This window comes from Stenotrophomonas maltophilia group sp. LNF247, from assembly GCF_054083135.1.
In genome coordinates, this window is the sequence record NZ_JBSRQL010000003.1 from 55,397 (window position 1) to 111,526 (window position 56,130).

Below are 56,130 nucleotides of genomic sequence, written 5' to 3' on the forward strand. Positions count from 1 at the left end.
GCGCATCTGCTTCAGCCGGTCATGCGTGATGAACACACCACCACCGTAGTTTTCGCGCAGGTGGTTGCCTGCAGCGGCGTCCGCCCACTGTGGCGGCACCAGTTGCCGCCAGTCCGCGAAATAGCGGGCAACCACCGGATCGTCGATGAAGAACGAAAGGGCGCTCCCGCGAAGATAGTGATACCGGCGCAGGTGACCGGCCACGATCGCCAAGTACAAAGCATGCCCCTTCTCGAAGGGCACGTCTGCGCTGATCGAGCGAGCCTCGTCGATGCGTTCCTGCAGCTGCTCCATGTAGAACGGCTCGATCCGGAATTGCTGCTGCAGCGGCTCAACCAGCGTCGCGTCCTCCAGCGCACGGAAATAGAGGCCACGGATTTCCGAGTCCGCGACTGGATGGTAGGTGATGTCCCAACCCATGCTGCAACGCCTTCAGGAATGCGGTAATCCCGCCGACCCAACAGCTTAGCGTCGACGACGCCCACGCGCGGAGCAGACCGTGTAACACACGGATTTGGCGTCAATGAGTGTCGTATCAGGCCTGATCTATCCCTCTCTCCCGACCCAACACTACCGTGGCGCCACGTACCCGCCCGGCACGCCTTCCGGCGACAGCACCAGCTGCCACAACTGCGCATGGCGGCAGCGGAAGGTGGCCATCGACCCGGCCAGGTAGAAGCGCCACATGCGGCGGAAGTGCTCGTCATAGCGCGCATCCAGCCGTGGCCACGCCGCTTCCACGTTGCGCCGCCAGGCCTGCAGGGTCAGGTCGTAGTCGGTGCCGAAGTTGTGCCAGTCTTCCAGCACGAAACGGCCTTCGAACGCCCGGGTGATCTGCGCCGCCGACGGCAGCATCGAGTTGGGAAAGATGTAGCGCGCGATCCACGGATCGGTGCGATGCCGGGAGATGTTGGTGCCGATGGTGTGCAACAGCAGCAGGCCGCGCGGCGACAGGCAACGCTTGGCCACCTCGAAGAAGCCCGCGTAGTTCTTGTCACCGACGTGCTCGAACATGCCGATCGAGAAAATCGCATCGAACGGTTCGTCCAGCTCGCGGTAGTCCTGCAATCGGATCTCGATCGGCAGGCCCGCGCACAGGTTCCGCGCGAACTCGGCCTGCTCCTGCGAAATCGTCACGCCGACGCCACTCACACCGTAGCGCTCAGCGGCGAACTTCAGCGCTTCGCCCCAACCGCAGCCAATGTCCAGCACGCGCTGGCCCGGGCGCAGGCCCAGCTTGCGGCAGACCAGGTCGAGCTTGGCTTCCTGTGCGGCGTCGAGATCATCGGCGTTGCGCCAATAGCCGCAGCTGTAGACCAGGCGCTGGCCCAGCATGGCCTGGTAGAGATCGTTGCCCAGGTCGTAATGACGGCGCCCGACCTCGTAGCTGCCCTGCCCCGCCTGCAGGTTGAACAGGCGCGCCTTCAGCGCATCGGCCACTTCGCGCCAGCCGTGCACCCGTTCATCCAGGTGCGCCTGCATCAGGTGGGCGAGGAATTCATCCAGGACGTTCGCATCCCACCAGCCGTCCATGTAGCTCTCGCCCAGGCCGAGCGAGCCTTGGCCCATGACCCGCGCGAAGAAGCGCGGGTCATGCACCTGGATGTCCTGTGGCTGGGTACCGCCGATGCGGACCCCGGCTTCGTGGAGCAGGTCGGCGACCCGCTCCTGCAACCCTGTATCCACGTCACCTCCTCGACTGCGGTCAACCGCGTGCGAACAGCTCCACGTAGTCCTTGGCCACGTGCGGCAACAGCACCGCCGCCGGTACATCGGCGGTCTGGGTGCCGTCCGAGTATGGACCCACCTGGTACGGCGGGAAAACAAAGCGCAGCGCGGTGATCTGCCCCTTGTCGTCGGTCAGTGGCTGGAACTGGCTGAAATTGTCGGCCTGCGGGCCAGTACCGTCGGCGATCATGCGCGATGCATTGCGCAGCGATTCCTGCAGTTGGGCCGGGTCCATGTCCTCGCCGCTGAGCCGTGTGGCCACGCGTTCGCGCAGCTGGTCGGCGACGAAATCGCTGATCGCCTTCCAGCCCTTGGCATCGGTCACCAGCTTTTCGGCACTGAGCATCTGCTGCTGCTGCGGCAGCCATACGAAGCGCGCCACCAGCGGTTCGCCGTGGGCGCCACCGGTGTAGCGGCTGCCATCAGCACTGACCACCACCAGCTGCGGGGTTTCCAGCAGTTTCTCGAAACTCAGCGACAGCTCGTAGGGCATGGTCGGCTTGTCGTTGCCGAGCCCGTCCAACGCCTGTTGCAGGTCACTGCGCGCACTCGTCGCATAGTTCTGCAGCGCACGGGCCAACCCCGGATAACGGTCGATGCCGGCCGGGTAGCTGATGCCCACCACTTCGCGCTCGTTGTTCTCGATCACGTCGCGCAGGTCCAGCGGCGCTTCCGTGGCCGGCGTTTCGACTGCGGCGGTGGCCTCGACGGCGGGAGCCGCCTCAGCCGCCGGTGCCGGCTCGCTTTCACGCTGGCAACCGGCCAGCAACAGCACGCCCACCACGCCGGCCAGCACGCTGCCGTGCAATGGCCGGTTGTTTCCAATCTTCATCGGGATCCCCTGTTCATGTTTGTACATCATCGCCTGCCATGGCTGAAGCGTGGCCCGCTGGCACTCAGCCAACGAGCAGGTCGTGGTACTCCTCGTGCCGCTGCAGGAAAGCCTCGGCGTAGGAACATGCCGGCACCACCTTGTACTTCTGCTCGCGGGCGAAACGCAGTGCCACGCGGGTCAGCTCACCGGCGATGCCACGGCCGGCGATCGGCTCGGGCACCTCGGTGTGGGTGATCACCATGCGCTTGCGCTTGATCTGGTAGTCCAGCACCGCCAGCTGTCCTCGCACACGGGCGGTGAAGCGGTGGTTGGCCAGGTCGTGTTCGACCTCGTAGGCCAGACCGGGGGGCGTGACCGAAGCCATGGAACTGTCTCCTGCGGCGACTGCGTGGATGGTGCGCAGCCGGGCGCCATGATCGCGTGAAGCCTGAACAGGGGCAAGTCCAGTCCATTCACGTCAGTTTTCGCCCTCAAGCTGGAGGCGGGCCGGCCGCTATCGCCTATGGAGGGGTACGGCCAGGCTGGCACGACCCTTGCGACCGTTGACCATGCGCACCACCGTGGAGGCTCCCATGCACGCCAGCAATTCCCATTCCGATACCGACCGCGCCCTGCTGGAGGGCCTGCTGCAACTGGCGGTGGAAGGGCAGACCGAGGATCAGGATTTCCAGCGCATCGGCGAGGAAGTATTCGCCCGCCTGCTGGATACCTACGGCCACACGACCCAGGCCTGAAACCGGATACGCCAGGGTCGGATCCGCAGGATCCGACCCTGGCACGCTTCAGCCGCCCAGGCGGAAGGTCGGGTTGGAAAGCTCGCGCAGGAAGTGGGTGAAGATGCTCGGCTGCATGGCCAGCATGAAGATCACGCCGAACGCCGCGCCCGCCAGGTGGGCGCTGTGGTTGATGCGGTCACCGCCGCGCTTGTCCATCCAGATGCTGTAGCCGACGTAGAACGCGGCATAGACAATGGCCGGTGCCGGGATGAAGAACACCAGGATGATCGACCACGGCTTGATCAGGATGAAGGCGAACAGCACCGCCGACACCGCCCCGGACGCACCCAGGCTGAGGTAGTTCGGGTTCTTCTGGTTCTTCAGGTAGCTGGGCAGGATCGAGACCAGCAGCGCACCGATGTAGAACGCCGGGTAGGTCAGGTAGCTGCCGGTCAGCTGCACCATCACGCTCTCGATGAATCCCCCGAAGAAGAACAGGGTGATCATGTTGAAGATCAGGTGCGACCAGTCGGCATGGATGAAGCCATAGGTCACCAGCCGGTCGTACTGGCGGTGACGGTCGATGGCCGGCGGCCACAGGATCAGGCGGTCGGCCAGCTTGCGGTTGTTGAACGCCATCCACGACAGGATGGCGGTGATGGCGATCAACAGCAGATTGACGGGGGTCATGTCAGGCTCAGGCGCTACGGTAGTTGTCGACCATACGATAGCGTTTCGCGTACCAACCGAAGGCCAACGCCGCGACGAAGGCGAAACCGGCGAAGAAGAACATCAGGAATGCCGCCTCGCTCAAGCCCGTACTGGCGATCTTGTGGGTCACCGCATCGTTGCGCACAGCAGCGTTGGACAGCAGCACCCACAGGTTGCCGATGGTGGTGGTCAGGTTCCAGAAGCTCATCACCACGCCCTTCATCGCCTGCGGCGCCTGGCTGTAGGCGAACTCCAGGCCGGTGGCCGAGACCAGCACCTCACCGAAGGTCAGCAATGCATACGGCAGGATCTGCCAGAAGATCGACAAAGCGTTGCCGCCGTCCATCACCACCTGGATGCCGCCGACCACGATCCAGGCCAGGCCACTGAAGGCGATGCCGGCGGTCATGCGGCGCAGCGCGGTCGGCTCCAAGCCGAAGCGGCGCAGGGCCGGGTACAGCACCAGGTTGTTGAACGGAATCAGGATCATCACCAGCAGGGGGTTCAGCGCCTGCATCTGCGAGGCGCTGAACCAGCTCGGCATCTGCATCTGCTGGCCCTGCAGGACCCAGGTCGAGGCCTTCTGGTCGAACAGCGAGAAGAACGGCGTGGTCAGCGCGAAGATCACCAGCACGCGCAGCACCGAGCGCACGCCTTCCACGGCTTCGGCTGGATGCTGGCCACGGGCCCGGTCCAGCTGCAACCAGGTGCCGCCACCGATGCCGGCGAGAATGGCCACCAGCGCCAGGCACAGGCAGATCACGATGCCCAGCGAACCGACCAGGCCGAACGACGCCGCTGCCAGCACCAGGCCGAGCACGGCGATCACCAGGCCCGGGCGGCCCTGGCCGGCCGCGCGTGCGGTCAGCGCAGTGCGCACCACGTTGGCGAACGAGTGCGGGTCCTTCGGTGGCAGTGGCACCAGCACGTAACGCTTGCGGCCCAGCCAGAACACGAAGGTGGCGATGAACATCAGGATGCCCGGGATGCCGAACGCCCACTGCGGGCCCCAGTTCTTCAGCGCCAGCGGGATCAGCAGCGAGGCGAACAGCGAGCCGAAGTTGATGATCCAGTAGAAGGCGTCGAAGACGATCTTGGCCAGGTGCTTGTTGCTCTGGTCGAACTGGTCGCCCATGAAGGAGGCCACCAGCGGCTTGATGCCACCGGCACCCAGGGCGATCAGGCCCAGGCCGAGGAAGAAGCCCTCGCGGCTGTTCTCGAACAGGGCAAGGCACAGATGACCGGCGCAGTAGACCAGGCTGAACCAGAGGATGGTGTGGTACTTGCCGAAGAACCTGTCGGCCAGCCAACCTCCGAGCAGCGGGAAGAAATACACGCCGATCATGAAGCTGTGCATGATGTCCTTGGCTTCACCGGCACGGCCTTCGGCTGTGATTTCCTGCAACAGCAGCGAGGTGATCAGGAACTGCACCAGGATGTTGCGCATCCCGTAGAAACTGAACCGCTCGCAGGCCTCATTGCCGATGATGTACGGGATCTGGCGCGGCATCTTTCCCTGGCCGGCGATGGGGGCAACTGCGTCGTGGCTCATCCTGTAAGGCATTCCTGCAAAGCGAAAGGCGCAAGGTTACCGGAACCGGGCCTTGCGAAGCACGCTGCAGGGCTGCATGACAACGGTGCCCATCCATGGCAGGCAACCGCGCTCCGTGCCGGAAGTCACGGCACCTGCACGACAAAAGCGTAAACTTATCGTTATGCGCCCCCTCCCCCCCGCCCGTCTCCTGCTCAGTTGCCTGATGCTGCTGATGGCGTTGCAGGCACAGGCGCGGCCGCAGGCACCGGCCACGGCGGCCAGCGAAAGCGGCTCTCGCCAGCTGACGGTGGCCGCGCTGGAGCTGCCCAGCCACGATGATGCGCAATGGAAGTTGCGCCGCGAGCAGGTCGCGCAGTTGCTGACCGACCTGCAGCCGGACGTGATCTCGGTGCAGCAGGTGCTGCAGCAGCAGGGCCGCAACCCGGCCTGCTGGCTGGCCAGCCGGCTGCGTTACAGCTGCGACTTCGTTACCGCCGATCCACCCAGCCAGACATTGCGGCATGGCAACGCGATGCTGACCCGGCTGCCGGTCAGCGAGGACGGCGTAACCCTGCTGCATCCTCCCGGCACCTTCAGCGCGGCCGGCATGATGCGGCTGAAGCTGGGCGAGGCGCTGGTCAACATCTATGTGGCACGGCTCCGCCCCGACCCGGACGAGGCCGCCGCACGCCAGCACCAGACCAGCGACCTGATGACCTGGATTGGTGCCACCGCCGAGGGCATGCCCAGCCTGATCGCCGGCGACTTCTCGGCCAACACGATGGAACTGGTGCGCAGCACGCCGGGCTTCCAGCCGGCGCGGCGCAATCCCGGCGGCCGAGCCGAGGCGCCTGCGGCCAGTGGCGGGGGCAGCACTGGCCATGGTCTGGATGTGCTCTTCCAGGTCAAGCATTTCGACGGCATCCGCCAGCAGCCGATCCTGCTGCCGGCCGACGGCGACCTGCCCGGCCTGCGCCTGGGCGTGATGGCCACGTTGCGCCTGCAAGGCAATACGGCCACCGCCGAATAGGGAGTACCGGCCGCTGGCCGGCTCCCCGGGGATCACACGATTGCCGACCAGCGGCCGGCACTACCGAATGATTGCTGCAACAGAAAAGGCCGGGTTTTCCCCGGCCTTCTCCGTTCATCCCATCACCGCGATCAGGCGATCGCTTCCTGGTAACGGCGCTCGACTTCGTTCCAGTCGATGACGTTGAAGAACGCGCCGATGTATTCCGGGCGACGGTTCTGGTACTTCAGGTAGTACGCGTGCTCCCACACGTCCAGGCCGAGAATGGGGGTGTTGCCTTCCATCAGCGGGCTGTCCTGGTTGCCGGTGCTTTCGACCACCACCTTCTTGTCCGGGGTCACGCTCAGCCACGCCCAGCCGCTGCCGAAACGGGTCAGCGCCGCCTTGGTGAAGGCGTCCTTGAACTTGTCGAAGCCGCCCAGGTCCTTGTCGATGGCCTTGGCCACGTCGCCCACCGGGTTGCCGCCAGCATTGGGAGCCATCACGGTCCAGAACAGCGAGTGGTTGGCATGGCCACCACCGTTGTTGCGCACCGGACCCTGCAGGTTCTCCGGCAGCGACTTGAGCTTCTTCACCAGTTCTTCGACCGGCAGGTCAGCGTACTCGGTGCCTTCCAGCGCCGCGTTGACGTTGTTGATGTAGGTCTGGTGATGCTTGGTGTGATGGATTTCCATCGTCGCCGCATCGATATGCGGTTCCAGCGCGTCGTAGGCGTAGGACAGCTTGGGCAGGGTATAGGCCATGGTGCATCTCCTGATTGCGAGGGCACCCGACGTTGTCGGGCGGTGCGCGGTGAATGATGGGGACAGAACGGCAGATTACCAAGGGGGATGTAAAGGAAATTGCGTCCCGCCGGTGAGCACGACGGCAATTGTTACGCGGCGGTGACGCAGCCCCCTCCTCATGCGCCGTGCAGCGCGCAGGCGCTACAGTGCGAGCACCACCCTCGCCCGCTCCCTTGCCCATGCGCAACCCCCGGCTGCTGATCACCGCCATCGCCCTGCTGCTGCTCGGCCTGGTAGTCAACCATTTCATGCAGCGCCCGCCGGCGCCGCAGTTCGCGCCGGACCTGCAGGGTGCGCCTGCCGCGCGCGCACCGGCCACGGCCACGCCCGGCAAGGGCAACGGTCTGCCCGCCTTCCTGCCCGCCGAAGCCCTGCAGACGATCGCGCTGATCCAGCGCGGCGGGCCGTTCCCGCACCGCCAGGATGGCAGCACGTTCGGCAACCGCGAACAGCAGTTGCCGCAGCGTCCGCGCGGCTACTACCGCGAATACACCGTGGACACCCCCGGCGCGCGCACCCGTGGCACGCGCCGCATCGTCACCGGCGGCGATCCGCCGGAGGCGTGGTACTACACCGACGACCATTACGAATCATTCCGCAGCTTCACCGTACCGGCCCAGGGAGCGCAGTGATGAGCCATGACGATTTCGGCCTCGGCCTGCACGACATCAACAATGCCGGTGTCTACACCATCGACAGCGACGACATCGGCGCCCTGGCCGCCGCAATGCGCGATGCCGGGCTGAAGGTGATCCGCATCGATCTGGAAGGGGTGGCCGACAAGCGCACCCTGCTCGCACGGCTGGCCGCGCAGCTGGATTTTCCGGCCGGTTTCGGCGGCAACTGGGATGCGCTGTCGGACAATCTACGCGACCTGAAATGGCTGCCAGCCAACGGCTATGCACTGTTCCTGTGCGACGTGGACGCGCTGCGCGCCACCGCGCAGAAGGACTTCGACACCCTGCTGGACGTGATGGACGAGACCAGCCGCGACTGGCTTGGCCGCGACGTCCCGTTCTGGGTGTTCCTGTCGCAGAGCGCGTAAGGTCACTGCCGTGGTGGATGCCGACCTTGGTCGGCGCTTCTGCGCCGACCAAGATTGACACCTACCCAAGCGAGCCTGCCAGGGCGTGGCGCGCTCCCTAGCCTACCGGCTCCCGTTATCTTCCTGCAGTTCTTTCTTGAACGGAATGTCCGGCGGTGGCCGCGCCACGGCCGGCTGGTCCTGCATGTTCGGATTGGTAAGGCCACAGCCACCACCGGCCTGCAGGATCGAGATCACGCAGGAAATCTTCGTATTGGTACCCGGCAACGGAATCTCCATTGCCTTTATTCCCTTGCGCACCCACTCGGCCAGCAGCGATTCCTGCGGGACCCAGTATTTGTCGAATGACGTGGGCGTGTAGTCATAAGGCGGTCGCTTCAACCAGGTGCCCGATTGCGCGATGCGTTCCTTGCTCCAGCCATCGTTGGCACCACCGGGCGCACCGCGCTCGGCACGTCCATCGCCTTCCTGGCCCGGCACGCGGACGCTGCCATCGGCGTTGAACAGGCCACTGCCCTTGCCGGTGGCGCTGGCCTGGCGGGCGCCCTTGCCGGTGGCGCTGGCCTGGCGGGCGCCCTTGTCGGCGCCGTCCTGTTTGCGGCTCGACGCCCCCCAGTCATCGCCCTTGGCGGGCGTGGCCCAGTTGCCCGGATCGGGGGCCGGGCGCGCTCCAGCCTGGGCCGGTGCCGTGCTGGAGGCGGACGGCCGTGGCGTGCTGCTTTCGGCCTGGCGCGCACTGCCACTGGCCGCAGGCGCGGCCGTTGTCGCTGGCGCGCTGCCGCTGGACGTTGAAGGCGCCGCCGCGGGTGCCGACGCGACTTCGCGCTCGCGCACCTGCAGGTCACGGCCTGCCGGCGCTCGCACGGTCGGCTCGCGCCCGGCCACAGCAGCCATCCGTACCTGCGGATCGACCACGGCCTGCACTTCGCGCTCGCGCACCTGCACATCGCGCTGCGGCACACGGACCTGTACATCGGCCGTGCGCAGCGGCTGCGATATCGCCGGTGCATCGACCGTACTGATTTCACGCTCCTGCACCGGGATGTCACGCAGCTGTGGTGCCGGCACGGCGATCTCCGGCGCACGCAGTGGGGTTGGGACTGGCGGCGCCTGCACCGGCTGCACGCTGCGCTCGCGCACCGTGGGCGTGGTGTCACGCGGCACGTTGCTGACCTCGGTACGCGACACGCTCACCGGCGGCACCACGAAATCCGCACTGGCCTGCGCCACTTCGGTGGCCTGTACGGGCGAAGGCGGCGGGGCGGCAAGCGGGGCCGGCTCCGCTTCGGCAGGCGGTGGTGGCAGGCTGGCGGTCGGCGCTGGAGCCGGTGCGGGCGCAGGCGACGATCTGGACGCAGGACGCGGTTCAGGCGACGTCGCTGCCCCTCCCTCCTGGCCGGCGGCAACCTGGCCGGCAGGAGCAGCCGCAGCTGCGTCGGCACCAGGCTGATCGCCACCGCCTTGCTGGCTCGCGCGACCGACGAATTCCACCTGCAAGCGCTCGCCTTCGGCGCCCTCCGCTTCCGGTGCCGTGGTGCGGATCACCGCCACCCACAGCAGCAGCATGAAGAACAGCAGATGCAGCAGCGCGCTGGCCACTGCCGAGAGCCAGCGCATCCAGCGCTGGTCGCGCGGCGCGGCGTCCCAGTCCTGCCAGAACAAGCGGCGCAGCGCCTGCCACGGCGACAGCTGCGGCGATTGACCGGGTGGCCCCGGCAACGGTCGGGGCAGCAATACCGCGATCACGTCGCGCGCGTGGTACGGCCGCGGCAGCGGCCCCAGCGAGCGCAGCCACAGCGCCCAGCCATAAGGCAGGCGCGTGGTCTTCTCGAGGACGGCGCGGGGCTGCTGGCGCGCCAGCAGTAGATCGATGAGTTGCTCGGCCCGGGTCAGAGGCACGCGTCAGCGATCAGGCGACGTTGTCGCGCGGGATGTACGGCGCGTGGCCGCTGTCGTGGTCGGTCGCGTCGCGCACGGCGGTCACGCCCGGCACGCGGCCCATCAGGGTCTTTTCGATGCCCTGCTTCAGTGTCACATCGGCCATGCCACAGCCCTGGCAGCCACCGCCGAAGCGCAGCAGTACCACGCCGTCGGCCGAGACTTCCTGCACGGCCACCTTGCCGCCATGCGAGGCCAGCTGCGGATTGACTTCGTTCTCCACCACCCAGTGCACGCGCTCGACCAGCGAGGCCGCATCACCGGGCGCTTCACCCTTGATGCGCGGCGCCTTGATGGTCAGCTGCTGGGTGCCGGCCGTACCGGCGACGATGTCGATCTCGGCCCCGTCCAGCCAGCCGACGCTGCCGGCATCGACGTACAGGGTGAATCCTTCGCAGTCCACCGCCCACTCATCGCCGAGCAGGTCGGTCGGTTCGGCGAACTCCAGCCGGGCGTCGGCGCGCGGGGTACCGGGGTCGACCGCGCTCAGGCGCACGCCCATGCCGGGCACGCCCTCGCGTTCGATCAGCTTGCGGAAGTGGGTCTGGGCAGTGTCGGAGATCTGGATCATCAGGCTATTCTAGCCAAGTACGCGTCAGCCGCTCATTCGGTTTATACACCGTCCGGCGCATTGTTCAGTCAACACGAGGTGGAGATTCCCATGGCCGACCTGATTCCACTGGCCCAGGCCCGTTGCGTGCCGCGCAAAGGCAGCGACCACAAGCTTGGCGAGGCCCGCCTGGCCGAACTGCTGCCGCAGGTTCCCGGCTGGGAGCTGAGCGAGGGCGGGCAGGCCCTGACGCGCACCTTCCGCTTCAAGGATTACTACGCCACCATGGCCTTCGTGAACGCGCTGGCCTGGATTGCCCACCGCGAGGACCACCATCCGGACTTGGGCGTGCACTACGACCGCGCTGTGGTGCGCTTTTCCACCCACGATGTGGGCGGCCTGAGCGAGAACGACTTCATCTGCGCGGCAAAGACTTCGGCCCTGACGGAGCAACTGCCATGAACGTACGTTTGCTGAGCCTGTCCCTGATCGCTGCGACCGGCTTGGCCGGCTGTGGCCCGTCCGAACCACCGGCACCACCATCGCCGCCGCCGACCGAAGTGGCCGCGGTGAAGACGCCGCCGCCGCAGTACCCGCTTGAGCTGGCCTGCATGGGCGTGGGCGGCACCAGCACCTTCAAGGTGACCATCGGCGCCGACGGCAAACCGAGCGAGGTCGCGCTGTTGACCGGGGCCGGCAACCCGCAACTGGACGAACTGGCCAGGACCGCCGTGCAGGGCTGGCAGTTCAAGGCCGCCACCCGCAACGGTGCTGCAGTGCCGGCCACCATCCAGGTACCGGTCAGCTTCAACCCGCCGCAGCCGAAGCCGGACCAGTGCTTCGCCATCGAAGAACGCCTGCGCCGCGGCGGCTGATCGCCCGCGCCCCGACGAGGCCAGCCGACGCCCGCCTCGCCCTCGCCGCCCCGGCCTTGTCCGGGGCGGTTGTCTATTGACCAGGACCGCGTCGGTACATGCTGCAGATTCCTCCCGAAAACATCTGGATCGCACTGGCGGTCACTCTTGCGGCCGGCCTCGCCACCGCCATCGGCAGCCTGCTGGTGCTGTTCTCGCGCCGCCCCAATCCGCGCCTGCTGGCGTTCGGCCTGGCCTTCGCCGGCGGCGCGATGGTCTATGTGTCGCTGTCGGAGATCCTCAACAAGTCCATTGCTTCCTTCGCACTGGCCTATGGAGAGCGTACCGGTTTCACCTACGGCACCCTGGCCTTCCTGCTGGGCGTGATCGTCATCGTGCTGATCGATCACTTCATTCCGAATCCGCACGACAGCCTGGACAAGCAGGACCCCGCGTTCCGCGAGAACAGCCGCGAGTACCTGAAGCGGGTCGCACTGCTGACCTCGGTCGCGATCACCGCGCACAATTTCCCGGAAGGGCTGGCGACCTTCTTCGCCACGCTGGAAAGCCCATCGGTGGGCATGCCACTGGCCTTCGCCATCGCCATCCACAACATTCCCGAGGGCATCGCGATCGCGGTGCCGGTGTACTTCGCCACCCAGAACAAGTTCTATGCGTTCAGTGCCAGCCTGCTGTCCGGCCTGGCCGAACCGGTGGGCGCGGCGCTGGGCTACTGGCTGCTGTCAGGATCGTTGTCGCACGCCACGTTTGGCTGGGTGTTCGGACTGATCGCCGGCGTGATGGTGTTCCTGGCGCTGGATGAGCTGCTGCCGGCGGCCAAGCGCTATGCCAAGGGCCACGAGACGGTTTACGGACTGGTGGCCGGCATGGGCACCCTGGCGATCAGCCTGGTGCTGTTCAAGTGGTGAGGGGTTCCCGGCCAACGGGCTGAGCCCCCTCGCGGCTGGCGGAGCGACATTCCGGGTTGGGCCGGCCGAGGTGGGTTTGCGGGGGACGCCGTAAACCCATCCTTGGGGGCTTGGGCGCGCCATCCATGGCGCTTACACCACCGCAAACCCACCTCGCCCGGCCTCTGACAGGCTATAGGCGTGCCAGCCGCGCGATGAAAGAATGAAAAAGCGAAGCCCGCGCTGCGCGCGTGAGTCGAGCGTGGCTCGACTCTACAAGGGCTGCGTGCGGGTACGGGTCTACGCTGCGGCTGTCAGGTCCGCCTTGTCGCGAGCCGAGCACCGCAGGTCCGGCGAGGGCGAAGAGGCGCGGGTGTCTGAGCGCAGCGAGTTCCGCGCCGCCCCTCGGCGGACCGAGGAGCGCAGGGTACCGGCGCGCAGCGCCGGCTCGCGGATGGCGGCGTGTTTCTTTGGTTACTTTCTTTGCACGAGCAAAGAAAGTGACGAGCCCACTCATCGCAGGGAAGCGACGGCGCCGACCAAGCACCCGGCGCCGCCGAACCGCCGTCAGCGCAGGCGGTCCAGCGCCTCAACCAGCTCATCCGCCAGCGGCGCGTTCAGCACGTATGGGCTCTTGCCGTCATCCAGCGCGAACTCCAGCGAAGCCGCGTGCAGAAACAGGCGCTTCAGCCCGATCTGCTCACGAAGCCGCTTGTTCACCGCCGGATCGCCGTACTTGTCGTCACCGGCCACCGGGTGGCCCAGATGCTGGGCGTGCACGCGGATCTGATGGGTGCGGCCAGTCTCGATGCGCACCTCGCAGTACGAATGGCCGCCGCGGCGCTCCAGCACCCGGAAGTGGCTGATCGATTCCTTGCCGATCGCGTTGACCTGCACATGGCGCTCGCCGCCCTGGCGCAGGCCCACGTGCAGCGGCGCGTCCACCGTCATCACGCCATCGGGCATGCGCCCGGCCAGCAGGGTCAGGTAGCGCTTGCGGATGCCAGCGCCATGGTCTTCACGCAGCAGGGCCTGCAGTTCACTCAGCGCCGAGCGCTTCTTGGCCACGATCAGCAGGCCGGAGGTGTCGCGATCCAGCCGATGGACCAGCTCCAGGGTCTGCCCCGGGCGCAGCGCGCGCAGGGTCTCGATCGCCCCGAAGCTGATGCCGCTGCCGCCATGACTGGCCACGCCAGAGGGCTTGTTCAGGGCCAGCAGGCGGGCATCCTCGAACACGATGGCCTGCTCCAGGCGGCGCATGAAGGCCTCAGGTGGACCGGCCTTGTCTCCCTCCTCGCTGAGACGCACGGGTGGTACACGCACCTCATCGCCCGCCTCCAGCTTGCGCTCGGCCTTGGCGCGACCGCCGTTGACCCGCACCTGGCCACTGCGCACCAGCTTGTAGACCAGGCTGCGCGGGGCCCCCTTCAGCTGGCCGAGCAGGAAGTTGTCCAGGCGCTGGCCGGCGCGGTCGGCGGGAACGGTGATCATGCGCACGGAAGGCTTGTCGCCTGCGGGCTTGGTGGGGTCTTGGGCGGTCATCAGGCTGTTTATTCTGTTACACTCGGGGGGCGAGATAAGGGATTGATTTCGTTGGAAGTTACTCAGGGCCAGAAGCCCAGCTTCCGACGAATCCGGCACAGTGCGCGACCACCGCCCGCGGGGCGGCCATGTTAGCGGCTCACCGGCCTTCCCGGCCATCGCCGGATGCCTGACACGCAACCGTGCTGAACATGTCCCGCGTGGCGCTCCAGCCTGGCTGACAGCTGCCTGCGGCCCTGCAACACCCAAAACCCATAAGAGTGAAGCGCTCCCGCGGCCTGCCGTGGTGTCGTAGCGCTGGAAACCCAAGCCGCCCTCCCCGCGCTTGCGCGAATGGGCGGCGAGCCGTGTCCAGAGGCGAAACCCCATGGCGTTCCGCGCGGTAGCCGCTTGCGAGGAACGCAACAATGAAGCGAATGCTGATCAACGCAACGCAGGCTGAAGAGCTGCGTGTTGCCATCGTGGATGGCCAGTCGTTGTATGACATCGACATCGAGCAGCCGTCGAAGGAACAGAAGAAGTCCAACATCTACAAGGGCCGGATCTTCCGCATCGAGCCCTCGCTGGAAGCGGCCTTCGTCGAATACGGCGGTGGCCGCCATGGCTTCCTGCCGTTGAAGGAAATCTCCCGCGACTACTTCCAGGCCGGCGTCGACCACAACAAGGCCGGCATCCGCGAACTGCTGAAGGAAGGCCAGGAGATCGTCGTCCAGGTCGACAAGGAAGAGCGTGGCAACAAGGGCGCCGCCCTGACCACGTTCATCTCGCTGGCCGGCCGCTACATGGTGCTGATGCCGAACTCGCCCAGCGCCGGTGGTGTGTCCCGCCGCATCGAGGGCGAAGACCGGGCCGCGCTGAAGGACGCGCTGGACAAGCTGAACATTCCCGACGACATGGGCGTGATCATCCGTACCGCCGGCGTCGGCCGCGATGCGGAAGAACTGCAGTGGGACCTGGACTACCTGCTCAACGTCTGGCGCGCCATTGCCGAAGCCGCGCTGAGCAAGCCCGCTCCGTTCCTGATCTACCAGGAATCGCGCCTGATCGTGCGCGCCCTGCGTGACTACCTGCGCGCCGACATCGGCGAGATCCTGGTGGACACCGAGGAGATGTACGAGCACGCCCGCGAGTTCATGCAGCAGGTGATGCCGCAGACCCTGCGCAAGCTCAAGCACTACAAGGACGACATCCCACTGTTCAACCGCTTCCAGATCGAGTCGCAGATCGAAGGTGCATACGAGCGCAACGTGCGCCTGCCGTCGGGCGGCTCGATCGTGGTCGACCAGACCGAAGCACTGACCGCGGTCGACGTGAACTCCTCGCGCGCCACCAAGGGCAGCGACATCGAGGACACCGCGTTCCAGACGAACCTGGAAGCGGCCGAGGAAGTGGCCCGCCAGCTGCGCCTGCGCGACCTGGGTGGCCTGGTGGTCATCGATTTCATCGACATGGCCTCCAACAAGCACCAGCGCGAGGTCGAGAACCGCTTGGCCAACGCGCTGAAGTACGACCGGGCCCGCGTCCAGGTCGGCCGCATCTCGCGCTTCGGCCTGCTGGAAATGAGCCGCCAGCGCCTGCGCCCGAGCCTGGGCGAGTCCAGCCAGATCGTCTGCCCGCGCTGTGACGGCCACGGCCGCATGCGCAGCGTCGAGTCGCTGTCGCTGTCGATCATCCGCGTCGCCGAAGAGCATGCGATGAAGGAGAACACCGGGCAGGTGCTGGTGCAGGCCCCCGTGGAGATCGCCAATTACCTGCTGAACGAGAAGCGCAGCGCCCTGCGCGAGATCGAGCAGCGCCACGAGGCGCCGATCGTGATCGTGGCCGACGAGCAGCTGCATACCCCGCACTACACCGTCACCCGCCTGCGCGAGAACGAGTTGGGTGAAGAAAGCAGCAAGCCCAGCTACCAGCGGGGCACCCCGCGCAAGCTGCCGGTGCACGCGCTGACCAAGGGCCAGCTGAACATCCCGCCGCCGGCGGTGACCCAGGTCAAGCACACCTCGCCCGCCCCGGTTCGCGAGGAAGTTGAGCCGGCCAAGGCAGCCCCGGCCCCGGTCGCGGTCGCACCGACGGCCCCGGCCCCCAGCGGCGGCGTGATCGGCTGGCTCAAGCGCGTGTTCGGTGGCGAGCCGGCCCCGGCGCCGGCGCCGGCCGCTCCGGCGGCGCGTCAGTCGCAGGACGGTGGCCGCAAGGACCGCAACAAGGATCGCAACAAGGACCGCAAGGACCGTCGCGACGACAGTCGTGGCAATGGCAACGCGCAGCAGCAGAAGGATGGCGGCAACCGCAAGGACCGCGGCGAGCAGCGCAAGGACGGCCGCAACGGCAACAACGGCAATGCGCAGCAGCAGCCGCAGCAGGGCAAGCAGAAGGAGCCGCAGCACAAGGATGGCCAGCAGCAGCCGCAGCAGCAGAACAAGCCGCGCAACGAGCAGCAGGGCCAGAACCAGAACCAGCAGCCGAAGCTGAAGCAGCCCAAGCAGCCGCGCCCGCAGCAGCAGGACGGTGACAAGCCGGCCGAGAAGCCGCAGCGCAATGCCGCCGAAGCAGCTGCCGAAGCCGTGACCGCAGCGGCAGCCGTAGCCGCTACGGCCGTCGCCGCCAACGGGGTGAACGCGCTGGAAGCCACCGCGCCGGTGACGCCGGTTGCTCCGGCACCCGCCGCTCCGGCGGAAGCCGCTGCGTCGGCCGACACCGCTGCCAACGCTGGCAGCGCGGGCGAGGTGACTGCGGTTGCCGGCGAGGAGGCTGCAACCGACACCAATGGCGAGCAGGCAGGCGAAGGCGCAACCCGCCGTCGTCGTGGCCGTCGTGGTGGCCGTCGCCGTCGTCGCGGTGGCGCCGAGAATGCCGTCGGCAGCGACGCCCTGGGCGATGACCAGGACGATGGTGATGACGGTGAAGACACCGACGGCGCCGAGCCGAGCGTCAACAACACCGCCGGAACCGCTCCGGTTGCTGCGGCGCAGCCGGTCCGTTCGCAGCCGGAGTTCGACTTCGATGACGAAGTCGAGCCGATCGCCATCGAAGCCGGGAAGCCGGCCCGCGCTGCCGCCGCTGCGGTTTCCGCACCGGTTGCGGTGGTGAGCAGCGCCGTGGTCGAAGTCGCCGCCCCCGTCGCGGCTGAAGTGCAGGCGCCGGCCGAGGCTGCTGCGAAAACTGAAACGGTGTCCTCGCCGGTGCAGACCAGCATGCTCGATGCCATCGACGCTGCGACCCCGGTTCAGCCGGTCGCCGACGCCACTCCGGTGGTGGACGCTGCCGCGCCGGTGATCGAAGCAAAGCCGGTTGTGGCTGAAACGACCGCAGTGGCTGAAGCCGCTCCGGTGATCGAAACGAGGCCGGTCGCGGTCGAGGCCGCGCCGGTCGTGGAATCGAAGCCGCAGGTGGTTGAAGCAACCCCGGTGGTTGAAACCAAGCCGGTGGCCAGTGAGAGTGGCCCGGTGGTGGAGGCCGCCCCGGCCGTTGAAGCCACGCCGGTCGTCGAGACTGCGCCGATCGTGGAACAGCCGGTCGCGCCGGTGGCGGTGGAAGCCGCGCCGATCGAGGCCGCTGCCCCGGTCGCCGAAGCCGTGGTGACGCCATCGGTCGATCCGGTCGCCGATGGCCATGCCGACGCCGCAGCGCAGGCTGCAGAAGCCAGGGCCGATGAAGAAGACGAAGAGGCCGCCAAGCGCACGCCTCCGTCGAACTGATCTTGATAGCGTGAAAACGAAACGGCGGGGATCAATGATCCCCGCCGTTTTTGTTTGTGCGTCGGGCCGAACCGTGCCCACCAAGGTTGGCACCTACCCAAGCGTGCCTGCGTCAGGGTTTCGGCGCGAACTGCAGGCGGGTCCACACGCCGTAGTGGTCCGAGGCCCAGCGACCGCTGTCGTCGGGCTGGTCGAACAGGATCTTCGCCTCGCGTGCGACCATCTCGTCCTGCTGGAAGAAGATGTGGTCGATCCGCGACGGCGCCTGGTAATAGTGACGGTTGAGCGTACTGACCGCGGACAGATCGGTGTTGACATGCACGCTGCCGTAGCTGTCGCCGTAGTGGCTGCGCAGCTCGCTCAGGTCGCCGGCATCCACCAGTGCATTGAAGTCGCCAGCGATCACCACCGGTGCACCGGCCGAGGTTGCAGTGATGAAGCGCAGCAGGTCTTCGACCTGGGTGCGACGGATGCGCTGCCCGTTCTCGTCGCTGCGCTCGTTCAGATGCGTGGCGTAGATGTTTACCGGCGTGCCGTCGACGTCGATGCGCAGGTGGGCCACGGTGCGGTAGTCGTCCAGCGGCTGCAGCAGATGATCGCCCTGAGCGAGGATCGGCCGCCGGGTCAGCAGCGCATTGCCGTAGCGCTTGGGTGCCGCGACCGGATCGGTGGACACGAACACATACCTGTAGCCGAGTTGGCCGGCCAGCCATTGCGCCTGGTTTCGCACGTTGCGGCGCTGGATCACTTCCTGCAGGGCAACCGCATCCGGCTGCAGGCGCTTGAGCTCGGCCAGGATGGTGCGGCGCCGGCTCGGCCAGTCTTCGCGGTCGTGGTGCAGGTTGAAGGTGACCATGCTCATGCCCGGCGCGCTGGCAACGTCGGGCGCCACAGTCGTGCCAGCCGGTTCAGCCGCCATCATCACGCCCGGCAATGCCATTGCAATGGCCAGCCCCAGGGCGCGCACCGACGTGCGCACCTTCGCCCGCTGCTGCTTCATCGTTACTGTCCCTTGCGCTCGGCGCGGCGCACTGCGCTCGGCACGTCGATCTCGATCCGCGCCGGCAGCTGGTGCACGTGCAGTTCTCTGTTGACCCACTGGGCCGCTTCACCGTTGATGCTCGCCTCGCCCGGGTCGCCGGCATACGGCCACGGCAGCACCACACCACCGACCGGCGGCACCAGGCCCGGTTGCACCTCCAGCACCAGCTGCTTGTCGCTGCGCTGCAGGCGGTAGTTCAACTGCCCCTGCGGCGTGCGCAGGCCCTGCACGGCAATGCCCTCGCCCTGCAGCCACGCGGTCGGCACGCCGGCGGCCAGTACCAGCGCATCGTCCAGATCACGGTTGTAAGCGAACATGTCCAGCGCAGAGCGCACGAAGTCCGAAGCCACCCAGGCGTGCGGCAGGTCACCGACGAAGAACGGCTTGCGCGGCGTGCGCGAGACCACTTCGGCCCACTGGTTCCAGGCCTGTGGCGCGCGGTCCCTGAAGAAGAACTCGGTGGCCTGCCAGGCGCGGTCGCGCCAGCCCAGGCGCACGAACGCTGCCACGTTGCGCCATTCGTACGGGGTGTAATCCTTCCACTCGCGCTTGCCATCGCGACGGGCAACGAACTCGTTCCAGTAGCGCTCGAAGGTCGCCTGCAGCGCCTGCTGCGGCAGCCGGCCCTGCTCGCCGCCGGGGGCAAGCGCGATCGTGGTGGAGGTCGCGTCGAAGTCGCCCAGCTCGGCCGAGCCCGGCAGGTAATCGATCTTGTGCTGCTGCATCGCCGACAGCAGCGAGGCCTGCAGGTCAGCACGGAACTGGTCGCGCGATTCGGCGATCTGCATCGCCTCGACCTTGCCCAGCTGGGTCGCCAGCAGCGCCGCGTCCTTGTAGCCGCGCAGCGCCCAGAAGTTGTCCCAGTAGGAATGCATCGGCTTGGCCGAATAGCCTTCATGGCTGATCGAGGCCGGCATCATCCCGTAGAACGCCGGGTTGCGCGCGCGGTTTTCCTCGGTGCGCTCGCTGGCGCGCAGCTGCTCCATGTAGTGGTAGGCGCCCTGCACGTGCGGCCACATCAGCTCGGTGAACGTGCTGTCGCCGGTGTAGCGCCCATACTCGGCGATGCTGTAGATCAACTCGCCATGGCTGTCGTTCTCCGGCACCGGGTCGCTGCCGCGCGCGTCGACGCAGCACGGCACCTTGCCGTTTTCGAACTGGTACGGCGCATACCAGTTGATGTAATCGCGCACCGCATCACTGCGCCCCATGCGCAGCAGGCCCTCGGAGATCATCGCGCCGTCGCGGATCCAGCTGCGCGCATACGACCGCGTGCCCGGCTGCAGGCGCGGTCCGACACGCGAGATCAGCATGTGCGCCACCGCCGTGCGCAGGGTGTCGACCAGTGGCTGGCCTGCAGCAGGCACCTGCAGCGAAACCACGCCCAGCTTCTTCCGCCATTGCTCGGCCACCTGCGCCTGCGCCTTGGCCACATCCAGCGCCTGCGGCGCCCAGCCACCGGTCTGTGGCAGCACCACCGCCACCTCACGGTTCTGCCCGGGCTCCAGCCTGATCGTGTACACCAGCGCACCCGACGCCATGCCGGTGCTGTCCTTCACCGCCGTGGTCGCCGGGTACGTGCCGCTTTCCAGATGCATCGCATCGAGCTTGCCATCGAACGTACTGGCAAAGCGCGCGTCCGGTACCTGCAGCGGATAGATCCGCGGCTCACCGTTGACCCGAACCAGCTGCTCACCTACATCCAGGGCATCAATCCGGCTGAAGCCTCCGACGGTATTAAGGAACTGGGTGGGCGGATTGACCTGCCACGGCCGTATCGCCAGTGCCAGGGTGTATTCGTGCGCGACCTTGTCCGGATTGCTCAGCCGGTAGCGGCCGATCAGCTGCGCACGCTCGGGCGTGCCCTGCACGAAACCGGTCACCGAGAGTCCGGCCTTCTCATGCACCCAGTCGACGGTGGCGATCGGCAGGTAGTGATCCTGCAGCGACTGGGTGATAGCCACTTTCGACCAGTCCAGCAGCTTGCCGTCCAGGCGGATGAACGGCTCGATGCTGAAGCTGCCCTTGGCCGGCTCCAGCGCGCCATCTTCGCTGATCAGCGCCTGCTCCTGGCCACCATCGAGGCCGAGCAGGGTCCAGTAGGGCTGTTCGCCCACATACGCGCGCGGCAACGAACCGCGCGGCAGATCGGCGGCTACCGAGGACAGGAAGGCATTGGGCGTGGCGGCGAACGCCAGCGGCTTGAGTGCGATGTCACGGATGCCATAGCGCCAGTTCGGGCCATCGCGCAGATCGAAACGCACGTAGCGCGCGTCGGTATCCGGCAGGGCAAGCCAGTCGCGGCCACCGGCACCGCTGGTCACTTCGCGCACGATGCGCCAATCCCGGCCATCCTCGGACGTCCGCACGGTGTAGCGATTGGCTTCCAGGTTCGGCAGCCAATCGATCACGACACCGCCGATCTCGCGGCTCTTGTGCAGGTCCAGGCTGATGGTCTGCTGCTTGACGCCACCGCTGATCCAGAACGTGTCGCTCTTGCCGTCGATCATGCGGTCCTGCAGCGCGGTGGCGGTATCGGAAATCACCGACGGCACCAGCGCCGAATCATCCTGCGGTGGCAGCCCCTGCAGGGTCAGCCTGTCGAAGCATACGGTGCCGCGGCCGCCGACCTTGCTGTAGATCGTGAACTCGACGGCGGCGCTGCGCGCCATCTCCTTCTCGGGCGAGGGACCCCACGCCTTGTCGATCTGGCGGCGGCGGTACTCGACCGGCGTCCAGCCCTTGGGGAAACTGTAGCCGGGACGATTGACCCACCAGACGTTGTCACCGCTGGCATCGATCAACTTGAACTGCAGGTCGTTGCCCGGTGAATCACCGCGCAACTGGAAGCCGAAACGGTAATTGACCGGGTATTCGATGTTCAGCGCGCGGCGGATGCCGACGTAGCCGGAGACATCGTGGAAGTCATAGTCCAGGCACAGCGCGCGGCCGCCGCCAGCGCCACTGACCGGGCGCAGCGAACCGCTGACCTGGTCGGACAGCACCAGCTTCCAGGCCGCGACGTCGTCGAAGTCGTCCAGCACCTTCGGTGCCGGCAGCGCCGGTGGCGCGGCGATCGCCAGGGAGGTCCACAGCAGGCCCAGTCCAACGGCGATCGCTCGCTTCATCCCTTGACGCTCCCCAGCAACAGACCTTGGATGTAGTACCGCTGCAGCACCAGGAACAGCGCCAGCACCGGGACCACGGTGACCACCGCGCCGGCCATCATCATTTCCACGTCCATGATGTGCTCGCGCGAGAGGGTGGCCAGCGCCACCGGCAAAGTGTAGTGCTCCTGATCGGTCAACACGATCAGCGGCCACATGAAATCGTTCCATGCGCCCATGAAGGTGAAGATCGCCAGGGTCACCAGCACCGGCTTGAGCATCGGCAGCACGATCTGGAAGAAGATGCGCAGCTCCCCTGCCCCGTCGATACGGGCCGCTTCCAGCAATTCGTCCGGAATCGAACGCGCGTACTGGCGCACCAGGAAGATGCCGAACACGCTGGCCAGCGCCGGCACGATCACGCCGCCGAAGCTGTTGACCAGGCCCAGCTGCTTCATCAGCAGGAACAGCGGCAGCATCGCCACCTGCGCTGGAATCACCAGCGCCGCCATCAGCACCTGGAACAGGCGCTCGCGGCCGACGAAGTTGAGCTTGGCGAACGCATAGCCGGCCATGGTGTTGAGCAACAGCGAGCCAAAGGTGATCGCCAGCGAGACGAGCAGGCTGTTGGCGAAGTTGCCGCCCATGCCAGTGCGCGCGAACAGCTCATGGTAGTTGTGCGTGGTGATGCTCGAAGGCAGCAGCGGCGGCGGGAAATGGCTGGCCTCGCCCTGCGGCATGAACGAGACCGAGAGCATCCACAACAGCGGTGCCAGGCTGACCAGGGCCAGCACCAACAATGCACCATTGATCAACCACGGGTACCAGCGCGACTGGCCGATTTCACGACTCATACCAACTGCCTCTTGCGGCCGAAACGCAGCATCACGGTGGTCACCGCCAGGATGATCAGGAACAGCAGGAACGCCACGGCGGAGGCGCGTCCCAGGTTCCACCACTTGAAGCCTTCCTCGAACATGAAATACAGCACGCTGACGGTGCTCTGCAGTGGGTCGCCGCGGGTCATGACATACGGCTCGGCGAACAGCTGGAAGTAGCCGGACACGGTAATCACGCCGACCACCAGCAGCACCGGGCCGAGCATCGGCAGGGTGATGTGCAGGAACTGCTTCCAGCGCGAGGCGCCGTCGATGCGCGCAGCCTCGTACAGGTCATGCGGGATCGCCTGCAGGCCGGCCAGGAAGATCACCATGTTGTAGCCGAAGTTCTTCCACACCGCGAACAGCATGATGGTCGGCATCGCCCAGTTGGGATCGCCCAGCCAGTCGATCGGGCTGATGCCCAGGTGGCCCAGGCTGTAGTTCACCAGGCCGTAGCTGGTGTGGAACAGGTAACGCCAGATCACCGCCACCGCCACCAGCGTGGTCACCACCGGCGCGAACAGCGCGGTGCGGAACAGCGCCTTGAAGCGCGCGGCCGGCGCGTTGAGCAGCATCGCCGCGCCCAGCGACACGCCGATCGACAATGGCACCCCGATCAGCACGAAGTAGGTGGTGTTCCACAGCGACTTCCAGAACATCGGTGTCTGCAGCAGGTCGATGTAGTTGCCGAGGCCGACAAACCGCAGGTTGCTGCTGTCAGCCAGGGCATACAGGTCGAAGTCGGTCACGCTCAGCGCCAGCGCCGAAGCCACCGGCAGGCCGAAGAACACGCCCAGCACGATCAACGAGGGCCCGGCGAAGATCCAGCCGGCAAGCGAAGTACGTTTCATTGCGCGCTCCCGGCGGCTACGGCACTGCTGGACTGCGACGACGGTGCGCGCTGCTGCAGGCGTTGTTGTTCATGCATCCAGCGGCGCTTGGCCAGCACCTTGTCCACGCGCTGGTCCAGTTCTTCCACGGCCTTGTCCTGCGGCAGGCCACCGCGCACCACCTTCTCGGTGACGATGCGCATTTCCTGCACGATGCGCTCCCATTCGAGCACCTTCGGCGTCGGCTTGACCCGCTCCAGCTGGTCACGGAATGCCGCTGCCAGCGGATCGTTGGCCAGCGACGGTGCGTTCCAGGTACTGCGGCGCGGCGGCAGATCGCCGATGATCGAATGGAAACGCGCCTGGATCTGCGGCCGCGACAGGAACTCGATCAGCTTCCACGACGCTTCCTTCTGCTGCGACTTGCGGAAGATCACCAGGCTGGTGCCACCGGCGATGCCGGCGCCGGGGCCGTCCGGACCCGGTAGCGCCGCGGTGCCCCACTGCCCTTCCAGTTCCTTTGGCTGCAGCTTCTTGAACTCGCGGATGTTCCAGGGGCCGGAGATGTAGAACACGTTGAAGCCGCGGAAGAACTCGTCCCAGACGTTGGAGATCTGCGTCTCGGACATCTTCGGCGCCCAGCCCTGCTCGAACATGTTGGCGTAGAAGGCCAGTGTGCGGCGGAACCCCGGGCTGGCGAAATTGCCGCGGGTGTCATCGTCGCGCAGCAGCGGATCGGGTTGCTGCAGTGCCAAGGACAACTGCTGCTCGAACTCATTGATCGGCATCAGCACCGCATAGCGGTTCGGACCCTGCATGCGCTTGATCGCCGCCATCTGCTCGTCCCACTCGGCCCAGGTACGCGGCGGGTGGTCGTAGCCGGCCTTGGCCAGCAGGTCCTTGCGGTAGTAGATCAGGCGTGTATCGACGTACCACGGCACGCCCACCAGCTCGCCGTGGATCACGTTGGTATCCCAGATGCCCTGGAAGTAGTCCTTTTCATCAACGACCGCCGAGTGATCGACGAACGGCTGCAGCGGTGTCAGCGCATCGAGCTCGGCGAACTCGGGCACCCAGGTGTTTCCGAGCTGGCAGACATCCGGCAGGCCATCGGCAGCGAACGCGGTCAGCAGTTTCTCGTGCGCTGCCGTCCACGGGATGTTCTGCACATCCACCTTGATGCCGGGGTTCTCGGCCTCGAACTCGTGGATCAGCTCGCTGACCACCTCGGCTTCGCGACCCATCGCCCAGAAGCGCACGGTGGTGGTTCCAGGCTCGGTGCGGGCGCAGCCGGCCACGGCCAAAGCGGCCAGGGCGGGCAGCGCCCAGCGGCGCAGGCGGTCGATCCAGTTCGGCACCGGGTTACTTCCCCTGCCCTGTGTTGCGGTTGGCATTGTTTTTCTGTTCCTGCGCGGCAGCCGCGCGTGATTCGGCGATACCCACCGCGCGTGCCGCCGCGGCCTTTTCGTCCTTCTGCAGCTCCAGCGGCTGGAACGCGCCTTCCGGCGCCAGCCAGCCACCGCTGAACCCTGCCCGCTCCAGTCCCTTGCGGATGTAGGGGTTCTTCTTCATCACCTCCCACACGAAATCGTTGCGGTAGTTGGCGATCATGGTCAGGATCGGTCCCTGGTCGATGGCGATGTAATCGCTGGCGACCCAGCCGCGATCCGGCACCAGGCGGCCGGTCTTGATAGGGATGTCGTAGTTGAAGCTGGGGTTGAATGAATCCAGGAAGCCGTAGCTGGAATAGATGTAGTCGCCGTAGCGCTTGTGCATTTCCAGCGTGGCCGGGATCACCTGCTCCGGCGCAAACACCACCGAGGCGATCGCAGCAGTCGGGGCGATGGTGCCGTCATCGAAATTCTCGCGCAGCCCAGCGCCGCGCGAGGAGTAATGGCGGAACTGGCGCTGCTCGCCGCGGTACTCCTGCGTGGTGTTCTGCGGGCCATCGCTGGCGGTCAGGCCCCACACATTCTCGCCATACTCCTTCCACTGCATCGGGTTGGCGATGGCGTATTCGCGCTGGGCCAGCGCAGCCGAGCGGCTGTTGAGGAAATAAGTGCTGCCGCGCTCGCGCATGTATGCGTCCTGGATATCGCGGAAGTCGATCCAGACGTGGCTGTACTGGTGGCCGAACAGCGGGCCGAAGGACAGGTATTCCTGGCCCTGGTAAACACCCCAGTCGTTGTCGTAGGTGCGCGTCCACACCGTCCACGCATCCGGGCTGACCGGGTGCGTGGGCGACCCCAGGGCAAGGATGTAGACCATCATCGCCTCGTTGTAGCCCATCCAGTCGTGGTCGATGAAGCCGCTCTCGGGGAACCAGCCCATCGAGATCAGCGGCGCGCGCTGCTGCAGCCACGGCCAGTCCACCTTCTTGTACAAGGTGTCGGCGATCTGGCGGATCTCCTTCTCGCGCGGATCATCGCCGTCGTAGTACGACTGCGCGAACAGCACGCCCATCATCAGCAGTGCGGTATCCACCGAGGACAGTTCGACCCAGCTGTCGTAGCGACGGCCTTCCTGCATGTCCAGGAAGTGGTAGTAGAAGCCCTTGTAGCCGGCCTTGCCGGTGCGCTGCGGGCCCATCGGCACATCGCGGAAGAACTTCAGCGTGGTCAGCGTGCGGTCGATGGCCTGGTTGCGGCTGACCCAGCCGTTTTCTATGCCGATCGGATAGGCAGTCAACGCGAAACCGACCGAGGCGATGCTGGCGAACGGCCGTGACGGGTAGCGGTCCGGGGTCAGGCCGTTCACTTCGTTGGTGGTGTCCCAGAAGAACTGGAAGGTGCGGCGCTCGATATCATCGAACAGCGGCGGCAGCTCCGGTTTCATCGGCCGCGGCGGTGCGTCGGCCTCGATCAGGATCACCGGCGGGCGGGGCTTGGCAGGTTCCTGCTGGGCCGGCTGGCAGGCGGCCACGGCCAGGCTCAGCGCTGCGGCGGACAACAGATGGCGTGCCTGCATGGCGCGGTTCCTCCGGTGGTCTGATCGATGGGAAAGCATAACGTCCAATGATCTGAAATCGTTTACAAGGTGCGTTCTTAAAAAACCACGAAAAACGTGGCTTGACACCGCGATCATTGCCCACGCCGCTGCCCCCTGGCCGGCAGCGGCGTGGGCAATGGACCGGCACAGGGCCGGCCATTGCCGGTTTGACCGATGCCGCCAGCGAGCCGGCGGCATCGGGTCATGCATCACCGCCCGGGCTTAGAAGCGGAAGCCCACTTCGGCCTTGACCTGGCGCGGAGTACCGATGATGTCGCCGGTCTCGTTGTAGCTGGCCTGCAGCTTGCCGTTGGTCTTGACGTAGTTGTAGGTGGAGAAGTTGTCGAAGTTGAACACGTTGATGATGTCCAGGCGGGCGTACAGCTCGGTGTTGCCCGCCAGCTTGAACGTCTTCGTCGCCTGCAGGTCGACCGAACGGTAGCCGAAGATCTTGCCACCCACCAGGAACTTGCCGGTGGCGTTGGGCACGGCCGCCTGCGGGGTCGGCAGGGTGTAGCCGCTGGCCTGCATCACCGGGTACCAGTCGTTGACGGCGGTCGGGGTGGCCAGGGTGATCTTGCCGCCGAAAGTGATGCCCCAGAAGCCCGCGTAGGAACCGGTCACCACCAGGCGGTGGCGCGGCGCGCCGTTGGAGCGGATGGTCGGGTAGTCACCGATCAGGCCGCGATCGAACGCATACTTCTCGTTGATGTCGCGGTTATGGCGCGCAGTGGTCCAGGTATAGGCGATCGAGGTGCCCCAGCCGCTTTCCTTGGTGAACGGCTTCTGTGCCGACAACAGGACCTGGGTGGCGCGGGTCTTGATGCCCTGCTGGCCGATGATCAGGCTGCCGAAGCCCGGCACGTTGCAGCTCCAGGCCTGGCTCAGGCCTGCGGAGGTGCCGCCGCACAGGCGCGGATCATCGAAGAACTGGCCGGTCGGGTAGCGGTTGCCCAGGGTGAAGGCGAAGCCGTCGTAGCTCAGGGTACGAGCGATGGTGGCATCGGTCAGCCAGTCGCCGATCTGGTTGCTCATGCCCAGGCTGAACTGATCCGAGTACGGCGCCTTCAGCTTGTTGTTCAGCAGGTCAACCTCCAGCCCGGCATTGCTGGTCGCGCCGACCAGTGCCTGCAGGTTGCCGATGCCGTTGAGCAGGTTCGGATTCCAGTCATAGCAGGCGGCCTGGCCGTTGATGCAGGTGTTGGTGGCCGGGTTGCGGAAGTAGATGGTCGGCTGCGGCAGGGCCAGCTTGGTGGTTTCCAGCTGCAGGTTGTCGAACAGGTCACGGTCGTAGGAACGGCCGGCACCGCCGTGGATCACGTGCTGCTCGTCGGCATTGATGTCATACGAGAAGCCCAGGCGCGGCTGCCAGGCATCCTTGAATGCCTTGCGGTTGTGGCCGTTGCTGATGTAGTCGCTGATGTCCAGGCCGCCCAGTGCCAGCGAATCGGCATAGGTCTGGCCGGCGGGGGCGCGCGGATCCTGCGAATAGATGGCGTCGACCACCTGCTGCGGGGTCACGAAGTCCAGGTAGGACGGGGTCTTTTCGTAGTCCCAGCGCAGGCCGATGTTCAGCTGCAGGTGGTCGTTGACCTGCCAGTCGTCCTGGATGAACACGCCGTACTGCTTGGACTTCGAACGCACTTCGCCGGACACGCCGGACACGCCGGTCACCGGCTTGACGAACTGCGCCTTGTACGGAATCGAATCGGGGAAGTCCGGATCGCCCAGCGAGTAGGTGAAGGTCGGGTTGATCTGTGCCGCATCGGATGCGTACAGATCGATCGCCTTGTACTTCACGCCCATCTTGATGGTGTGGTCACCGGCCCACTGGATGCCATCCAGGGTCAGGTTGTCTTCGATCGACCAGCCCTTCTGGCCCTTCACCTGCGAATCCAGTGCCGAGGCGCCACCGATCTTCACGATGGTGCGGTCTTCGGGGCCGTCCGGTGCGGTGTAGGTGATGCCGTTGGCCAGCGTCAGCGGGGTCGGGTTGTTGAACGAGTCTTCGTGCGTGACCATCAACTCGTTGTAGTAGCGCTCACCGCTGTGGTTCCAGCGCAGGGCGTAACGACGGTCGGTGTTGACCACTTCACGGCCGGCTTCCGGCGAGGTCTGGCCACTGAACTGCGACTGGGTTTCGTCGCGGTCCTGGAAGGTCAGCTCGATGCGATCGTTGTCGGTCGGCTCGAAGTCGATCTTGCCGAAGATCAGGTCCTGCTGGAACGGCTGGCTGGCCGGGCCAAGGCCGGCGGCGCCGGCCGGCGGCAGCAGGCCGGCAGCGCCGGTGACCGCGCCATCCGGCGCGATGGTGACCGGCAGGTCGAAGCGCTTGGCTTCGTAGGTCACGAAGAAGTGCGCCTTGTCCTGGATGATCGGGCCGCCCAGGGCGAAGCCGTATTCCTTCTCGGCCGAGACCATCTTCTCCTTGCCACCCTGGCGCTCGGCCGGGGTCTTGGCACGCATGTCTTCATCGGTGTAGCGGTAGAACGCCTCACCCTTGAACTCATTGGTGCCGGACTTGGTTGCAGCCGTCACCGCGGCGCTCGACACCTGGCCATACTCGGCCTTGTAGTTGCCGCTGATGACCTTGTATTCGCCGATGGCCAGCTGCGGGAACGGGTTGCCGGCGCTGCCGGACTGGCCGGCCACGCCGCCGCCCTTGACGTAGCTCTTCTGGCCCACGCCGTCGATGTACACGTTGGTGCCATCGGCATTGGTGGCGCCGCCGCGCAGCGAGGTGTTGCCCTTGGCGTCGCGGGTGAAGATCAGGCCCGGCACCGCGTCGGCGAACTCCAGGAAGTTGCGCGACACCTGCGGGGTGGTCTGGATCTGCTGCAGGCTGACGGTCTTGCCGACTTCGGAGGTGCGCACTTCCTGCAGCAGGGTCGGCGCAACAACGTTGACGGTGTCCAGGTTGGTGGCCGCGGTCGAACCCTGGGTGCTGCTGGCGGCACCGGCAAAGTTCAGCGTCGCGGTCGAGGCCACGGTGACGGTGACCTTCTGGGTCTGGCCGTTGGCGACCACGTTGTAGGTGCCCGGATCCAGGCCCATCAGCGAGTAGCTGCCGTCGGCGCGGATGGTGCCACGGCGGACGGTACCGGTGGCCACGTTGGTGGCGGTCACTTCGGTGCCTGCCTGGGCGCCGGCAACCTGGCCGCGCAGGCTGGCGTTGGCCGACTGCGCCATGACGTTGGGGGCGGCAGCCAGCATCAGGCAGCTGACCAGTGCGGTGCTCAGCAGCCGGCGCGCCGGCATGCGGAAGGTGGTATGCATCATCAACTCAATCTCCGGGTGGCGGTAACCGCTTGCGCGGTCCCTGCGATCAATCAAAAAAGAAGGAACGCCTCTGGCTTCAACGGCCGGATGGCGGAGTGGTGGAATCGCGAACAATCAAGCGGGGAACCAGGGTCTGCTTGTCCCCTGCCCCATCCGTGGAGGTGCCGTCCATCAACTGCATCAGACGCGTCATGGCCCGGTCGCCGAGCTCGGCGATGCTGACCTGCATGGTGGTCAGCGACGGGTGGACGAAACGCGCCAGTGGAATATCATCGAAACCCGCCAGGGCCACATCGGCCGGGACACGGACACCGGCCTGCGTGAACGCGTACAGGCATCCCAGCGCCATCATGTCGTTGGCGGCGAACACGGCATCAGGCAGCGCTCCGGCTGCCAGCAACTCCTGACCGGCGCGATGGCCGGAAGCTTCGTCGAAATCACCGGGCAGCTCGATGCCTTCGGCGTCACTGCCGAAAGCCGCCAGCGCGTCACGGAAGCCGCGCAGGCGCTCGCGCGCGTCGAAGTTGAGGTCCGGGCCAGAAATGAAAGCGATACGGCGGTGACCGGCGTCGAGCAGATGGCGGGTCATCGCCATCGCACCGGCATGGTCATCGATGCTCAGCACCGGGTGGTCCTGCCCGGGCAGATAGGTATTGATCAACACCGTCGGCAGCGACTGCGGCAGGTTGTCGGTCAGGAAGCCCGGGCTCTCGGCGTAGGGCGAGAGCACAAGCAGGCCGTCGACGCGGCCGCGCATGGCACGCAGGGCCGCGCCCTGCTGTTCCTGGTCGCCGTGGTAGCTGGACACCAGCAGGTGCTGGCGGCGGTTGCGGGCCACGCCGTCGATGCCGCGCATCAACTCGGAGAAGAATTCGCCGTACAGGTCAGGCAGCACCACGCCCACCGTATTGGTGCGGCGGCTGCTCAGGCTGCGGGCGGCGGCGTGCGGGGTGTAACGCAACCGTGCGGCCACCTCCAGCACAAGCTGGCGGACCGGTTCGGCGACATTTTCATGCCCGTTGAGCGCGCGGGAAACCGTGGCCACGGAGACCCGGGCTTCGCGTGCGACGTCTTTGATTGTGATAGCTGCCTTGTTCACGAAGCCGCCCTCCACGGCTTGGACCTACCAGCATTGGCGCGGAATGTAAGCGTTTCCATCTGGGCTTGTAAACAGTCCGTTAGGCGAATGTCCCGAAATGGACATGAAAACCTGTCCGTGGCGAGGCCCATGAAGGACCCGCCAGGACAGCGTGGGACAAGGGCTCAGCCCTGTTCTGACGGGGTCTGCGCGCGGATGGACAACGCGTGGATATCGGTCTCCATCATCGACCCCAGCGCGGCATAGACCGCGCGGTGCCGGGCCAGCGGACCCAGCCCGGCGAAGCGCTCACTGACCACATGCACGTTGAAATGGCCGCGGCCATCGCGTGCACCGGCATGACCGGCGTGACGATGGCTGTCGTCTTCGATTTCCAGCACGCTCGGCGCGAGTGCCTGCTGCAGCGCATCACGGATCCGCCCGATCCGTTCGGCGCTCATGGCAGGACCTTGCGGAACGGCCGCACCTGCACATGGGTGTATACGCCGGCGGCGACGTACGGGTCGGCATCGGCCCAGGCCTGGGCCTGCGGCAGCGACTCGAACTGTGCAATCACCACCGAACCACTGAAGCCGGCCGGGCCCGGGTCTTCACTGTCCACCACCGGGCACGGCCCGGCCAGCAGCAGGCGCCCCTCGTCGCGCAGCGCATGCAGGCGCGCCAGGTGTTCCGGCCGCGCCTGCAGCCGCTGCGCCAGCACATCCTGGCCGTCATACCCTTCGATCACATACCACACCGGCATTTCCTCGCTTGCGTTGTCGGGTGCGCAGATTCTAGCCAATGCGCTCCCTGCCCCGGCCCGGCTGGACACTGGCGCGACAAAGGCTTACCCTAGACTCCATTGCACGTGGTGGATGCAGCAGCCCGTCGGTTTTGCGGCCAACGCAGCCCCCGACGACCGTCCCGCTGCTTCAAACCGGACCATCCGGCCGGGCCACGTAGACGACCTCCCCGTAGTTCTGTCGCTGCCGTCTCCTGCGGCGCGTCCTGCTGTTTGATATGTGTGGAATCGCGCCGATCCCGGCGTGTCTGGTGCCCTGGGGCGCCGTGGCGTTGGCCCGGCGAACCCGGTGCCGCGACTGGTCCGTTGCAATCCTGATGTCCATTAGATGACTTCCGAACTCGCGCTTGACGCGAACCCGCCAACCCGGCCGCCCGCCCCCCAGCAGCAGGAAATGCCGCTGGCCGTGGTGCATGGGCAACCGGTCCTGCAGATCCCGCAGGACCTGTACATCCCGCCGGACGCGCTGGAAGTCATCCTGGATGCCTTCGAAGGCCCGCTGGACCTGCTGTTGTACCTGATCCGCCGCCAGAACCTCGATGTACTGGACATCCCCGTCGCCGAGATCACCCGGCAGTACGTGGAATACATCACCGTGATGCGCGAGCTGCGCTTCGAGCTGGCGGCCGAGTACCTGGTGATGGCCGCGATCCTGGCCGAGGTGAAGTCGCGGATGCTGCTGCCGCGCCCGGTCAGCGAGGAAGGCGATGAGGCCGACCCGCGCGCCGAGCTGGTGCGCCGGCTGCAGGAGTACGAACGTTTCAAGCAGGCCGCCGAGGACATCGACGCCCTGCCCCGTCAGGACCGCGACACCACGGTGGCGCATGCCTTCATGCCCGAACGCGCCACGGTGAAGCTGCCGCCGCCGGTGGACCTGAAGGAAATGCTGCTGGCTTTGCACGACGTGCTCAAGCGCGCCGAGCTGTTCAGCGGCCACGCCATCAAGCGCGAGGCACTGAGCGTGCGGCAACGCATGGGCGAGGTACTCGGCCGCCTGGAAGACGGCAGGTTCTATCGCTTCGAAGGGCTGTTCACGGCCGAAGAAGGCAAGCTGGGCGTGCTGGTCACGTTCCTGGCGGTGCTGGAGCTGGCCAAGGAACAGCTGCTGGACATCGTCCAGGAAGAACCGCTGGCGCCGATCTACGTCAAGTCGCTGGCGGCCGGCAACACCAACGCCCCGCTGCAGTTCAGCAGCGAGTTTGACGACAACGACGCCGCCAATGCCAATGAGTGAGCGCTGAGTGCCGATGGACCAATCGCTGATCGACCGCATTGTCGAGGGTGCCCTGCTGGCCTCCAGCCAGCCGCTCACCCTGGCCCAGCTGAAGGACCTGTTCCCGGAAGATGAGCCCGCACCGCCGGGCAGCATCGAACGTGCGCTGGAACGGCTGCGCGAGGCCTGCGAAGGACGCGGCGTGGAACTGGTCGAGGTCGCTTCGGGCTTCCGCTACCAGGTCACCAGCGAAGTGCATGGCTGGATCAGCCGGCTGTGGACCGAACGCAAGACCCGCTACACCCGTGCCACCCTGGAAACCCTGGCGCTGATCGCCTACCGGCAGCCGATCACCCGCGGCGAGATCGAACAGGTGCGCGGCGTGGCGGTCAGCAGCAACATCATCCAGGCACTGGAAGAACGCGAATGGATCCGCGTGGTCGGCCACCGCGACGTGCCCGGCAAGCCGGCACTGTTCGGCACCACCAAGGGCTTCCTGGACTACTTCGGGCTGAAGCGGCTGGACGAACTGCCGCCGCTGTCGGAACTGAAGGACCTGGGCGAGCTGGAACCGCAGCTGGCGCTGGACCGCGATGCTCCGGCCGTTGCCGGCGCCGACGGCCCGGACGTCTCGGCCGACGGCGCTGCCGCCAACGACGACGCCGGCCTGGCCGGCAGTGACACCCCCGATTCCGCCGATGCAGCGCCTGCGTCGGCCACCGATGAGCAAGCACCTTCGCCCCTCGATGATGGGCACCCCGATTCCGCGCCGGGCGAGCGCGCGGTGCCCCTGAACGAACGCGAAGACAACGCCGTCGCGATGACGACCGTGGCTGTTGACCAAGCCGATTCCGAACCAGAGGCCGACCTCGAAACCGTCGGCCGGAGCAAAACTGATGAGTGACACCCCCCGAAACAAGCTCTCGCTGAAGCGCGAAGCCACCTCCGAACAGTTCAAGCTGGAAGAGCGCCTGCACAAGGTGCTGGCCCAGGCCGGCCTCGGCTCGCGCCGTGCGCTGGAACAGCGCATTGCCGAGGGCCTGGTCAAGGTCAACGGTGAAGTCGCGCAGACCGGCATGTCGGTCAAGAGCGGCGACAGGATCGAACTGGACGGTCGCGGCTTCGTCGCCACCGCCCTGTCCGAACCGTCGCGCGTGCTGGTCTACAACAAGCCTGAAGGCGAAGTGACCACCCGCGAAGATCCCGAAGGCCGCCCGACCGTGTTCGAATCGCTGCCGCCGCTGAAGGGCGCGCGCTGGATCGCCATCGGCCGCCTGGACATCAACACCACCGGCCTGCTGCTGGCCACCACCGACGGTGAACTGGCCAACGCCATGATGCACCCGTCGTTCGAGGTCGAGCGCGAGTACGTGGTGCGCGTGCGTGCGCCGGAAGGCGAGGAAAAGGTCTCCGACGCCATCGTCGACCGCCTCAGCCGTGGCGTCGCGCTGGAGGACGGTCCGGCCAAGTTCGATGAGATCGAACGCATCGGCGGCACCGATTCGCACGACTGGTTCCGCGTCGTGGTGAAGGAAGGCCGCAACCGCGAAGTGCGCCGCCTGTGGGAATCGCAGGGTTGCCAGGTCAGCCGCCTGAAGCGCACCCGCTACGGCAAGGTTAGCCTGCCGCGCGAACTGGCCCGTGGCCATTCGGTGGAACTGGGTACCGCCCAGGTGGAAGCGCTGCGTGCGCAGCTGAAGCTGGAAGAAGGCGCACCGTCGGCGCTGACGCTGCAGCCGGTGATCGGCCAGCGCCGCGCCGCCAAGACCACCGTGCGCGTGCGCGAAGGTGGCCGCGGCAATGCCTACGTCAATGGCCACAACACCGCTGACGAAGGTCGCGAGCTGCGCCGTTTCGACAACGTCCGCGAAGACCGCGGCCGTGGTCGCGGCGGCAAGGGTGGCGGCTTCAAGGGCGGCCTGACGGTCAGCGGTGAAGCGGCAGCCAAGCAGTCGCAGAAGCCGTTCAAGCAGCGCGCCCCGAAGAATGATCGCTCGCTGCCGGAAGGCAATCCGGCGGCATTCCGCACCTGGTACGTGCCGGATGGCGTAAGCACCGGCCCGAGCGGCCATCGCAACGCCGGTCCGGGCGCGCGCGGCCCCGGTGCCCGTGGTCCGGGTGCAGGCGGCCAGGGTCGTCCGTATGGCAAGCCGAAGGGTCCGGGTGCAGGCGCCGGTGGCGGGCAGGGCCGTGGCGGTTTCGGCGGCGAAGGCCGTGGCGGCGCAGGCGGCCAGGGTCGTCCGGCCGGTGCCGGCAACCGCTCGCAGGGCCAGGGCAACAGGCACCCGTACGGCCATCCGGGCAATGCCCCAAGCTTCCCGTCCGACCACGCCACGCCGGGCTTCAACCCCTACGGCAGCCCGAAGCCGGCGCACGGTGCGCGTCCGGGCGGTCGTGGTCCGGGCGGCGGCAACCGTGGCCCGGGCGGCAATCGCGGCCCTGGCGGCCCGGGTGGGAACCGTGGTCCGGGCGGCCCCGGTGGCAACCGCGGACCGGGCGGCCCGCGCCGCAGCGGCCCGCGCGGCGGCTGATCACCGGCCCGACTGAAATGAAAAACCCCGGCTCCGGCCGGGGTTTTTCTTTGAAAAGGGGACGGAGGGGATTAAGTCGTTTTTGCCACGGCCTGTATCAAAGGGGCGAAAGCGACTTAATCCCCTCCGTCCCCTTTTGCGTGGCGCTGGAACGCGGCGGGCGTGGTGCCGGTCATGCCGCGGAAGAAGGCGATGAACGGGCTCTCGGCGGAGAAGCCGGTGTCCTGGGCCACATGCGCGACGCGATGACCGAGCAACAGCAGCTCCATGGCCCGCATCAGGCGCCATTGCTGGCGCCAGGCCTGATAGCCCATGCCTGTATCGTGTTGCATCAACCGGCCAACCGTACGCGCGCTCAGGCCGGTACGCGTGGCCAGTTCGTGCAGTTCGGGCGGCAGCTGTTCGGCCAACGGCAGGCAACGTGCAATGCGCGGATCACGCGGCAAAGGCAGGTCCATCGGCGCCACCGGTGCAGCAGCGATTTCCAGCACGCACAACGCCAGTTGGTGGTGCGCGCGCGGCGACTGCCAGTCATGGTCGAACGGCGCCTGCGCAATCGGCTCCAGCAAGGCCTGCAGCAGCGGCCCCACGCCGATGATCGCTGGTTGCCGGGGCAGCTGGGCTGACAGGGTGGCGTCGAAGTACAACGAACGGTAGTCGACCGCCTGGCGCATCTGCGCGCGATGGCGTAGCCCACCGGGAATCCACGCGGCGCGCGCGGGCGGCAGCAGGCTGATGCGATCACCGTAGGTGAGGCGCGTGCAGCCCTGCCGGGTGTAGAGCAGTTGCGCGCGTGCATGCTGGTGCCAACCCGAGTCGTGATCCGCCAGTGATGCTGCGATCCCCAGCACCGGAGCGCTCCAGGCATCGGCGTCGAAGTGCGTGTGCGGCTGCAACCAGGCCATGTCTGATTTCATACATTCGATGACAGGATAGACAGGGTGCGTCATTGCAGTCGCGACCACAATGCGCAGCCCCGTTTCTGGAGCGCCCGCATGTCGCGCCGCCTGTTGTTGCTCACCATTGCACTGCTGATGTTTCCGCAGTTGGCACAGACCCTGTACAGCCCGGCCCTGGCCGATCTGGCCAAACGCTTCGCCCTGCCGCCGGGTACCGCCAGCCAGGCCATGAGCCTGTATCTGTTCGGCTTCGCTGCAGGCGTGCTGCTGTGGGGGCGCCTGGCCGATCGTATCGGTCGTCGCCCGGCCCTTCTATGTGGCTTGGGCGTCTTTGCCGTGGCTGCACTGGGCGGCCTGCTCGCTGGTAGCTTCGGCCAGGTGTTGCTGGCCCAAGCGCTGGCCGCGGTTGGCGCCGCCGCCGCTTCGGTGGTCACCCAGACCGTGCTGCGCGACCACCTGCAGGGACCCGCGTTGGCGCAGGCATTCTCCTGGATCGGCATGGCCCTGGCCCTGAGCCCGGCCATCGGCCTTGCACTGGGCACGCTGCTGGTCGCCGTCCATGGCTATGTCGGCGTACAGTCCGGCCTGCTGCTGACCGCTGCCGTGCTGGCAGTCGCATGCCTGGCTGGCCTGCGCGAAAGCCGCCCTGCACATATCCCGCACACGCCCATGCTGCCGCTGCTGCGGCAACTGCTGTGCGATCGCTGGATCTGGTCACACGCATTGCTGGTGATGGCTTTCAACGTAGCGATGTACAGCTGGTACGCGCTCGGTCCTTTCGTATTTGCGCGCCTGCACTGGCCCGCCGCCTGGTTCGGCGCCAGCGGCGCGTTGCTGGCATTGGGCTCGGCACTGGGTGCATGGGGCAATGGCCGCCTGTTGCGTGCCGGCGTTGCCGCGGCCACGCGCATCCGCACCGCCGCAGGCCTGGTTCTGACGGGAGGCCTGCTGGCTGCGCTGCTGCATGATCACCCTGCCGTGATCGCGGCGATGGTGCCGGTGGTGACGGGCTTCGGCCTTGCCATTCCCAATGTGCTGGGCCAGGCCCTGCGCGGCTACCCACATTGTCTTGGCAGCGCAGGCGCACTGTTCGGCCTGCTCTACTACCTGTTGATCGGTGCGGCAATGGCGTTGGTCGGTGCAGTGCAGCTGCTGGCCCCGACGCTCATCGTGTGTGGCCTGCTGGCCTTCTGGCTGCAGCGGCGGCGTCCCGCTGCGACCTAGGAATTGCTGCAAAAACAGCGCACTGTGCGCGGCTTCCGGGAACGGCTTTGATTCGCTGGCTATCGTGCGCGCTGTCCCACACAAGACCGATGCCCATGATCACCATCACCGCCGAACAGGCCCGCGCCAACGCTGACGCCGCCAAGCGCCCGATCGAACTGTTCTACCGCGACCTCGACAACGCCATCCAGGCCGCCTCGGAAAATGGCCGTCGCTACATCGTGTTCGGCTTCAGCCAGGTAATGGCCAGCGAGCAGCTCGTCGAAGACGCGGTCGCACAATTGCTGAAAAATGGTTTCGATGTCGAACGGCTGTTGAGCGATTCCGAACAGCACTACATCCGCATCAGCTGGGGAACTGCCCAGCCGACGCGCCTCAGCGCCGGCTGATGGTGAAGGCGGCGCCGTCCACGCCCAGGTCCCAGCCCTTGCCGGTACCGGACAGGGCCAGCGAGATGTCGCCCTTGGTCATCACCTGCGCGTTGCTGGATTTCACCGCACCCGCATGCGCACCCACCGACGCGTAGGTACCCAGCAGTTCGTTGACGCTGGCCGCACCGGTGAAGCTGCCACGCCCATTGGTGATCTTCGACTTGCCCACGGTCAGGCCCCCGCCCTTCACTTCGATACGCACCGGCATGCTGGCGCCATTGCTGCAGCTGACCGTGCCGGTGCCGGAAGCGGTCTTGTAGATCAGCGACCAACCGGACAGGTTGTAGCGCAGCTGGCAATCGAGATTGCCGGCGGCGTGTGCAGCTGGGGCCAGCGTTGCAGCAGACAGGGCCAGCAGCAGGGCGAGAGGCTTGTTCATGGCGGCACTTCCAGTTCGGTCGGACTGCCGGCGAATCTAGCAGCGCGCGCGTGCAGATTGGATGCAGGCGCGCGCGCTGGTGCGGCGGTGTTCAGGCCGTGGCTCAGGCCTGTTCGTCCAGGCGAAAGGCATCGGCATCGAGCATCGCCGGGAAGCGCGCACGATGTGCGGCCAGTGCTTCGGCCGAAATGGTGGTGGTCACCACCTGTTCGCGTTCGCGGATCTCCACCTGCGGCTGGCCGAGGAAGTCGATCACCGCGCTGTCGCCGGCGTAGTGCAGCTGGTTGCCGTCCACGCCGACGCGGTTTACCGCCGCCACGAAGCACAGGTTCTCGATCGCGCGCGCACGCAGCAGGGTCTTCCACGCATAGGCGCGCGCCGACGGCCAGTTGGCCACGAAGATCTGCAGGTCGAAATCCAGCTGCTGCGGGCGTTCGACGTTGTAGCGGTTGCGGCAGAACACCGGGAAGCGCAGGTCGTAGCAGACCTGCGGATTGACCCGCCAGCCCTTCCATTCCACGCTCAGGCGCTCACGGCCAGCGGCATAGCGCTCGTGCTCGCCGCCGTAACGGAACAGGTGGCGCTTGTCGTAGTACTGCAGGTTGCCATCGGGGGTGGCGAACAGCAGGCGGTTGTACACGCCCTCGCCGTCGCGCAGCTGCACGCTGCCGATCACCGCCGCGTCCAGCGCCTTCGCCTGTTCGCGCACCCAGGCCACGGTCGGGCCGTCCATGCCTTCGGCCTGGGCGATGGCCTCGTTGGAGAAACCACTGGTGAAGGTCTCCGGCAGGATCACCAGGTCGGTGGTGCCAGCCAGCGGTGCGAGCAGCGCGCCGTAGTAGGCGCGGTTGCCGGCCGGATCGTGCCAGCGGGTGTCGCCCTGGACGAGGGAAATGCGCAGGTCATTCATTGACATGGATTCACTGATGTTGAAGAAGCAGTAAGTGACAATGACGCGATCAAGGGATTCGACATCACCCTTCGCATTCAATGAATCGGCGCAACTGCGCCCTCAGCGAGCTTGCAGCCGGAGCTGCCCGCTCCAACCCCAGGTGAGCCAGTGCCAAAGCCTGCTCCTTACGCCGCAGATTGGCCGCTACACGCGCGAGGGTGAGCAGCTCAATGGCCCGAGCTCGCTCAAGATCTGCCCTGTCCAACATGACCTGATAGTCGTCCGGGAAAGCCTGGTGAGCTGCGAAAAAGTGGCTACCGGCGCTCTCCCATGCGGAACAAAGCGCTTTCACTGAGGTGACACTCTCCTGTTCGGAAGCCCCATAGACCCAGCCACCGCCTGTACCTGCACCGTCCCCGGCAAGCCGCTCTCTGAAAACACAGCCGGATTCGTCAATCGTTGCCGGCGAATACTCGCCGCCACCATGCTGAGGCAAAAAATCCAGATGCGCCCCCATCTCCAAGTAGCAACACTGCCCGTTGGAACCGGTTTGGCATTCGACTACATGAATCAGCGGAGTGCGAATCCTGCGGAAGGTCAGTCCTTTGCGAACGAATCCCTCCTGCAGCAGACGCGGAAAGAGCTCCGACCCAAGCAGCTCGAAGAATCTCTTCCGATCCGAACCAGGCCCCACTGACATCACAGCAGCCGCAGGCGTTCGATCGCCGCGTCCATGGTCGCTTCGTTCTTGGCAAAGCACAGCCGCACCAGGCGCTGGCCGGCCGGCGGAGTCTCGTAGAACGGCGACAGCGGAATGGCAGTGACGCCCTTCTCGATGGTCAGCCACTTCACGAACTCATGGTCCGGCAGATCGCTGATGGCCGAGTAGTCGACCAGCTGGAAGTAGCCGCCCGGCACCGGCAGCGCCTTCAGGCGGGTGCCGGCCAGCTGCTCGCGGAAACGGTCGCGCTTGGCCTGGTAGAAGGCGCCCAGTTCCAGGTGGTGTTCGGGTTCGTCGCGGATCATCGCGGCGAAGCCGTACTGGGCCGGGCCGAAGCTGGTGAACGTGTTGTACTGGTGCACCTTGCGGAATTCAGCGGTCAGCAACGGCGGCGCCACGGCGTAGCCGATCTTCCAGCCAGTGCAGTGGTAGGTCTTGCCGAAGCTGGAGATCACGAACGCGCGCTCGCGCAGCTCCGGGTAGCGCAGCGCCGACTCATGGCGACGGCCGTCGTAGATGATGTGCTCATACACTTCATCGGAAATCAGGTAGATCTGCGTGCCACGCAGCAGCTCGGCCAGCGCCTGCATGTCCTGCGCCGACAGCATCGCGCCGGACGGATTGTGCGGGGTGTTGACGATCAACATGCGGGTGCGCGGGGTGATCGCTGCACGCACGCGATCCCAATCGACAGCGAACGTCTGCGGGTCCAGCGGCACGTGCACGGCGGTGGCCCCGGCCATCTCGATCGCCGGCTCGTAGCAATCATAGGCCGGGTCGAGCACGATGACTTCCTCGCCGGCACGCACCACGGCGTGGATGGCATTGAAGATGGCCTCGGTGGCGCCGCTGGTGACGGTGATTTCGGCGTCCGGGTCGATGGTGGCGCCGTACAGGTCCAGCGACTTCTGCGCGATGGCCTGGCGCAGCGGCGCCACGCCGGTCATCGGCGGGTACTGGTTCAGCCCGGCGGCCATCGCCCTGGCGGTCTCGTCGATCAGGCGCTGCGGCGCGGAAAAGTCCGGGAAACCCTGGCCCAGGTTGACCGCGCCGTGTTCGGCGGCGAGCTGGGACATCACGGTGAAGATCGTGGTACCGACCTTGGGCAGCTTGGTGGTGGGTTGCATCGGCCTGGGCTGTGGGGGAACAGACCTGCGAGTTTACGCAATCCGCGCGTCGGTAGTGCCGGCCGCCGGCCGGCAACCTCGGCTGGCAGATGGCGAAATTGCCGGCCAGCGGCCGGCACTACCCTGTGAATTCACCGCTACAATTGCGACCGCACTCCGGCATGAAGACCCCTGCCCCTTGGACACCCCTGCATTGCTGGCCGCCAGCGGCCTGAGCTTCTCCCGCAATGACGAGCCGGTGTTCGGCCCGCTGGACTTCCATGTGGACGCGGGTGAAGCCCTGCTGGTGCAGGGTGGCAACGGCGCCGGCAAGACCACCCTGCTGCGCGTGCTGGCCGGCCTGGCCCGGCCCGGCGCCGGCCAGGTGCGGATCGACGGCAGGCCCGCCAGCAATGCCGAGCGTGCGCGCTATGTCGCCTACCTCAGCCATCTACCTGCCCTGAAGCCGGACCTCGGTACACTGGAGAACCTGCACTTTCTGTGTGGCCTGCATGGGCGCCGCGCGCGGCAGATGCCCGGCAACGCACTGGCCATCGTCGGCCTGGCCGGTTACGAGGACACCCTGGTACGGCACCTGTCGGCCGGACAGAAGCGGCGGCTGGCACTGGCGCGCATCTGGCTGTCGCCGGCGCCGCTGTGGCTGCTCGACGAACCCTACGCCAACCTCGACCTGGAGGGCATCACCCTGGTCAACCGGATGATTTCGGCGCACCTGCGCGCCGGTGGCGCTGCGCTGGTCACCACCCACGGCGCCTATGCCGCACCGCCGGTGCGTACCCGCCAGCTCGACCTCGGCGGTGCCGCATGATCGCGCCGGGTACCGAACCGGGCCTGTGGCAGACCGCAGGCGCCCTGCTCAAGCGCGACCTGCGCCTGCTCTGGCGCCGCCGCGGCGACGCGCTGCAACCGCTGCTGTTCGCGGTGCTGGTGGTGGTGCTGTTCGCGCTGGCCCAGGGTCGTGAGCCACAGCTGCTGGCCGCCACCGCCGGCGCGGTGCTGTGGCTGGCCGTGCTGCTGGCGGGACAGCTGTCGCTGGATTCGCTGTTCCGTTCCGATGCCGAAGACGGCTCGTTGGAACAATGGCTGCTGGCGCCGGTGCCGCTGGCCTGGCTGGTGCTGGTACGCGTGCTGCTGCACTGGGCCACCACCGCCCTGCCGTTGATCGTGGTCAGCCCGCTGCTGGCCGAAATGCTGCATCTGCCGCATGACCAGCTGCCGATGTTGCTGGCATCGTTGCTGCTGGGAACGCCGTTGCTGAGCCTGATCGGTGGCGTGGTCGCTGCACTGACCGTCGGCATCCGGCGCTCTGGTATTCTCGTGGCGTTGCTGTCGTTGCCGCTGTACGTGCCGGTGCTGGTGTTCGGCGCAGGCAGCCTGGCGGCAGCCGGGCGCGGGCAGGATCCGGTCGGTGCGCTGCTGATGCTGGGCGCCGGCCTGCTGGTCGCGCTGGTGCTGGCTCCGCTGGCCACTGCTGCTGCAATACGTATTTCTCTGAGTTGACCGAGCTGAGAGCCAATCCACCCCTGCTGGATAGCCGCCACGCATGAATCCGATTGTCCGCTGGTTCCACCAACTCGGTTCGCCTCCCACGTTCGACCGTTTCGCCGCCCGCTGGTCGCGGGTGTTCTACCTCGCCGCAGTGCCGGTGCTGCTGGTCGGCATGTGGCAGGCGCTGCTGGTGGTTCCGCCGGAAGCCAAGCAGCTGGACAGTTTCCGCATCCTCTACATCCACGTGCCCAGTGCCTGGATGAGCCTGTTCGTGTTCGCACTGATGGCGCTGTACGCGGCCATCGCGCTGATCTGGCGGATCAAGGTCTGCGAGATCCTGGCCATGGCCTGCGCGCCGATGGGCGCCGGCTTCACCCTCATCACCCTGCTGACCGGCAGCATCTGGGGCAAGGGCACCTGGGGCACCTGGTGGGACTGGGACCCGCGCATGACCAGCGAACTGGTGCTGCTGTTCCTGTACCTGGGCGTGATCGGCCTGTACCACGCCATCGAGGACCGCCGCAGCGCCGCACGCGCGGCCGGCCTGCTGGCCATCGTCGGTGTCAGCCTGCTGCCAGTGATCCGCTATTCGGTGGACTGGTGGGGCGGCCTGCACCAGCGCCAGTCCATCAACGTGTTCGGTGAATCGGCGATCAGCAGCGCGATGATCGCGCCGCTGTGGTGGATGGTGATCGGCACCAAGTTCTGGTTTGCCGGTTCGGTGCTGGCCAAGGCGCGCTCTGACAATCTCGACCGCGAGGCCGGCAAGGCCTGGGTCGGTGGACGTGTCGGTGCCGAACGCCCTGTCCCGGAGGCCCAGCCATGACCCACCTTCCCTATGTGATCGGCGCCTACGCCGTGTTCGTACTGGTGCTCGGCGCCGATGCCATCGGTTCGTGGCTGCGACTGCGCGTGGCACGCCGGCTGGCACTGGCCCGCCAGCAACGCCAGCAGACCCGGGCGGGCAGGCAGGACGCAGCGACGCCACTGTCGACGGAGCTGGAACGATGACGCCGGTACAACGCCGCCGCCTGGCCTGGGTACTGCTGGCACTGCTCGCCTCCGGCCTGGCCACCGCGCTGGTGGCGATGGCACTGGAGCGCAACATCGCCTACCTGTACACCCCTTCGGAAGTGCTGCGCGGCGATGTCGATGCGCAGTCGCGCTTCCGCTTGGGCGGCATGGTGGTGAAGGGCTCCTTCAACCGCCCGGTCGGCTCGCTGGAGGCGCGCTTCGACGTGACCGACGGCGATGCACAGCTGGCGGTGACCACCTCGCGGATCCTGCCGGACATGTTCGCCGAAGGCACCGCGGTGGTCGCCAGTGGCCGCCTGCAGGACGGTGTCTTCGTCGCCGACGAAGTGCTGGCCAAGCACGATGAGAAGTACGTGCCGAAGGAAGTGGCCGACAAGATGGGCGATGCCCATCGCAGGCACGACGTGCCGGTGACGGCCCCCGAGGTGCGCTGAGTGCTGCCCGAACTGGGTCAGATCCTGCTGTTGTGTGCGTTGCTGGCCTCGCTGCTGCAGGCCGGCCTGCCGCTGGTCGGTGCGCATCGCAACAACGCGGCATGGATGGCAGTGGCGCGGCCTGCCGCCTTCGCGCAGCTGCTGCTGTTGGCCGGCGCGTTCGCGGTGCTTACCGCCGCGTTCGTGCAGCAGGATTTCTCGGTGCGCTACGTGGCCGAGAACTCCAATTCGCTGCTGCCGATGATCTACCGCTATTCGGCGGTGTGGGGTGCGCATGAGGGCTCGCTGCTGATGTGGGCGCTGGTGCTGGCATTGTGGACCGGCGCGGTGGCGCTGTTCTCGCGGCACCTGCCAGCACCGGTGCAGGCGCGCGTACTGGCGGTGATGGGCATTGTCAGCGTCGGCTTTCTCGCCTTCCTGATCTTCACCTCCAATCCGTTCCTGCGCCTGAACCCGGCACCGCTGGAAGGCCGCGACCTCAACCCGCTGCTGCAGGACCCGGGGCTGATCATCCATCCGCCGATGCTGTACATCGGTTACGTGGGTTTCGCGGTGCCGTTCGCGTTCGCGGTGGCCGCGCTTCTGGAAGGCCGCGTCGACGCCCGCTGGCTGCGCTGGACGCGGCCCTGGACCAACGTCGCCTGGGGCTTCCTGACTCTTGGCATAGCGCTGGGCAGCTGGTGGGCCTACTACGAGCTGGGCTGGGGCGGCTGGTGGTTCTGGGACCCAGTGGAGAACGCCAGCTTCATGCCATGGCTGGTCGGTGCGGCACTGATCCATTCGCAGGCCGTCACTGAAAAGCGCGGCACGTTCGGCAGTTGGACCCTGCTGCTGGCGATCGCGGCCTTCGCGCTGTCGCTGCTGGGCACCTTCCTGGTGCGCTCCGGTGTGCTGACCAGCGTGCATTCGTTCGCCGCCGATCCGTCGCGTGGCCTGTTCATCCTGGTGTTCCTGTCGGTGCTGGTCGGCGGCAGCCTGCTGCTGTACGCGCTGCGTGCCAGCCAGCTGAGCGTGGACGCCGACGATCCGCGCAGTGGCTTCACCGCCGCCTCGCGCGAGACCCTGCTGCTGGCCAACAACCTGCTGCTGGCCACCGCCTGCGCGATGGTCCTGCTGGGCACGCTGTACCCGCTGCTGGCCGATGCGCTGTCGCTGGGCAAGATCTCGGTCGGCCCGCCCTACTTCGGCAGTCTGTTCCTGCTGCTGATGGCGCCGATGATCCTGCTGCTGCCGTTCGGCCCGCTGGTGAAGTGGCAGCGCGACCAAACTTCGCGTGCATTCGCGCTGCTGGCGCCATGGCTGGGGCTGGCCGTGCTGCTGGGCGCGCTGGCCTGGTGGCAGGCGCCGCAGAACGGCTGGAAGGCCGGCATCGGCGTCGCCGCTGCGGCCTGGGTCGCACTCGGCACCGCACGCTTCGTCTGGCAGCGCCTGCGCGGCAATGGCCGCTTCACCGCCGAGATGCTCGGCATGATCGTCGCCCACGCCGGCATCGCCGTGTTCCTGGCTGGCGCGCTGCTGGTCGAAGCGCTGAACGTGCAGCGTGAAGTGGCGCTGGCACCGGGCCAGCATCTGGTGGTCGGTCGCTACGAAGTGCGCTTCGAGGGCGTGGACCATCGCGAAGGCCCCAATTTCATCGCCGACCGCGGTCACCTGCGGGTGTTCCGCGACGGCCGCGAACGGGCCCTGCTGCACCCGGAGAAGCGCCAGTACGCCAGCGGCGGCCAGGTGATGACCGAGGCCGGCATCGATGCACGCTTCGACGGCGATGTCTACGTGGCATTGGGCGAGCCGCTGGGCAACAATGCATGGGCGGTACGGGTGCACATCAAGCCGTTCGTGCGCTGGATCTGGCTGGGCGCGCTGTTGATGGCCCTGGGCGGATTCATCGCCGCCGCCGACCGCCGTTTCCGTCGTCCGTAGGAGTTTCCATGTCCGAGTCCCCTGCCCCGCGCTCCTCCCGCCCGCTGCCGCCGGTAGCCATCGTGATCGGCGTGCTGTTCTTCTTCGGCCTGCTCGGGCTGATGATCTACGGGGTGATGAAATCGGGTGACCCGCAGCGCGACGTGCTGCCGTCTGCGCTGATCGACAAGCCGGCACCCGCGTTCGCGCTCCCGGTGCTGCACGATCCGGAGATGATCGTGCACAGCGACGACCTGCGCGGTGCGCCCTACCTGCTGAACGTATGGGGCAGCTGGTGCGCGGCCTGCCGCGAGGAACACCCGGTGCTGACCCGCTTCGCGGAAAGCAAGCGTGTGCGCGTGATCGGCTACAACTGGAAGGATGATCCGAAGGACGCGCTGCACTGGCTGGAGCAGCTGGGCAACCCGTTCATGGTGGTGCTCAGCGATGTTGAGGGCCGCACCGCGATCGACTGGGGCGTGACCGCTGCGCCAGAAACCTTCCTGGTTGATGGCAGTGGCATCGTGCGCTGGAAGTACAGCGGAGCGATGACCCAGCGCGTGGTCGACGAGAAGCTGATCCCGGCACTGGAGAAGATCGAGAAGGCCCAGGGCAGTGCCGGCAACACCCTGCATACGGCGCCCTGAGCCGATGCGCTGGCTGCTGGCGCTGCTGCTCCTGATGCTGCCGCTGGCCGCGCTGGCCCAGCAGCCGCTGCACGATCCGCAGCCGCTGCAGTTCCGCGATGATGCCGAGGAACGCCGCTTCCATGACCTGGCCGCGCAGCTGCGCTGCGTGCAGTGCCAGAACCAGTCGCTGGCCGATTCGAACGCGCAGATCGCCCAGGACCTGCGCCGCGAGGTGCTGCAGCTGATGCAGCAGGGCCACGACGACGCGCAGATCAAGCAGTTCCTGGTCGCCCGCTACGGTGAGTTCGTGCTCTATCAACCACCGTTGCAGCCGGGCACCTGGCTGCTGTGGGGTGGCCCCCTGCTGGTGCTCGGCGCCGGTGCACTGGTGGTGCTGGGCATCGTCCGCCGACGTGGATGCACCGTCGGCGCGGCGCCGGCCGGCAAGGCCGATGAAGGAGACGAATGGTGAACCATTGGCTGCCGGTGCTGGCCGGCCTGGTTGCTGCGCTGATGGCAGCACTGGTGCTGTGGCCGTTGCGCCACCACGGTCGTCGCGGTTTCGTGGTCGGCGTGTTCGCACTGGGCGTGGCCGGTGCCTGCCTGTACCTGCTGGTCGGTGATCCGCGTGCAGCACAGGTACAGCCGACGCCGTCGGTAGCCACCCTGCGCGATGGCGTGCAGGCCCTGCAGGATGCACTGAAGCGCGACCCTCAGCGTGCCGATGGCTGGGCATTGCTCGGGCGTTCGCAGGCAGAACTGGGCAATGCCTCAGCTGCGGCAGACGCCTTCGCGAAGGCCGCCGAATTGGCACCGGATGATCCTGGTGTGCTGGTGGAAGCCGCGCAGGCGCGCGCGCAGGCTGATGCCGGCAAGCAGTTCGATGACACCGCGATGGCCTGGTTGCAGCAGGCACGTACACAGGCCCCTGACGCCGAGCGCGCCAGCTGGCTGCTGGGCATCGCCCTGCGCCAACGCGGAAAGAATGCCGAGGCCGCGGATGTGTGGAGCGGCCTGCTGCCGCGACTGGAACCGGGTGCCGCGCAGGCGCTGCAGGCGCAGATCGCGATTGCCCGCGAGGCCGCAGGCCAGGCACCGGACGCGACGGCAGTCGCTGCACCGGCGCTGTTGCAGGTGCGTGTGCAGCTGCCTGCGTTGAAGCGCACCGAGTGGCCGGCCAGCACCCAGGTATTCGTGCTGGCCCGTGCCGTCGGCGGCCCGCCGATGCCGGTGGCCGCACGCAAGCTGCCGCTGAGCGGATTCCCGGACACGGTCGGGCTGGGCGACGGTGACAGTCCGATGCCAACCGCACCGCTGTCGGCCCATCGCGAAGTGGAAGTGCTGGCACGCATCTCACGCACCGGCAGCGCCAACCGCAGCGAGGACGACCTGCAGAGCGTTCCGGTGAAGGTAAGCCTGCCGCATGAAGGCGTGGTGGAACTGCGGTTTCCCTGACTTGTAGAGCCGAGCCCACGCTCGGCTGCGATTGGCTTGCCGGCGCCCGCCAGCCGAGCATCGGCTCGGCTCTACAGCAGATCCACGCCATGCGTGGATACGACGGTCCGGTCCGCGTCCACCCGCTGCTGGAATCCAGCGTGTCGCCAGCTGCACATGCGGCCCCGCTAGAATGGCTGCATGACCGAATTCATCCCGCCCGGCACCCGCTTCCACGCCCTGCCTTCGCCCTTCTCGTTCAAGCGCGGTGGCGCCCTGCACGGCGCGCGCGCGGCCTACGAGACCTGGGGAACGCTGGCGACTGACGCCAGCAATGCGATCCTGATCGTGACCGGCCTGTCCCCAGACGCGCATGCAGCGGCCAACGAGGCCAACCCGGCACCGGGCTGGTGGGAAGCGATGGTTGGCCCCGACAAACCCATCGATACCAACCGCTGGTTCGTGGTGTGCGTGAATTCGCTGGGCAGCTGCAAGGGCTCGACCGGTCCTGCCTCGCTCAACCCGGCCACCGGCCAGCCGTATCGTCTCGACTTCCCCGAGCTGTCGATCGAAGACGGCGCGCGCGCCGCCATCGAAGTCGTGCGTGCGCTGGGCATCGAGCAGCTGGCCTGCGTGGTCGGCAACTCGATGGGCGGCATGACCGCGTTGGCCGTGCTGATGCTGCACCCGGGCATTGCGCGCAGCCACGTCAACATTTCCGGCAGCGCGCAGGCGCTGCCGTTCTCCATCGCGATCCGCTCGCTGCAGCGCGAGGCAATCCGCCTTGACCCGCGCTGGAATGGCGGCCACTACGACGACGACGCGTATCCCGAGTCCGGCATGCGCATGGCGCGCAAGCTGGGCGTGATCACCTACCGTTCGGCACTGGAATGGGATGGCCGCTTTGGCCGCGTGCGGCTGGATTCGGACCAGACCGACGACGATCCGTTCGGCCTCGAATTCCAGGTGGAAAGTTACCTGGAAGGCCACGCACGGCGCTTCGTGCGATTCTTCGATCCCAACTGCTATCTGTACCTGAGCCGCTCGATGGACTGGTTCGACCTGGCCGAGTACGCCGATGGCGATGTGCTGGCCGGGCTGGCGAAGATCCGGGTGGAGAAGGCGCTGGCCATCGGCGCCAACACCGACATCCTGTTCCCGGTGCAGCAGCAGCAACAGGTCGCCGATGGCCTGCGTGCCGGAGGCGCTGACGCCCATTTCATCGGATTGGAGTCACCGCAGGGTCACGACGCCTTCCTGGTCGACTTCGATCGTTTCGGCCCCGCCGTGCGCGGCTTCCTCGACGCATTGTAAGTGGCGTGGCGGCGTAACCTCGCACTGGCCGCGTTCGGCGCGTTGATCGCGCTGATGATCAGCGGCGTGCTGCCGCTGTGGCTGGGCGGCTGGTGCCTGCTGGCCAGTGCGGTGTCGTTCGGCCTCTATGGCCATGACAAGCGCGCGGCGCAGCGAAAGCAGTGGCGTATTCCCGAGCGCACCCTGCAGCTGCTGGCCTTTGCAGGTGGTTGGCCCGGCGCACTGCTGGGCCAGGCGATGTTCCGCCACAAGCACCGCAAGGCCGCGTTCCAGTGGGTGTTCTGGTTGTGCGTGCTGGCCAACGTGGCCTCGATCGCGGTGATGCTGCGCGAGTTCTCGCGGTAACCGTTCGAATGGGTAGTGCCGGCCGCTGGCCGGCAACGTCATGATGTTCGACGCGGATGCGTGGTTGCCGGCCAGCGGCCGGCACTACCGGGGTGTTTTCACGCTTCGCGCTCCAACACCCCGTCGCGCAATCTGTACTGCGTATCGACCACGCCTTGAGGCAGATCATCGTGGGTGATCATCAGCAGGCTGCGCCCGTCCAGCAACCCGGAAAGGTCCTGCAACAACGCGCGTGCGGTATCCACGTCGAGGCCTTCGGTCGGTTCGTCCAGCAGCAGGATCGGCGCATTGCGCAGCAGCGCGCGCGCCAGTGCCAACCGCCGCGCCTGGCCGGCTGACATCGTCGCGCCGTTCTCGCCCACCCAGGCCTGCAGGCCGCCGTTGCGCTCGGCCCATTCGCCCAGACGCACGCGGCGCAGCACCGCCCACAACGCGGCGTCGCTGGCATCGGGATCACCAAGGCGCAGGTTCTCGGCCACGCTGCCGGCAAACACCGGCGCGTTCTGCGGCAGCCACGCCAGTTGCCGGTGCCAGTCAGCCTGGGCGAAATCACGCAGATCGCGGCCACCGTAGGTCAGCCGTCCCTGCTGCGGATCCCACAGCCGCAGCAGCAGGCTGGACAGCGTGGTCTTGCCGCTGCCGCTGTCGCCGCGAATCGCGATGCGCTCGCCCGGCGCCAGGGTCAGATGCAGGCCGGACAGCACCGGCCGCGCCGCACCGGGCCACTGGAAATGCACGTCATCCCACTGTACGCGCGCGGCCTGCGGTACCGGCTGCGGCGCCTGCGGATCGTCCACCGTCGGCGGTTGCTCGACGATGGCCTGCAACCGCTCGGCGGCAATGCGCCCGGACTGCAGCGACTGCCAGGCCAGGCCCATGCCGGCCCACAGCTCGATCAACGCCACGGTCAGGAACACCAGGCCCGCGGCCATCTCCGGCGCGATGCGCTGCTGTTCGGCCGCATGCAGGGCCAATGCCAGCATCGCCACCAGCCCCAGCCCGGCGACCAGACCGTGCAGCGTCGAGGCCGCGATCAGGCGCCAGCGGCGGCGGCGATCACGCGAGGCCAGCTGCTTGGCAGCTACGCGTACCTTGAGCTGCCAGGCCGCATCGGCGTGCAGCGCGGCCAGGTCACCCGCACCTTCCAGCCCTTCGAATGCAGCGGTACGCAATGCGGCACGATGCGCGGCACGGTCGGCCTCCTCGTCGTCATGGCCACGCACGCCCAGCCACGGCACGCCGAAGGCGATCAGCAGCGCCAGCACCGCCATCAGCACCGCAGCCGACGGCAGGATCAGTGCCGCCGAAACGATCGCGACCAGCGACAATCCGCCCAACGCCACCAGCGGCCCGATCGCACGCACCAGCAGGCCGTCCACTTCACCGATATCGCCGAGCAGGCGCGCCAGAAGGTCGCCGGTGCGCGTAGCCCCCAACCGTGCGGGTGCCAGCGGCAACGCGCGGCGGAAGAACCACACGCGCAGGTCGCGGGCGATGCGCAGCGTGGCGTCGTGGCCGACCAGCTTCTCGAAATAGCGCGACACGATGCGCGCCATCGTCAGCCCGCGTATGCCAGCGGACGGTGAAAAGAAGTTGAAGCCTTGGCCGAGGCCGGCCGCGCCAGCCAACGCGGCGGCGGTGAGGAAGCCACCGGACAGACCTAGCAATGCGGTGCCGGCCAGCATGGTGGTCCACAGCAGCAGCACGGTGAGCAGCAGGCGCGGCCGATGGCGCAGGAACACCGCGCGCAGCGAATCAGGCGAACGGCTCATGCGCGCACCGCCTGTGCCGGCTCGACCAGGCGGCCTTCCGGCAACAGCAGGCAACGGTCGGCCCAGGCGATCACCGCCGGGCTGTGGGTGGCGACCACCACGCTGCGGCCACGTGCATAGGCGGCCAGGCTGCGCAAAAGCGCCGCTTCGGTATCGGCATCGAGGAACGCGGTGGGTTCGTCCAGCAGCAGCACCTGCGGATCGCGCAGCAACAACCGGGCCAGGCCGATACGACGGGCTTCGCCGCCGGACAGGCCGAAGCCACGTTCGCCGATCACCGTGTCCAGGCCCAGTGGCAGGCGCTGTGCGAACTGCAGCACCTGCGCGGCCTCGGCCACCGCACGAAGACGCGCATCGCTGGCACCCGGATCGGCCAGGCGCAGGTTGTCGGCAATGCTGCCGTGGAACAGGTAGGGGCGCTGGCTGGCATAGGCCACCTGCACACCGGGACGCAGCTGCAGCTTGCCGGCGCGCGGCGGCAGCCAGCCGGCCAGCGCTTCCAGCAGGGTGCTTTTACCGGAGCCGCTGGGACCAACCAGGGCCAGGCGCTGGCCCGGCTCCAGCCGCAGGTCCAGATCCTGCAGCACATCCTGCGGCGCGCCCAGCGGGCGCAGCACCAGCCCTTGTGCCTGCAGCGGCGGCAAGGCGGCCTCGGCCGGCTCCACCGCCAGCGGTGCAACCTCGTTCTCGATCAGGCCCTGCTCATCGGGCAGCGACTGCAGCAGGCGCTCCACTTCGGCGGCGGCGGCCAGTGCATTGGCGCGATCATGGTAATGCGCGGCCAGCCGTCGCAGCGGCGCATAGAATTCCGGTGCCAGCAGCAGGCAGAACAGCCCCGCACCCAGCGTCGGCACCGCTGCATGCAGCGACATCATGCCAAGATAGCTCAGGCCCAGGTACAGCGCCACCATCGCCACGCTCACCGAGGCGAAGAACTCCAGCACCGTGGACGAGAGGAAGGCGATGCGCAGAACCTTCAGGGTGCGCACGCGCACGCCTTCGGCAGCCGCCTCGATCCCCTCCAGCTCAGCTTCGCCGCGGCCATACAGGCGTAGCAGGCCCAGGCCCTTGATGCGGTCGGCGAAATGGCCGCTCATGCGTGCCAGCTCACCCAGCTGCGCGCGGCCGGCCGCTTCGGCGCCCCAGCCCACCAGCATCATGAAAAATGGCACCAGCGGCGCAGTGAACAGCAGGATCAGCGCCACCACCCAGTCGACCCAGGCGACAGCGGCCAGGATCAGCAGCGGCACCACCACCACTTCAGTGCGCACCGGCAGGAAGCCGCTGTAATAGCTCTCGATCGCATCACCGTGATGCAGCATCAGTTCGCCCAGTTCGCCGGTGCGGCGCTGGCGCAGCCACAGTGGGCCGTGGCCCAGCAGGCGTGCGAACACGCGTTCGCGCAATGCCAGGCGTGCGGCGTCGGCCACGTCACCGGCAGCCGCCTGGGTGGCGCTGCCCAGCAGCGTGCGCAGCACCAGGATCACCGCCAGCCCACCCAGCGCTGGCAGTCCCGAGGCCAGCGGCACGCGCTCCACCAGCACCTGCTGCACCAGCCAGGCGATGGCGGCAGCCTGGCCTATCAACAGCGCGCCGGACAGGCTGATGCACAGCGCGGCCAGGCGCTGGCGGGCCCGGGCGGAGCGTGCCAGGTCGGCCAGCCAGGCCGTGCGCACACGCCGCTGGCGGGCGGTTTCAGCTTCCGGGGACAGGCCGTCAGGGGTCGTTTCGGCAGCGCTCAAGAGGTCTTCACGGGCAACGGGGGAGACACGGCATTGTAGGCGCAGGCAATAGCCCGCCCCTGCGGCCGGCGGTCGCAGTCTTCATCAGGTTGGCATACGATCAACCGGGGCACCTGTTCATACATTGATCTGGATCAAGGCTGTTTGAAGTAGTCGGTCACATCATTCACGTCGTAGACCACCCTTCCCGCCACCTGCAACGGCACTATCCAACGAGGTAGCCAGGCCATGATTGATCAGACAGTCGTAGAACTGTCGCGGCTGCAATTCGCGCTGACCGCGATGTACCACTTCCTATTCGTACCGCTCACCCTCGGCCTGTCCTTCATGGTGGCCATCATGGAGAGCGTGTACGTGATGACCGGCAAGGAGATCTGGCGCAGGATGACGCTGTTCTGGGGCGTCCTGTTCGGCATCAACTTCGCCATGGGCGTCGCCACCGGCATCGTCATGGAATTCCAGTTCGGCATGAACTGGTCCTACTACAGCCACTACGTGGGTGACATCTTCGGTGCGCCGCTGGCCATCGAAGGCCTGATGGCCTTCTTCCTGGAAGCCACCTTCGTCGGCCTGTTCTTCTTCGGCTGGAACCGCCTGAGCAGGGTCAAGCACCTGATGGTGACCTGGCTGATGGCGCTGGGCACCAACCTGTCGGCGATCTGGATCCTGGTCGCCAACGGCTGGATGCAGAACCCGACCGGTGCGGTGTTCAACCCGGAAACCATGCGCATGGAAGTGGTCGACTTCATGGCGGTGGTGTTCAACCCGGTGGCGCAGGCCAAGTTCGTGCACACCGTCAGCGCCGGCTACGTGACCGGTGCGGTGTTCGTGATGGCGATCAGTGCCCTGTTCCTGCTGCGCAACAAGCACAAGGACCTGGCCCGTCGTTCATTCGCGGTGGCCGCGGCGTTCGGCCTGCTGTCCTCGCTGTCGGTGGTGGTGCTGGGTGACGAAAGTGGCTACGCCGCCAGCGAACACCAGAAGATGAAGCTGGCCGCGATCGAAGCGATGTGGGAGACCGAGCGTGCGCCGGCCGACTTCACCGCCTTCGGCATCCCGAACCAGGACACCCACCAGAACGACTACGCGGTGAAGATCCCCTACCTGATGGGCCTGATCGCCACCCGTTCGTTGAACCAGCCGATTCCAGGCATCCTGGAACTGGTCGAGCGCGCCGAACACCGCGTGCGTGGCGGCCAGCTGGCCTACGGCGCGCTGGAACGCCTGCGTGCGAACAAGAACGACGTCGAAGCACGCGAGATGTTCGACCGCCACTGGCAGGACCTGGGCCACGGCCTGCTGCTCAAGCGCTATCGCGATGACATCCTCAACGCCACCCCGCAGGAGATCTCGCAGGCGGCGATGGACACGGTGCCGCGCGTGATGCCACTGTTCTGGACCTTCCGCGTGATGGCCGGCCTGGGCTTCTACCTCATCGCCTTCTTCGCACTGGCCTTCTACTACTCCTGCCGCAACAACTTCCAGGACAAGCGCTGGTTCCTCAAGCTGGCCCTGTGGACGCTGCCGGCACCGTGGATCGCGATCGAGTGCGGCTGGTTCGTGGCCGAGTATGGTCGCCAGCCGTGGGCGGTCGATGGCGTGCTGCCAACCTTCTATGCGGCATCGGGGCTGGCCCTGCATGAAATCGTGCTGACCCTGGCCGGCTTCACCGCCATCTACACCGCGCTGATCGTGGTCGAGATCAAGCTGATGCTCAAGGCGATCCGCAAGGGTCCGGACGAGCTGCTGCCATCGCTGCAGTCGCCCCAGCCGCATGCTTCCCACAATGCCTCGGCGCCGGTCGCCGGCCAGGCCTGAGGCAGGAGAACCAAGATGGATTTCATTCTTCTGGACTACACCACGCTGCGCGTGATCTGGTGGCTGCTGCTCGGCATCCTGCTGATCGGTTTTGCCGTGATGGATGGTTTCGACCTGGGCGTGGGCACCCTGCTGCCCTTCGTCGCCCGCACTGACGCCGAACGCCGCCGGGTGATCAACACCATCGGCCCGGTCTGGGAAGGCAACCAGGTGTGGCTGATCCTGGGTGGCGGCGCCATCTTCGCCGCCTGGCCGCCGCTGTACGCGGTCAGCTTCTCTGGCTTCTACCTGGCGATGTTCGTGATCCTGTTCGCCCTGATCCTGCGCCCGGTCGGCTTCAAGTTCCGCAGCAAGATGCCCAGCGAACGCTGGCGCAACACCTGGGACTGGGCGCTGTTCATCGGTGGCTTCATCCCGGCGCTGATCATGGGCGTGGCAGTGGGCAACGTGCTGCTGGGCGTGCCGTTCCATTTCGATGACAGCATGCGCATCTTCTACACCGGCTCGTTCTTCGGCCTGCTGATGCCCTTCGCGCTGCTGGCCGGCCTGCTGAGCGTGTCGATGCTGGTCGCCCACGGTGCCGCCATGCTGGTGATCAAGACCGACGGCGCGGTGGCCGAGCGTGCCGCCCGATTCGGCAGCATCGCGGCGATCATCGCCTTCGTGCTGTTCGCGGTGGGCGGCGCCTGGGTGGCCTTCGGCCTGCCGGGTTACCAGATCACCTCGCAGGTGGTTACCGATGGCGCCACCAATCCGCTGCTGAAGACCGCCGAACTCGGCGCCGCCGGTGGCTGGATGCGCAACTACAGCGCGATGCCGGCCACGATCCTGGCCCCCCTGCTCGGCCTGGCCGGCCTGCTGGCCAGTGCGGTTCTGCTGCGGGCCCGTCGTGGTGGCCTGGCCTTCATCGCCTCCGGTGCGGCCA

Annotated in this window: 53 protein-coding genes (2 of these 53 only partly in view); 26 read left to right on the forward strand and 27 right to left on the reverse strand. The window is 66.8% G+C overall.

All coding sequences use genetic code 11. The features are described from left to right. The 4 genes from ACTXG9_RS03905 to ACTXG9_RS03920 all read right to left on the reverse strand — a co-directional run. Positions 1-420, reverse strand: the 5' portion of a protein-coding gene (locus tag ACTXG9_RS03905) for a hypothetical protein (protein ID WP_111104335.1). It extends 333 nt beyond the left edge of the window; the window shows 420 of its 753 coding nt (coding positions 1-420); its start codon is at positions 418-420; its stop codon lies off the left edge, out of view. A gap of 150 nt (positions 421-570) precedes the next feature. Next, a complete protein-coding gene (cfa, locus tag ACTXG9_RS03910; RefSeq protein WP_021203018.1) occupies positions 571-1,686 on the reverse strand; it encodes a cyclopropane fatty acyl phospholipid synthase in 1,116 nt (371 codons plus the stop codon). Positions 1,687-1,705: 19 nt separating this feature from the next. Then, positions 1,706-2,587 (reverse strand): DUF3298 and DUF4163 domain-containing protein, encoded by an 882-nt coding sequence (locus ACTXG9_RS03915; protein ID WP_031269985.1) that lies wholly within the window; start codon positions 2,585-2,587, stop codon positions 1,706-1,708. 37 nt (positions 2,588-2,624) lie between these two features. Beyond that, entirely contained in the window at positions 2,625-2,927 is a 303-nt protein-coding gene (locus ACTXG9_RS03920; protein ID WP_005417588.1) for a GNAT family N-acetyltransferase, read from the reverse strand. Between the two features lie 208 nt (positions 2,928-3,135). On the opposite strand from ACTXG9_RS03920, the gene ACTXG9_RS03925 reads away from it, so the two are divergent. Continuing rightward, a complete protein-coding gene (locus ACTXG9_RS03925) occupies positions 3,136-3,297 on the forward strand; it encodes a hypothetical protein (RefSeq protein ID WP_180883853.1) in 162 nt (53 codons plus the stop codon). Between the two features lie 48 nt (positions 3,298-3,345). Here ACTXG9_RS03925 and ACTXG9_RS03930 read toward each other — a convergent pair whose 3' ends face one another. Both ACTXG9_RS03930 and ACTXG9_RS03935 read right to left on the reverse strand, forming a co-directional pair. Further along, the gene (locus tag ACTXG9_RS03930) at positions 3,346-3,969 is read right to left on the reverse strand and encodes a rhomboid family intramembrane serine protease (RefSeq protein WP_111104333.1); all 624 of its coding nucleotides are present in this window, start codon (positions 3,967-3,969) and stop codon (positions 3,346-3,348) included. A 7-nt stretch (positions 3,970-3,976) separates the two neighbouring features. Next, entirely contained in the window at positions 3,977-5,542 is a 1,566-nt protein-coding gene (locus ACTXG9_RS03935; RefSeq protein WP_019660445.1) for a POT-type proton-dependent oligopeptide transporter, read from the reverse strand. Between the two features lie 163 nt (positions 5,543-5,705). Here ACTXG9_RS03935 and ACTXG9_RS03940 point away from each other — a divergent pair, with 163 nt between their 5' ends. Beyond that, complete coding sequence (locus ACTXG9_RS03940) at positions 5,706-6,554, forward strand: endonuclease/exonuclease/phosphatase family protein (RefSeq protein ID WP_021203014.1); 849 nt, start codon at positions 5,706-5,708, stop codon at positions 6,552-6,554. A gap of 131 nt (positions 6,555-6,685) precedes the next feature. Here the strand turns inward: ACTXG9_RS03940 and ACTXG9_RS03945 are convergent, their stop codons facing one another. Beyond that, positions 6,686-7,297, reverse strand: a complete 612-nt coding sequence (locus tag ACTXG9_RS03945; protein ID WP_005410310.1) for a superoxide dismutase — start codon at positions 7,295-7,297, stop codon at positions 6,686-6,688. A 221-nt stretch (positions 7,298-7,518) separates the two neighbouring features. Between ACTXG9_RS03945 and ACTXG9_RS03950 the strand changes: the two genes are divergently transcribed. Together ACTXG9_RS03950 and ACTXG9_RS03955 are read left to right on the forward strand one after the other, a co-directional pair. Continuing rightward, the gene (locus tag ACTXG9_RS03950; RefSeq protein WP_111101752.1) at positions 7,519-7,971 is read left to right on the forward strand and encodes a ribonuclease domain-containing protein; all 453 of its coding nucleotides are present in this window, start codon (positions 7,519-7,521) and stop codon (positions 7,969-7,971) included. After that, a complete protein-coding gene (locus ACTXG9_RS03955; RefSeq protein WP_456115732.1) occupies positions 7,971-8,384 on the forward strand; it encodes a barstar family protein in 414 nt (137 codons plus the stop codon). The genes ACTXG9_RS03950 and ACTXG9_RS03955 overlap by 1 nt, the downstream gene beginning before the upstream one ends. A 102-nt stretch (positions 8,385-8,486) precedes the next feature. On the opposite strand, the gene ACTXG9_RS03960 is transcribed toward ACTXG9_RS03955, so the two are convergent. Both ACTXG9_RS03960 and ACTXG9_RS03965 read right to left on the reverse strand, forming a co-directional pair. Beyond that, positions 8,487-10,283, reverse strand: a complete 1,797-nt coding sequence (locus ACTXG9_RS03960) for a hypothetical protein (RefSeq protein ID WP_111101751.1) — start codon at positions 10,281-10,283, stop codon at positions 8,487-8,489. Between the two features lie 10 nt (positions 10,284-10,293). Then, the gene (locus tag ACTXG9_RS03965; protein ID WP_021203010.1) at positions 10,294-10,893 is read right to left on the reverse strand and encodes an NfuA family Fe-S biogenesis protein; all 600 of its coding nucleotides are present in this window, start codon (positions 10,891-10,893) and stop codon (positions 10,294-10,296) included. A 90-nt stretch (positions 10,894-10,983) separates the two neighbouring features. On the opposite strand from ACTXG9_RS03965, the gene ACTXG9_RS03970 reads away from it, so the two are divergent. The 3 genes from ACTXG9_RS03970 to zupT all read left to right on the forward strand — a co-directional run bounded on the left by ACTXG9_RS03970 (position 10,984) and on the right by zupT (position 12,655). Then, positions 10,984-11,334 carry a 4a-hydroxytetrahydrobiopterin dehydratase gene (locus tag ACTXG9_RS03970; RefSeq protein ID WP_021203009.1) on the forward strand — a complete coding sequence of 117 codons (351 nt, stop codon included), beginning with the start codon at positions 10,984-10,986 and terminating at the stop codon, positions 11,332-11,334. Continuing rightward, the gene (locus tag ACTXG9_RS03975) at positions 11,331-11,747 is read left to right on the forward strand and encodes an energy transducer TonB (protein ID WP_456115733.1); all 417 of its coding nucleotides are present in this window, start codon (positions 11,331-11,333) and stop codon (positions 11,745-11,747) included. The genes ACTXG9_RS03970 and ACTXG9_RS03975 overlap by 4 nt, the downstream gene beginning before the upstream one ends. 98 nt (positions 11,748-11,845) lie before the next feature. Further along, positions 11,846-12,655 (forward strand): zinc transporter ZupT, encoded by an 810-nt coding sequence (gene zupT, locus ACTXG9_RS03980; protein ID WP_010486740.1) that lies wholly within the window; start codon positions 11,846-11,848, stop codon positions 12,653-12,655. Positions 12,656-13,201: 546 nt separating this feature from the next. On the opposite strand, the gene ACTXG9_RS03985 is transcribed toward zupT, so the two are convergent. Continuing rightward, complete coding sequence (locus tag ACTXG9_RS03985) at positions 13,202-14,176, reverse strand: RluA family pseudouridine synthase (protein ID WP_031269982.1); 975 nt, start codon at positions 14,174-14,176, stop codon at positions 13,202-13,204. Between the two features lie 407 nt (positions 14,177-14,583). Between ACTXG9_RS03985 and ACTXG9_RS03990 the strand changes: the two genes are divergently transcribed. After that, entirely contained in the window at positions 14,584-17,871 is a 3,288-nt protein-coding gene (locus ACTXG9_RS03990; RefSeq protein WP_111102868.1) for an Rne/Rng family ribonuclease, read from the forward strand. A gap of 112 nt (positions 17,872-17,983) precedes the next feature. Here ACTXG9_RS03990 and ACTXG9_RS03995 read toward each other — a convergent pair whose 3' ends face one another. The 10 genes from ACTXG9_RS03995 to ACTXG9_RS04040 form a co-directional block, all read right to left on the reverse strand. Continuing rightward, positions 17,984-18,871 (reverse strand): endonuclease/exonuclease/phosphatase family protein, encoded by an 888-nt coding sequence (locus tag ACTXG9_RS03995; RefSeq protein ID WP_019660456.1) that lies wholly within the window; start codon positions 18,869-18,871, stop codon positions 17,984-17,986. Positions 18,872-18,873: 2 nt separating this feature from the next. Then, positions 18,874-22,041: a discoidin domain-containing protein gene (locus ACTXG9_RS04000; RefSeq protein ID WP_111102866.1), complete on the reverse strand. Its 3,168-nt coding sequence runs from the start codon at positions 22,039-22,041 to the stop codon at positions 18,874-18,876. Further along, positions 22,038-22,874 (reverse strand): carbohydrate ABC transporter permease, encoded by an 837-nt coding sequence (locus ACTXG9_RS04005; protein ID WP_111097843.1) that lies wholly within the window; start codon positions 22,872-22,874, stop codon positions 22,038-22,040. The genes ACTXG9_RS04000 and ACTXG9_RS04005 overlap by 4 nt, the downstream gene beginning before the upstream one ends. Next, the gene (locus ACTXG9_RS04010; RefSeq protein WP_111102864.1) at positions 22,871-23,752 is read right to left on the reverse strand and encodes a carbohydrate ABC transporter permease; all 882 of its coding nucleotides are present in this window, start codon (positions 23,750-23,752) and stop codon (positions 22,871-22,873) included. Before ACTXG9_RS04010 ends, ACTXG9_RS04005 begins: the two co-directional genes overlap by 4 nt. Then, positions 23,749-25,125 (reverse strand): sugar ABC transporter substrate-binding protein, encoded by a 1,377-nt coding sequence (locus ACTXG9_RS04015; RefSeq protein ID WP_194445152.1) that lies wholly within the window; start codon positions 25,123-25,125, stop codon positions 23,749-23,751. Before ACTXG9_RS04015 ends, ACTXG9_RS04010 begins: the two co-directional genes overlap by 4 nt. Further along, a complete protein-coding gene (locus tag ACTXG9_RS04020; RefSeq protein ID WP_019660460.1) occupies positions 25,094-26,698 on the reverse strand; it encodes a glucoamylase family protein in 1,605 nt (534 codons plus the stop codon). Before ACTXG9_RS04020 ends, ACTXG9_RS04015 begins: the two co-directional genes overlap by 32 nt. A 243-nt stretch (positions 26,699-26,941) precedes the next feature. Then, entirely contained in the window at positions 26,942-29,998 is a 3,057-nt protein-coding gene (locus tag ACTXG9_RS04025; protein ID WP_111102862.1) for a TonB-dependent receptor, read from the reverse strand. 76 nt (positions 29,999-30,074) lie between these two features. After that, positions 30,075-31,112 carry a LacI family DNA-binding transcriptional regulator gene (locus ACTXG9_RS04030; RefSeq protein WP_111102860.1) on the reverse strand — a complete coding sequence of 346 codons (1,038 nt, stop codon included), beginning with the start codon at positions 31,110-31,112 and terminating at the stop codon, positions 30,075-30,077. Positions 31,113-31,261: 149 nt separating this feature from the next. Beyond that, on the reverse strand, positions 31,262-31,537 hold the full coding sequence (locus tag ACTXG9_RS04035; RefSeq protein WP_111102858.1) for a BolA family protein: 276 nt from the start codon (positions 31,535-31,537) through the stop codon (positions 31,262-31,264). Then, a complete protein-coding gene (locus ACTXG9_RS04040) occupies positions 31,534-31,833 on the reverse strand; it encodes a YciI family protein (protein WP_026347072.1) in 300 nt (99 codons plus the stop codon). The genes ACTXG9_RS04035 and ACTXG9_RS04040 overlap by 4 nt, the downstream gene beginning before the upstream one ends. Before the next feature lie 373 nt (positions 31,834-32,206). Between ACTXG9_RS04040 and ACTXG9_RS04045 the strand changes: the two genes are divergently transcribed. The 3 genes from ACTXG9_RS04045 to ACTXG9_RS04055 are packed head-to-tail and all read left to right on the forward strand — an operon-like array spanning position 32,207 to position 35,622. Then, positions 32,207-33,112 carry a segregation and condensation protein A gene (locus ACTXG9_RS04045; protein WP_019660465.1) on the forward strand — a complete coding sequence of 302 codons (906 nt, stop codon included), beginning with the start codon at positions 32,207-32,209 and terminating at the stop codon, positions 33,110-33,112. Positions 33,113-33,125: 13 nt separating this feature from the next. Continuing rightward, positions 33,126-33,995 carry an SMC-Scp complex subunit ScpB gene (scpB, locus tag ACTXG9_RS04050; RefSeq protein ID WP_019660466.1) on the forward strand — a complete coding sequence of 290 codons (870 nt, stop codon included), beginning with the start codon at positions 33,126-33,128 and terminating at the stop codon, positions 33,993-33,995. Continuing rightward, positions 33,988-35,622, forward strand: a complete 1,635-nt coding sequence (locus ACTXG9_RS04055) for a pseudouridine synthase (protein ID WP_021203003.1) — start codon at positions 33,988-33,990, stop codon at positions 35,620-35,622. Before scpB ends, ACTXG9_RS04055 begins: the two co-directional genes overlap by 8 nt. Positions 35,623-35,738: 116 nt before the next feature. On the opposite strand, the gene ACTXG9_RS04060 is transcribed toward ACTXG9_RS04055, so the two are convergent. Next, entirely contained in the window at positions 35,739-36,527 is a 789-nt protein-coding gene (locus ACTXG9_RS04060) for an AraC family transcriptional regulator (protein WP_021203002.1), read from the reverse strand. 90 nt (positions 36,528-36,617) lie between these two features. Here ACTXG9_RS04060 and ACTXG9_RS04065 point away from each other — a divergent pair, with 90 nt between their 5' ends. Both ACTXG9_RS04065 and ACTXG9_RS04070 read left to right on the forward strand, forming a co-directional pair. Further along, positions 36,618-37,745: an MFS transporter gene (locus tag ACTXG9_RS04065; protein WP_111102856.1), complete on the forward strand. Its 1,128-nt coding sequence runs from the start codon at positions 36,618-36,620 to the stop codon at positions 37,743-37,745. A gap of 95 nt (positions 37,746-37,840) precedes the next feature. Then, on the forward strand, positions 37,841-38,134 hold the full coding sequence (locus tag ACTXG9_RS04070) for a hypothetical protein (protein WP_111097848.1): 294 nt from the start codon (positions 37,841-37,843) through the stop codon (positions 38,132-38,134). Here ACTXG9_RS04070 and ACTXG9_RS04075 read toward each other — a convergent pair. The 4 genes from ACTXG9_RS04075 to ACTXG9_RS04090 all read right to left on the reverse strand — a co-directional run bounded on the left by ACTXG9_RS04075 (position 38,121) and on the right by ACTXG9_RS04090 (position 41,295). After that, entirely contained in the window at positions 38,121-38,555 is a 435-nt protein-coding gene (locus tag ACTXG9_RS04075; RefSeq protein ID WP_288039030.1) for a hypothetical protein, read from the reverse strand. The genes ACTXG9_RS04070 and ACTXG9_RS04075 overlap by 14 nt on opposite strands. A gap of 103 nt (positions 38,556-38,658) precedes the next feature. Beyond that, a complete protein-coding gene (locus tag ACTXG9_RS04080; RefSeq protein ID WP_456115735.1) occupies positions 38,659-39,465 on the reverse strand; it encodes an amidohydrolase in 807 nt (268 codons plus the stop codon). Positions 39,466-39,529: 64 nt separating this feature from the next. Next, positions 39,530-40,147, reverse strand: a complete 618-nt coding sequence (locus tag ACTXG9_RS04085) for a DUF4304 domain-containing protein (RefSeq protein WP_099496124.1) — start codon at positions 40,145-40,147, stop codon at positions 39,530-39,532. After that, positions 40,147-41,295, reverse strand: a complete 1,149-nt coding sequence (locus tag ACTXG9_RS04090; protein WP_456115734.1) for a pyridoxal phosphate-dependent aminotransferase — start codon at positions 41,293-41,295, stop codon at positions 40,147-40,149. Before ACTXG9_RS04090 ends, ACTXG9_RS04085 begins: the two co-directional genes overlap by 1 nt. Positions 41,296-41,533: 238 nt before the next feature. On the opposite strand from ACTXG9_RS04090, the gene ccmA reads away from it, so the two are divergent. From ccmA to ACTXG9_RS04145, 11 genes are all read left to right on the forward strand, one after another. Beyond that, entirely contained in the window at positions 41,534-42,103 is a 570-nt protein-coding gene (gene ccmA, locus ACTXG9_RS04095) for a heme ABC exporter ATP-binding protein CcmA (RefSeq protein WP_428992425.1), read from the forward strand. Beyond that, complete coding sequence (gene ccmB, locus ACTXG9_RS04100; protein WP_006456616.1) at positions 42,100-42,795, forward strand: heme exporter protein CcmB; 696 nt, start codon at positions 42,100-42,102, stop codon at positions 42,793-42,795. The genes ccmA and ccmB overlap by 4 nt, the downstream gene beginning before the upstream one ends. 43 nt (positions 42,796-42,838) lie before the next feature. Further along, positions 42,839-43,609 (forward strand): heme ABC transporter permease CcmC, encoded by a 771-nt coding sequence (gene ccmC / locus ACTXG9_RS04105; protein ID WP_019660475.1) that lies wholly within the window; start codon positions 42,839-42,841, stop codon positions 43,607-43,609. Next, positions 43,606-43,794 (forward strand): heme exporter protein CcmD, encoded by a 189-nt coding sequence (gene ccmD, locus ACTXG9_RS04110; RefSeq protein ID WP_019660476.1) that lies wholly within the window; start codon positions 43,606-43,608, stop codon positions 43,792-43,794. The genes ccmC and ccmD overlap by 4 nt, the downstream gene beginning before the upstream one ends. Next, positions 43,791-44,252 carry a cytochrome c maturation protein CcmE gene (gene ccmE / locus ACTXG9_RS04115; protein ID WP_021202998.1) on the forward strand — a complete coding sequence of 154 codons (462 nt, stop codon included), beginning with the start codon at positions 43,791-43,793 and terminating at the stop codon, positions 44,250-44,252. Before ccmD ends, ccmE begins: the two co-directional genes overlap by 4 nt. After that, positions 44,253-46,172 (forward strand): heme lyase CcmF/NrfE family subunit, encoded by a 1,920-nt coding sequence (locus tag ACTXG9_RS04120; protein WP_021202997.1) that lies wholly within the window; start codon positions 44,253-44,255, stop codon positions 46,170-46,172. Positions 46,173-46,180: 8 nt separating this feature from the next. After that, entirely contained in the window at positions 46,181-46,798 is a 618-nt protein-coding gene (locus ACTXG9_RS04125; RefSeq protein ID WP_021202996.1) for a DsbE family thiol:disulfide interchange protein, read from the forward strand. A gap of 4 nt (positions 46,799-46,802) precedes the next feature. Continuing rightward, positions 46,803-47,252 carry a cytochrome c-type biogenesis protein gene (locus ACTXG9_RS04130; protein ID WP_111102850.1) on the forward strand — a complete coding sequence of 150 codons (450 nt, stop codon included), beginning with the start codon at positions 46,803-46,805 and terminating at the stop codon, positions 47,250-47,252. Continuing rightward, positions 47,246-48,235 carry a tetratricopeptide repeat protein gene (locus tag ACTXG9_RS04135; RefSeq protein ID WP_111097856.1) on the forward strand — a complete coding sequence of 330 codons (990 nt, stop codon included), beginning with the start codon at positions 47,246-47,248 and terminating at the stop codon, positions 48,233-48,235. Before ACTXG9_RS04130 ends, ACTXG9_RS04135 begins: the two co-directional genes overlap by 7 nt. 180 nt (positions 48,236-48,415) lie before the next feature. After that, complete coding sequence (gene metX / locus ACTXG9_RS04140) at positions 48,416-49,528, forward strand: homoserine O-acetyltransferase MetX (RefSeq protein WP_180832184.1); 1,113 nt, start codon at positions 48,416-48,418, stop codon at positions 49,526-49,528. Further along, positions 49,529-49,873, forward strand: coding sequence for a DUF1294 domain-containing protein (locus ACTXG9_RS04145; RefSeq protein ID WP_019660483.1), 345 nt, complete (start codon positions 49,529-49,531; stop codon positions 49,871-49,873). A 98-nt stretch (positions 49,874-49,971) separates the two neighbouring features. Here the strand turns inward: ACTXG9_RS04145 and cydC are convergent, their stop codons facing one another. Both cydC and cydD read right to left on the reverse strand, forming a co-directional pair. Continuing rightward, a complete protein-coding gene (gene cydC / locus ACTXG9_RS04150) occupies positions 49,972-51,645 on the reverse strand; it encodes a thiol reductant ABC exporter subunit CydC (protein WP_456115736.1) in 1,674 nt (557 codons plus the stop codon). Beyond that, positions 51,642-53,387, reverse strand: coding sequence for a thiol reductant ABC exporter subunit CydD (gene cydD / locus ACTXG9_RS04155; protein ID WP_021204642.1), 1,746 nt, complete (start codon positions 53,385-53,387; stop codon positions 51,642-51,644). Before cydD ends, cydC begins: the two co-directional genes overlap by 4 nt. 228 nt (positions 53,388-53,615) lie before the next feature. Here cydD and ACTXG9_RS04160 point away from each other — a divergent pair, with 228 nt between their 5' ends. Together ACTXG9_RS04160 and cydB are read left to right on the forward strand one after the other, a co-directional pair. Next, on the forward strand, positions 53,616-55,205 hold the full coding sequence (locus ACTXG9_RS04160; protein ID WP_111102844.1) for a cytochrome ubiquinol oxidase subunit I: 1,590 nt from the start codon (positions 53,616-53,618) through the stop codon (positions 55,203-55,205). 15 nt (positions 55,206-55,220) lie between these two features. Continuing rightward, positions 55,221-56,130, forward strand: the 5' portion of a protein-coding gene (gene cydB, locus ACTXG9_RS04165) for a cytochrome d ubiquinol oxidase subunit II (RefSeq protein WP_058982786.1). The gene runs 242 nt beyond the window's last position; the window shows 910 of its 1,152 coding nt (coding positions 1-910); the start codon lies at positions 55,221-55,223; its stop codon lies beyond the right edge, outside the window.

Coding starts and splice junctions, on each gene's coding strand:
- ACTXG9_RS04075 (WP_288039030.1), bottom strand. CDS start 38,555: ATGAACAAGCCTCTCGCCCTGCTGCTGGCCCTGTCTGCTGCAACGCTG.
- ACTXG9_RS03940 (WP_021203014.1), top strand. CDS start 5,706: ATGCGCCCCCTCCCCCCCGCCCGTCTCCTGCTCAGTTGCCTGATGCTG.
- ACTXG9_RS04130 (WP_111102850.1), top strand. CDS start 46,803: ATGCGCTGGCTGCTGGCGCTGCTGCTCCTGATGCTGCCGCTGGCCGCG.
- ACTXG9_RS03935 (WP_019660445.1), bottom strand. CDS start 5,542: ATGAGCCACGACGCAGTTGCCCCCATCGCCGGCCAGGGAAAGATGCCG.
- ACTXG9_RS03970 (WP_021203009.1), top strand. CDS start 10,984: ATGGCCGACCTGATTCCACTGGCCCAGGCCCGTTGCGTGCCGCGCAAA.
- ACTXG9_RS04055 (WP_021203003.1), top strand. CDS start 33,988: ATGAGTGACACCCCCCGAAACAAGCTCTCGCTGAAGCGCGAAGCCACC.
- ACTXG9_RS04045 (WP_019660465.1), top strand. CDS start 32,207: ATGACTTCCGAACTCGCGCTTGACGCGAACCCGCCAACCCGGCCGCCC.
- ACTXG9_RS04015 (WP_194445152.1), bottom strand. CDS start 25,125: ATGCCAACCGCAACACAGGGCAGGGGAAGTAACCCGGTGCCGAACTGG.
- ACTXG9_RS04020 (WP_019660460.1), bottom strand. CDS start 26,698: ATGCAGGCACGCCATCTGTTGTCCGCCGCAGCGCTGAGCCTGGCCGTG.
- ACTXG9_RS04070 (WP_111097848.1), top strand. CDS start 37,841: ATGATCACCATCACCGCCGAACAGGCCCGCGCCAACGCTGACGCCGCC.
- ACTXG9_RS04000 (WP_111102866.1), bottom strand. CDS start 22,041: ATGAAGCGAGCGATCGCCGTTGGACTGGGCCTGCTGTGGACCTCCCTG.
- ACTXG9_RS04025 (WP_111102862.1), bottom strand. CDS start 29,998: ATGATGCATACCACCTTCCGCATGCCGGCGCGCCGGCTGCTGAGCACC.
- ACTXG9_RS03985 (WP_031269982.1), bottom strand. CDS start 14,176: ATGACCGCCCAAGACCCCACCAAGCCCGCAGGCGACAAGCCTTCCGTG.
- ACTXG9_RS03925 (WP_180883853.1), top strand. CDS start 3,136: ATGCACGCCAGCAATTCCCATTCCGATACCGACCGCGCCCTGCTGGAG.
- ACTXG9_RS03930 (WP_111104333.1), bottom strand. CDS start 3,969: ATGACCCCCGTCAATCTGCTGTTGATCGCCATCACCGCCATCCTGTCG.
- ACTXG9_RS03955 (WP_456115732.1), top strand. CDS start 7,971: ATGAGCCATGACGATTTCGGCCTCGGCCTGCACGACATCAACAATGCC.
- ACTXG9_RS04160 (WP_111102844.1), top strand. CDS start 53,616: ATGATTGATCAGACAGTCGTAGAACTGTCGCGGCTGCAATTCGCGCTG.
- ACTXG9_RS04010 (WP_111102864.1), bottom strand. CDS start 23,752: ATGAAACGTACTTCGCTTGCCGGCTGGATCTTCGCCGGGCCCTCGTTG.
- ACTXG9_RS03945 (WP_005410310.1), bottom strand. CDS start 7,297: ATGGCCTATACCCTGCCCAAGCTGTCCTACGCCTACGACGCGCTGGAA.
- ACTXG9_RS04090 (WP_456115734.1), bottom strand. CDS start 41,295: ATGCAACCCACCACCAAGCTGCCCAAGGTCGGTACCACGATCTTCACC.
- ACTXG9_RS03950 (WP_111101752.1), top strand. CDS start 7,519: ATGCGCAACCCCCGGCTGCTGATCACCGCCATCGCCCTGCTGCTGCTC.
- ACTXG9_RS03915 (WP_031269985.1), bottom strand. CDS start 2,587: ATGTACAAACATGAACAGGGGATCCCGATGAAGATTGGAAACAACCGG.
- ACTXG9_RS04035 (WP_111102858.1), bottom strand. CDS start 31,537: ATGAGCGCCGAACGGATCGGGCGGATCCGTGATGCGCTGCAGCAGGCA.
- ACTXG9_RS03975 (WP_456115733.1), top strand. CDS start 11,331: ATGAACGTACGTTTGCTGAGCCTGTCCCTGATCGCTGCGACCGGCTTG.
- ccmB (WP_006456616.1), top strand. CDS start 42,100: ATGATCGCGCCGGGTACCGAACCGGGCCTGTGGCAGACCGCAGGCGCC.
- ACTXG9_RS04005 (WP_111097843.1), bottom strand. CDS start 22,874: ATGAGTCGTGAAATCGGCCAGTCGCGCTGGTACCCGTGGTTGATCAAT.
- ACTXG9_RS04065 (WP_111102856.1), top strand. CDS start 36,618: ATGTCGCGCCGCCTGTTGTTGCTCACCATTGCACTGCTGATGTTTCCG.
- ACTXG9_RS03920 (WP_005417588.1), bottom strand. CDS start 2,927: ATGGCTTCGGTCACGCCCCCCGGTCTGGCCTACGAGGTCGAACACGAC.
- scpB (WP_019660466.1), top strand. CDS start 33,126: ATGGACCAATCGCTGATCGACCGCATTGTCGAGGGTGCCCTGCTGGCC.
- ccmE (WP_021202998.1), top strand. CDS start 43,791: ATGACGCCGGTACAACGCCGCCGCCTGGCCTGGGTACTGCTGGCACTG.
- ACTXG9_RS03995 (WP_019660456.1), bottom strand. CDS start 18,871: ATGAAGCAGCAGCGGGCGAAGGTGCGCACGTCGGTGCGCGCCCTGGGG.
- cydC (WP_456115736.1), bottom strand. CDS start 51,645: ATGAGCCGTTCGCCTGATTCGCTGCGCGCGGTGTTCCTGCGCCATCGG.
- ccmD (WP_019660476.1), top strand. CDS start 43,606: ATGACCCACCTTCCCTATGTGATCGGCGCCTACGCCGTGTTCGTACTG.
- ACTXG9_RS04060 (WP_021203002.1), bottom strand. CDS start 36,527: ATGGCCTGGTTGCAGCCGCACACGCACTTCGACGCCGATGCCTGGAGC.
- ACTXG9_RS03990 (WP_111102868.1), top strand. CDS start 14,584: ATGAAGCGAATGCTGATCAACGCAACGCAGGCTGAAGAGCTGCGTGTT.
- metX (WP_180832184.1), top strand. CDS start 48,416: ATGACCGAATTCATCCCGCCCGGCACCCGCTTCCACGCCCTGCCTTCG.
- zupT (WP_010486740.1), top strand. CDS start 11,846: ATGCTGCAGATTCCTCCCGAAAACATCTGGATCGCACTGGCGGTCACT.
- ACTXG9_RS04080 (WP_456115735.1), bottom strand. CDS start 39,465: ATGAATGACCTGCGCATTTCCCTCGTCCAGGGCGACACCCGCTGGCAC.
- ACTXG9_RS04135 (WP_111097856.1), top strand. CDS start 47,246: ATGGTGAACCATTGGCTGCCGGTGCTGGCCGGCCTGGTTGCTGCGCTG.
- ACTXG9_RS04125 (WP_021202996.1), top strand. CDS start 46,181: ATGTCCGAGTCCCCTGCCCCGCGCTCCTCCCGCCCGCTGCCGCCGGTA.
- ACTXG9_RS03965 (WP_021203010.1), bottom strand. CDS start 10,893: ATGATCCAGATCTCCGACACTGCCCAGACCCACTTCCGCAAGCTGATC.
- ACTXG9_RS04085 (WP_099496124.1), bottom strand. CDS start 40,147: ATGTCAGTGGGGCCTGGTTCGGATCGGAAGAGATTCTTCGAGCTGCTT.
- ccmC (WP_019660475.1), top strand. CDS start 42,839: ATGAATCCGATTGTCCGCTGGTTCCACCAACTCGGTTCGCCTCCCACG.